Here is a 57,671-nt window from a genome sequence, read left to right on the forward strand (position 1 = left end):
CGCCTGGAGTGAAGGCCGAGCCATAGCCGCCGGCGGTGTCCCAGGTGTGAACCTTGTCCCAGACGCCGTCGCCGCCATAGGTCAGGGTGTGGGACAGGGCGCCAGTCTGGAACTTCGATGTATTGAAGATGTCGAAGCCGGTGGTTTTCTGGTCATAGATGATGCGGCTCAGGCCTGGAACAGCGCCGAGCACGCCATATGTCCCGCTGGGCGAATTGGCCATGTAGCGCTGCGACATTGTCGTGTCGTTGGCGTAGACCTTCATGCTGAGGTCAACCAGCGGCGTCTCGGGGCTGCGGAAACGGTAGCCCAGGGTGTAGGCGCCGGTATTGAGCACGTTGTCAAAACGCGCGCCCTGGTTGCTGGAGCCGCTGTTGCTGAACTCATAGTTCTGGCGCAGGGCCGTCGCGGAGATCTCATGCCCCTCGGCCGGCCGGATGTTCACCTTGAACAGACCGCTGGCCACCTCGCTGCCGGTGTCGTTGATCACCGTGTCGGCGCCGTCCTTGTAGTTGTAGGTCTGGCGGGTGAGGAACTGGCCATAAACATCCGCGACGCCGCCGATCCTGGCGCCGACGGCGCTGCTGGACAGGAAGCCCGCGCCATTTGTCCCGAGCACCAGGCGCTGTTCCGCGCCGACCTTCTGGTCGGGCTTGAGCAGATCGTCAATGCCGCGCGTCTGGAACAGCACCACGCCGCCAATGGAGCCGGAGCCATAGATCGACGACACCGGACCGCGCGTCACGTCAACGCGGCTGACCAGCTCGGGATCAAGGTAGAACTGGCCATTGGCGTTGTGACCGCTGACGCCGTAGTTCTGGCGGGCGCCGTCAACCAGCACCGCCACGCGGCCAAAATCCTGCAAGCCGCGGATGTTGATCGACTGCGCCGGATCATTGGCGTTTTCCTGGCTCCATACGCCGGGAATCTCACGCAACACGTCGGAAATACGCGACGGATTGAACCGCTCGATCTCGTCGCGGTTGACAATGCTGACGCCGGCCAGCTGGTCGATGGCCTTCTGCTCGACACGGGTCGCCGTGACGGAAATTGTATCGAGTTTGATTTCGTCCGCGGTAGCGACCGTGATGGCCAGAAGTGACGCAGACAGAAACAGCGCCCCGCACGCACCTTTGCGCATCGCCCAGATCCCGAATGTTTGACAGTTACGGTTTCCGCCCGCGCTCTGCTAACCTTTGCAGCGGCGATCGGGCGACAACTCCTCTGCCCCTCCGTAAATTCAGGAAATACACGAGTCAAACACAATATTACTTCTAAATTATAATGATTTAAAACTGAGTTATTGATTTAGATCCATTCCATTTCCAAACTGGCTCATATTTCAGAATGAATCTAAATCAAGATCCCAGCAACCTTTGGCCGCACAACGGACCCGCGCGATCGCGCGCCAATCTCCGCATCAGGTCGCACACATGCGGAAACAGGTCATATCATACTGTTTTTTCTACTAAATTCACCAGAACCAAAGCCATGCGACGCGGACCTGGGACGGAGGACGGATCAGAATCTGACGCCCAACTGTGCAAAGTTTAACTGTAACTGTACGCGTCTTACCTGTATGGAAGCGCTGGAACGGATGGGGACCCGCGCACGCCGATGCAGATGCACCAGCGTTTCGCGGCGACGGGTTTCACACGAAATCTGGCGCGGACCCGGTCCCACCACATGTCAGGCTGCCAGCGCTTCACCTGCGGCGACGGCAAGTCCTGTCTTTCTGATTCGCGTAGCTCAGGAGCGTCGGCGATGGCCGCCAGCGCCGGAGCCTGCATCGGCGCCGGCCCGCCCGGCAACAACAAACGGGATGTCAGCCATGGCCGGCCAGACAAGGCGCGATATGATGCAACCGCCAGCGCAAGCAGGCGCCCTGCGCCTTACCCGACGTGGGTTGATGGGCGCTGCGCTTTCAGCAGCGCCTGTCATGCTCGCCGGGAAATCGGCGGCTATCGCGGCTGAAGGACCGGCGAAGCGGATTGTCGTGGCCGGCGGGGCCCTGACGGAAATCGCCTACGCGCTGGGGCAGGGCGACAGGATTGTCGGCGTCGACACCACCAGCACCTTCCCGGCGCAGGCGCAGAAGGACAAGGCCAGCATCGGTTATGTGCGGCAGCTTTCTCCCGAAGGCATCCTGTCGCTGCAACCGGACGTGCTGCTGCTGCAGGAAGGCGGCGGGCCGCCGGAGGCGCTGACCCTGGTGTCCCAGGCCGGCGTGCGCATCGTTCGCGCGCCCGAAGCCGCGACTGAGCAGGGCGTGCTTGAACGCATCGCGACCGTTGGCGTGGTCACGGGCGCCCAGGAGGCCGCCGGCAAGCTTCAACAGCAGGTGCGGGACAAATTCGCCGCCCTCGCGCAAAAGCGCAAAAAGATCACGAAGCCGGCGCGGGTAATGTTCATCCTCAGCCTGCAGAACGGCCGCCCGCTGGTTGGCGGCGCCGGCGCCAGCGCCGACGGCATGATCCGCCTTGCCGGCGGCGAGAACGTCGCCAGCGCTTTCCAGGGCTACAAACCGATGACCGACGAAGCGGTGATCGAGGCCGCGCCTGACGTCATCCTGATGATGAGCGGCGGCCCGCGCCAGCACGCCGCCGGCGACGTGTTCAAAACGCCGGCGCTGTCCGCCACACCGGCGGCGAAGACGCAACGGCTGGTCAGTCTGGACGGTCTCTATCTGCTGGGCTTTGGCCCGCGCGCGCCGGACGCGGCGCTGGAGGTGTTCAACGCGCTCTACCCCGAGTTGAAGGACGTCCGCTGAGCCGTCGCACAAAGGGCGTGAACGCGCGGCGCACGCCGGGGCCGCCCGAGGATTGAGCACCATGCAGGGAACCGGAACCGCGGCGTTCAGGCCGGGAGCGATGTTGCTGTTCATCACACTGGCGCTGCTGATGGCGGCGGTCGTCGTGGTGTCGCTGGGCGCGGGCGCCGTCGACATCAGCCCCCGGCGCGTGCTTGCCATTTTCGCTGCCGGCCTTGGCCTCACCGACCAGACGGCGACGCCACGCGAGGCGCTGGTGCTGTTTGACATCCGCGCGCCACGCACCTTGCTGGGTTTGCTGGCCGGAGCGGCGCTGGCGGTGTCGGGCGCGCTGATGCAGGGCCTGTTTCGCAATCCCCTCGCCGATCCCAGCCTTGTTGGCGTGTCATCCGGAGCGGCGCTGGCGGCGGCGACCTCGATCGTCGTCGGCGACCGGCTGATCGCCGCCTTCTGGCCGGCGGGAACCGCCCTGCCGTTCGCCATTCTGCCGGCGGCGGCGTTCCTTGGCGGCCTGGTCACCACCACAGTTCTGTATGTCATCGCCACGCGCCAGGGCCGCACCTCGGTCACCACCATGCTGCTGGCCGGCGTGGCGCTGGCGGCGCTGGCCGGCGCGCTCACCGGCCTGCTGGTTTATATGGCCGATGACCGGCAGCTGCGTGATCTCACCTTCTGGTCGCTCGGCAGCCTTGGCGGCGCCACCTGGACCAAGGTGGCGGCGGTGGCGCCTGCCGTGCTGCTGGTGATTGTCGCCGCGCCCGTGCTGGCGCGCGGCCTCAACGCCCTGCTGCTGGGTGAAGCCGAGGCCTATCACGTCGGCGTGGCCGTGCAGCGGCTGAAACGCCTCGCCATCCTGCTGACGGCGCTGGCGGTGGGCGTCGCGGTGGCGGCCTGCGGAGCCATCGGTTTTGTCGGCATCGTCGTGCCCCACGTCATCCGCCTGGCTTGCGGGCCGGACCACCGGGTGCTGCTGCCGGCCAGCGCGCTGCTGGGCGGGTCGCTGCTGGTGGGCGCCGATGTGCTGGCGCGGCTGCTGGTTTCGCCGTCCGAACTGCCGATCGGCATTCTCACCGCCGCGGTGGGCGCGCCGTTCTTTCTCTGGCTGCTGTTGCGCGGCGGCAGGGGGACGTTCGCATGAGCCTGCTCACGCTTTCCGCCGCCAGCTATGGCGTGCGCGGCAAAACCCTGCTCAACCAGGCCAGCATGACGCTGCGTCCCGGCCAGTTGACCGTTGCCATCGGCCCGAATGGCGCCGGCAAATCAACCCTGCTGCGCCTGTGCTGCGGCGAACTGGCGCCGACCGCCGGCCGCGTCCTGTGGGATGGCGCGGAGCTTGCCGGCATCCCGCCGTGGCGACTGGCGGCGTCGCGCGCGGTGCTGCCCCAGGCGTCGGGTCTCGGCTTTCCATTCACGGTGGCGGAGGTGGTCCGTCTCGGCATGGAGACGGTGGGCCGAAAGCTGCCGCGCGCCGCCGCCACGGCGATCATCGACAGCAGCCTGGCCAGCGCCGACGTGGACCATCTGACTGGCCGCAGCTATGAAACGCTGTCCGGCGGCGAGCGTCAGCGCGTGCACTTCGCCCGCGCCATCGCCCAGCTCGCGGCCGGCCGCGCCGCCACAAAGCGCGATGATCTGCCCCAGGCGCTGTTCCTGGACGAGCCCACCGCCAGCCTCGACATTCATCACCAGCTGCTGCTGATTCGCGAGGCGCGCCAGCTTGCCGACAGCGGCGTCGCGGTCTTCGCGGTGCTGCACGACCTCAGCCTGGCCTCATCCTGCGCCGACGCCATCCTGCTGATGCGCAACGGCGAGATCGTCGCCCAGGGCGCGCCGGATGTGGTGCTGACGCCGGATCGGGTGCGCCAGGTGTTTGGCGTCGAGACCGAGATTCTCCAGGCCCGGAACGGCGTTCCCACCTTCGCCTATCGCCTGCCATAACGACGGGCGCCGCCGGCGCGGCGTTGCAAAAATCGCTGGCAAGGCCGCCACGCCGCCTGTTTCACATCGCTTTTTCTGGACGGATCCGCGCGCGCGCCCTCGCCGGCAGTTCATGCTGGCGCCCGTGAACTTTGCAAAATTTGCACGATCGTCGGCGCATTTCCGCAATTCTTCGCAGAATAAGCCTTTCCGAGACGCCACAGGTTGCGGATATTGCAAACCGGTGTGAACAACAATCAGGCAACAAGGGTCGAGATGGGGAAGCGTATCAAGCGGCTGATGGTCGCCAACCGTTCTGAAATCGCCATCCGCGTTTTTCGCGCGGCGACGGAACTGGGCATCGAAACGGTGGCCATCTATGCGGAGGAGGACCGGCTGTCGCTGCACCGCTTCAAGGCGGACGAGGCCTACCGGGTCGGCGCCGGCAAAGGTCCGCTGCAGGCCTATCTCGACATTGATTCGATCATTGACATTGCCGTCAGGGCCCGGGTCGACGCCATCCATCCCGGCTATGGCTTCCTCTCGGAGAGCCCGGAGTTCGCCGAGGCCTGCGCCGCGGCGGGCATCATCTTCATCGGCCCCTCGCCCGACACCATGCGCCAGCTCGGCAACAAGGTGGCGGCGCGCAACCTGGCCGTATCGGTCAACGCGCCGGTGATGCCGGCCACCGATCCCCTGCCCGATGACGACGCCGAGGTGCTGCGCCTCGCCGCCGGCGTCGGCTATCCGGTGATGCTGAAGGCGAGTTGGGGCGGCGGCGGCCGCGGCATGCGGCCCATCGACAATGAATCCCAGTTGCTGGACGCGGTGGCTGCGGCGCGGCGCGAAGCGAAAGCGGCGTTCGGCAAGGACGAGGTGTACCTGGAAAAGCTGGTGCGCCGCGCCCGCCACGTCGAGGTGCAGTTGCTGGGCGACGCCCATGGCAATCTGGTGCACCTGTTCGAACGTGACTGCACCATCCAGCGCCGCCACCAGAAGGTGATCGAGCGCGCCCCGGCGCCCTATCTGGATGACGACGCCCGCGCCGGCCTGGCCGAGGCGGCGCTCGCCATTGGCCGAGCCGCCAACTATCGCGGCGCCGGCACCGTGGAGTTCCTGATGGACGCCGACACCGGCGCCTTCTACTTCATCGAGGTCAATCCGCGCATTCAGGTGGAGCACACGGTGACCGAGGTCGTCACCGGCCTCGACATCGTCAAGGCGCAGATCCGCATCGCCGAGGGCGGGCGCATTGGCGTGGTGGAAGAAACGGGGATTCCACCCCAGGAAAAAATCCGCCTCGCTGGCCACGCCATGCAGTGTCGCGTCACCACCGAGGATCCGGAGCGCGGCTTCGCGCCGGACTATGGTCGCATCACCGCCTATCGCGGCGCCTCAGGCTTCGGCGTGCGCGTCGACGGCGGCACCGCCTATTCCGGCGCCGTGGTCACGCCGTTCTACGACGCCATGCTGGAGAAGGTCACCGTCTGGGCGCCAAAGCCGGATGAGGTGATCGCCCGCATGGACCGCACGCTGCGCGAGTATCGCATTCGCGGCGTCGCCACCAACCTGCCGTTCCTTGAGGCGGTGCTGGCCCATCCCGATTTCCGGGCGATGAACTACACCACGCGGTTCATCGACAACACGCCCGAGCTGTTCAACCTGACGCCGCGCCGCGACCGCGCCACCAAGCTGCTGCGCTCCATCGCCGACGTCACCGTCAACGGCCACCCGGAGATGAAGGGTCGCAACGGCGTGGCCACCCACCTGCGCACGCCGGAAGCGCCGGCGTTCGACGGCGGCGTCCCGGACGGCGCGAAGCAGTTGCTCGACCGGCTGGGCCCGCGCGACTTCGGCCGCTGGATGCGCGAACAGAAGCGCGTGCTGATCACCGACACCACCATGCGCGACGCCCATCAGTCGCTGCTGGCGACGCGCATGCGCAGCGCCGACCTGCTGCCCGCCGCCAGCTCCTACGCCAGCGGTCTGCCGGGCCTGCTGTCGCTGGAATGCTGGGGCGGCGCCACCTTCGACGTGGCCATGCGCTTCCTCACCGAAGACCCTTGGGAGCGTCTCGCCGGCATCCGCCAGCAGGCGCCCAACCTGCTGCTGCAGATGCTGCTGCGCGGGGCCAATGGCGTCGGCTACACCAATTATCCCGATAACGTCGTGCGCCACTTCATCCGCCAGGCGGCGGACGGCGGCGTCGACCTGTTCCGCATTTTCGACTGCCTGAACTGGGTGGACAACATGCGCGTCGCCATCGACGCCGTGGCGGAGGCCGGCAAGATCGCCGAGGGCGCCATCTGCTACACCGGCGACGTGTTCGACCCGGACCGGGCCAAATATTCCCTCAACTATTACGCCGGCCTGGCGCGGGAGCTGGAAGCGGCGGGCTGCCATGTGCTGGCCATCAAGGACATGGCTGGCCTGCTGCGGCCGCCAGCGGCGCGGGCGCTGATCAAGGCGTTGCGCGACGTCACCGACCTGCCCATCCATTTGCACACGCACGACACCTCCGGCGCCGCCAGCGCCACGGTGATCGCGGCCATCGAGGCGGGCGTCGACGCGGTCGACCTCGCCACCGACGCCATGTCGGGCGCGACCTCGCAGCCCTGCCTCGGCTCGGTGGTTGAGGCGGTGCGCGGCACGGAGCGCGACGCGGGCCTCGACGCCGACGCCATCCGCCGCATCAGCTTCTACTGGGAGGGCGTGCGGGCGCTGTACGCGCCGTTCGAGAGCGACCTGCGCGCCGGCGCCTCCGAGGTCTATCTGCACGAGATGCCCGGCGGCCAGTTCACCAACCTGAAGGAGCAGGCGCGCTCGCTGGGGCTGGACACGCGCTGGCACGAGGTGGCGCGGGCCTATCGCGAGGCCAACGACCTGTTCGGCGATATCGTCAAGGTGACGCCGTCGTCCAAGGTGGTCGGCGACATGGCGCTGATGATGGTGGCCCAGGGGCTGACGCCAGCCGATGTGCTCGACCCGGAGCGTGAGATCGCCTTCCCCGCCTCGGTGGTGGAGATGCTGAAGGGCGATCTTGGCCAGCCAGTGGGCGGCTGGCCGGAAGCCCTGCAGAAAAAAGCCCTGCGCGGCCAGCAGCCCGTCACCGTGCGGCCAGCCTCGCTGCTGGGCGAGGCGGACCTGGAGGCGGCGCGCAGGCAGGCGGAAGCCGAGGTGGGCCGGCAGATCGACGATCAGGAGCTGGCCTCCTGGCTGATGTATCCGAAGGTGTTCGCCGACTACGCCCGGATGGCAGACGCTTACGGGCCGCTGTCGTCGCTGCCGACGCCGGTGTTCTTCAACGGCATGAAGGCCGGCGACGAGATCGTCGCCGAGATCGAGCCAGGCAAAACGCTGATCATCCTGCTCCAGGCCATTGGCGAGGCGGAGCCGGACGGGCACGTGAAGCTGTTCTTCGAGCTGAATGGCCAGCCGCGCGTCATCCGCGTCGCCGACCGCAGCCGCGTCGTCGCCACGGCGCGACGCAAGGCCGACGACGGCGACCCCAGCCACGTGGCGGCGCCGATGGCCGGCGCGGTGTCGTCCATCGCCGTGCGCAAGGGCCAGAAGGTCGAGGCCGGGGCACCGTTGCTGACCCTGGAGGCGATGAAGATGGAAACCACCCTCGCCGCCCCGCGCGCCGGCGTCGTCACCGACGTGGCCGTGGCCGTGCGCGACAATGTGGAGGCGCGCGACCTGCTGCTGCTGCTGGAGTAAGCGTCGACGCGAGGCGGCCCTGGCGCCGCCTCGCCATCAGGATCATGCAGGCGCCCGCGTCATCAATCACATCATGCCCGGACCTGTTCCGGGCATGATGTGTTTTTGGCCGACGGAGGGCGGGCCATCCGTTGCGGGGGCGTCGCTTCATGGGCGCCCCGGGGCCAGCCCGGGCATGGCGGCTGGGGGGTAGTTTGGCCGGGCAATGGCCCGGCGTCCTGCCTCTCACCGCGCCCGGCGCACGCCGGGCAGCACGTAGCGGCGCTCCAGCCAGCGGGCGGCGACGACCACCACCGAGACCAGCGCCAGATAGACCGCGCCGGCGACCAGATAGGCGTCGAGGAAACGGAAGCTGCGGATGGCGAGATCCTGCATCTGGGCGAAGAATTCCGCGTACTGGATCAGGAAGGCGATGGAGCTGTCCTTGAGGTTGAGGATGACCTGATTGGTCAGCGCCGGCACCGACAGGCGCATCACCTGCGGCAGGATCACCAGCTGGAAAACCTGCATGTCGCTGAAGCCCTGGGCGCGCGCCGCCTGCAATTCGTCCGGGTCGAGCCCGCGAAACGCCGTCATCAGATAGCGGGCGTTATAGGCCGCCACATTCAGGGTGAAGCCGATGACCGCCACGGTGAACGGCGTCAGCTTCGGCCCCCATTGCGGCAGGCCGTAGTACATCAGGAACAGCAGCACGATCAGCGGCGTGCCGATGAAGAAGGAGATATAGCCTTCCGTCAGGCGCCGGCGCAGGGGGCCGCCGCTGATCGCCAGGTAGAACACCACGACGCCGCCGACGAGGCCGGTGACGCTGATGACCGCCGCCAGCAGCAGGGTGTTGCCGAGGCCGGACAACACCTGCGGCCAGTACTCCAGCATCTGGGCAAGGAAAGAAATCATCGCTCAACGCTCCGGCGAACCGGCCGGCCCGGATGGGTCGACAGGCTGCGCCCCATCCATCGGCTGCGCCGGGCTGATTGGCTGCGCCGGACTGATTGGCTGCGCTGCTTGCGCCTGCTGCAACTCCTGATGGAAGAAGGCGCGGATGCGCGGATCGGCGTTGGGGCCGAACAGCTCGTCCACCTCGCCTTCGGCATGGATGCGGCCCTGATCGAGGAACATCACCCGGCCGCCGGCGGCGCGCGCCAGGTAAAGGTCGTGGGTGACGCACAGCATCGACACGCGCTCGTCGCGCAGCTGGTGCAGGATGTTCACCACCTCGCGCGACATCAGCGGGTCGAGCGCCGATGTCGGCTCGTCGAAGAACAGCACCGCCGGGTCCATGGCCAGGGCGCGGGCGATGGCGACGCGCTGCTTCTGGCCGCCGGAGAGCTGGGCGGGATATTTGTGGGCGTGCGCCTGCATGTCCATGCGGGCGAGCTGGCGCAGCGCCCGTTCATCGGCCTCCGCCGCGGGCATGCGGCGCAGGTGACGTAGCGCCAGGGTGACATTCTGCAACGCCGTCAGGTGGCGGTAGAGCGCGAAATTCTGGAAAACGAAGCCAATGCGCTGGCGCAACGCCCGCTCATCGACGTCTGGCCCCAGCACGTCGCGGCCCTCGAACACCACGCGTCCGCCATTGGGCATGGTCAGGCGGTTGAGGCAACGCAGCAGCGTCGACTTGCCCGAGCCAGACGGACCCATGATGACCTTCAGTTCGCCCTGGGCCAGGTCAAAGCTGACGCCGTCCAGAATCGTCCGCCCGTCATACTCCAACTTCAGGTCCTGGACCGACAGCAGCGTCATGGCGTTCTCATCCCGTCAGGCCAGGAATGCGCGTGCGCTTCTCCAGCGCCCAGACGCCCGTGACCAGGAGTTTGTAGATCAGGAAATAGATGATTCCCACCGCCAGATAGATCTCGACGCCACGCAGGGTGGTCGCCGACAGCGACATGGCTTCCTTCATCACGTCGGGGATGCCGACCGTGTAGGCGAAGGGCGAGTATTTCAGCACTGTGGTGAATTCGTTGATCATGCCCGGCACGGCGAAACGCAGCATCTGCGGGATCTCGATCAGTCGCAGGATCTGGAAGCGGCTGAGGCCCATGGCTTCCGCCGCCAGCACCTCGCTGGCGTCGACCGAATCGAAGGCGCCGCGAAACACCTCCGCCAGATAGGCGCCGGCGATCACGCCGAGGCTCAACATCATGGCGACCAGCGGCGGCACGCGCAGGCCGGCGTTGGGCAGGCCGAAGAACACGATGAACAGCAGCACCAGCACCGGCACGGCGCGAAAGATGAAAGTGAACGCGCCGAGCACGGCGCTGAGCCAGGACGCGCCCAGCCGGCTGAGCATGGCGACGCCGAGGCCAACGACGACGCCGGTGAGGCTGCAGGCCACCGTCACCATGATGGTGTAGCCAACGCCGCCAGTGAGCTGGAGCAGGATTTGCAGGAAGCTCATGCAGCGGACCTGCAATATGCCGGCAAGGTCAGCCCGGCGCCTGCGTCGGCGACGCCGCCGGCTCTCATCAGGGAGGCTGCAGATGCGTGCATGGGGGAACCATTCGTCCAGTTCCGCATGAACGCGACAGGCCCCATGCGTTTTCAGGGTAAATGGAACACTGCCCGCGTTAAGAAACCGTTTGCCTTGTGCGCCCCGCACACAGCGTTCGCGTCTGGACGCCCCGATCGGAACGGCCGCCAGGGCAGGCTGAAACCGCGCCCGGCCTTCCATTTCCTGAGCGAATTCTGGCCGGGCCGGGGATTCCATCCGGCCGGAAGGCGCTCTGGCGAATGGCCGGCTTCAGGCGGACTTCATGTCGCCGATGATCTGCCGCAGCAGGGCCATGGCCGCTGGCGGCAAAAGGCGGCCCTGACGGGTAATCAGATGCGAGCGTCCGCGATGCAGCAGGGCGTTCTTCATCGGCAGGAACGACACCCGTTCCCGGTCGCCCGGCGACATGGAGAGCCGCGACACCAGCGAATAGCCCAGCCCCCCCAGCACGAACTGCCCCAGCGCCTCGAAGGACGCGGTCGTGAACGCCACGTTGAGGCGCACCGCTTCGCTGACTTCCGCCGCCTGGATGTGCTGGCGCAGGCCGAAGCTGGGGTGCAGCATGGCGCCCGGCCACGGCGCCAGATCCGCCAGCAGCAACGGCCGGTTCAGGCTGGCCAGCGGGTGCGAGCGCAGCGTCATGGTCTGGATCGGATTCGAGAACGCGTGATGCGAACGTAGCCGGCCATCATTCGGCGGATGGAACATCAACCCGATATGAACGCGCTCATCAATGACCTCGCGAACGATCTCGTCCGTGCTGCCGATGTTCAGATTAACCGATATTTGCGGGTGCTGCTGCATGAAACGCCGCAGGCTGCCGCGCATCAGCCAGCGCACGTAGCCCTCGCCCGTCATAATGTCGACATGCCCGCTCGCCACTTTGCGAATGCTGTCCATCTGGGCGAGCAGGCCCTGCTTCTCGCTGATTTGCCGGCGCAGGAAATCCGCCAGCAGCCGGCCGGCGTCCGTCGCCGCCACGCCGCGCCCCTTGCGCTCGATGAGCGCGACGCCGCACTCCTGCTCCAGTTGGCTGACAGCGCGGCTGACCGCAGAGGGATCCATGCCGAGCGCGCTGGCCGCCCCGCGCACGGAGCCGCTGTCGAGAACCTGCAGGAAATAGTGCGTCCGCCGTGATTCGAGCCTGGCGTCCATGACGGAAGAGCCTGGTTAATGTTGCATTAATTGCAACATAATCCGACATCCATTGTCATTGATGCAAGGCCATCTTTCTCTGAATCTGAAATCGGGACTTACTGCGGCCATGCTTTCCGCTGGGCCTGCAGCATCAAGCGCGGGATTTCAGAGACATGACGACGACGCCTGTCACCGCCGCTCCGGCAGATGTTCCAGCGGAGCGGGATTTCTTCAGCAAGGGCAAGATCTTTATTGCAGTGCTCATCGTTGTCGCCCTGGCGGAAACGATCGGCGTCGTGAAGTTCAAACTGGGCCCCGGCGTTGTGCTGCTGCAGCCCATGGTGTGGGCGCTGCTGCTCGCCGCCGCCTGGGGCGTGGCCTGGCGTTACCTGCCGGCGCCCCTGCGCATCGGAACCAGCCTCCAGGGCTACGCCGGCCAGTTGCTGAACGCTGGCCTGCTGCTGTTCATCGTCAAGATGGCCTTCACCGTCGGCGGCGCCCTGCCCGCCGTGCGTCAGGCCGGCTGGGCGCTGCTGTTCCAGGAACTTGGCCACAGTTTCGGCACCCTGGTGCTCGGCCTGCCGCTCGCCCTGCTGCTCGGCGTCAAGCGTGAGGCGGTCGGCGCCACCTTCTCGATTGGCCGCGAAGGCAATCTGGTGATCATCGGCGACAAATACGGCATGGCTTCGCCGGAAGGCCGCGGCGTGCTGGCGGAATACATCACCGGCACCGTGCTGGGCGCCCTGTTCATCGCCCTGCTGGCCGGCTTCATCACCAGCCTCAACATCTTCGATCCCCGTTCCCTCGCCATGGGCGCCGGCGTCGGATCCGGCAGCATGATGGCCGCCGCCATCGGCGCCATTTCGGCCCAGTATCCGGCCACGATGACCAAGGAACTGCACGCCATCGCCTCGGCGGCGAACCTGATGACCGCGGTCATGGGCTTCTACGTGGCGCTGTTCGTCACCCTGCCGGTGTGTTCGTGGTTGTATGACAGGCTGGAGCCGGTGCTTGGCCGGTTCTCGAAATTCCAGTCCGACAAGGTCGGCCCGACGGTCAGCGCCGCTGACGTGGACCTGAAGCCGGCGCCGTTCGGCCTGCAGGACAGGATCCTGGCCTGGCTGGTCGTGGCTGGCGGCGTGCTCATCGGCAACACCATCACCTACAAGGTTCCGGTCGGCGCGTCGCTGATTGGCCTGGCCATCGTGCTGGTGGTCATCTTCCTGGTCGAGCTGGTCGCACGTTTGCTGCCCAAGGTGCCGCACATCATCCTGATGGTGGTGCTGACCACGCCGCTCGGCATTCCTGGCGTGCTGCCGTTCTCCCACATCCTGGTAGAGAACACCGAGAAGCTGAACTTCATGGCGTTCACTACCCCGGTTCTGGCGCTGGCCGGCTACTCCGTCGCCAAGGACCTGCCGATCTTCCGGCAGTTGAGCTGGCGCATTGTCGTGGTGTCGCTGACCGCCGCCGCCGGCACCTTCCTCGGCGCGACGGTGGTGGCCGAGTTCTTCCACTGAACATCGAAATCTCCGGGCGGGACCAGTTGTAGCCCGCCCGAAGGCAGCCGCATCCCACGCGCGCGGGATTACCGATAAGATAGCCGGAGTTTCCGCGGTTCGCGCCAGATCGAACCGTTTCGCGCGCCGGCCCCGCCGCCCAGGCCGATGTTTGCAGGCAGGCGCTTCCGCCCCGCATACACAAAAGGACCAGACATGTCCCAGGACATCAGGATCGCCGACGATATCCGAGCCCGCATGCTTGCGTGGCGGCATGACCTGCACGCCAATCCCGAGACCGCCTTCGAGGAACACCGCACCTCCCAGGTCGTCGCGGACGCGCTGGAGGAGATGCAGATCCCCGTGCATCGCGGCCTTGGCGGCACTGGCGTCGTCGGCACGTTGAGGAACGGCGAAGGACCATCCATCGCCCTGCGCGCCGACATGGACGCACTTGATCTTGAGGAGCTGGGCGATCCGGCCTGGAAATCGCTGAAGCCCGGCAAGATGCACGGTTGCGGCCACGACGGCCACACCTCGATGCTGCTGGGCGCGGCGCACCATCTGGCCCGCACCCGCGCCTTCAGGGGCACGGTCCACTTCGTTTTCCAGCCGGCCGAAGAAAACGAGGGCGGCGGCAAGAAGATGGTCGAGGACGGGCTGTTCGAGAAATTCCCGGCCGACGCCGTCTACGGCATGCACAATATCCCGCAGATCCCGCGCGGCCTGTTCGCCGTGCGCGAGGGCGTCGCCACCGCCTTCCTCGACCGTTTCGAGATCCGCCTCACCGGCAAGGGCAGCCACGCCGCCGCGCCTGAGACCGGCATCGACGCCATCGTCATCGCCGCGAACCTGATCAACGCCCTGCAAACCATCGTCAGCCGCCGGATCGGCGCCATCGATTCAGCCGTCGTCACGGTCACCCAGATCCACGGCGGCGACACCTGGAACGTCATTCCCGAAAACGTGGTGCTGCGCGGCACCGTGCGCACGCTCGACGCCGCCATTCAGGATCGCGTTGAGGAAGCCATGAACGAGATCTGCGCCGGCGTCGGCCAGACCCATGGCGCGCGCATCGACATGACCTACATGCGGGGCTATCCCGGCGTGGTGAACACCGCTGACGAAACCGCCGCCGCCGCGAGCGCCGCAGCGGCGCTGGTTGGCGAGGACAAGGTGCTCACCAACATCAAGCCGTCGATGGGTTCGGAAGACTTCTCCTTCATGCTGCAGAAGCGTCCTGGCGCCTACATCTGCATCGGCGCCGGCGAAACCGGATCCGATCCGGCGCTGCACAATCCCTATTACGACTTCAACGACGCGATCCTGCCGATGGGCGCCGCCTTCTGGGTGCAGCTCGTGCAGCAGCAGCTTCCGGCCGGCTGATGCTGTCGGTCTTCGACATCTTCAAGATCGGCGTTGGCCCGTCGAGCTCGCACACGGTGGGGCCCATGCGCGCCGCCAGGCTGTTCGTGGAGATGCTGGACCGTGACGACCTGCTGTCCCGCGCCGGACGGGTTCAGGTCTGCCTTTACGGCTCGCTCGGCGCCACCGGGCGCGGCCACGCCACCGACATCGGCGCCATGCTGGGGCTGTGCGGCGAGGCGCCGGATACGGTCGATCCGGCGCGGGTCAGGTCGCTGATCGCCGACATCCGCCAGAGCGGCAGCCTGCCGCTCGGCGGCGTCCGCGACATCGCTTTCGAACGCCAGCGCGACATCGTGTTTCTGGGCGAGCAGTCACTGCCGGAGCACCCGAACGCCATGCGCCTCGTCGCCACGGACGCCCATGGAGAGGTGCTTGCGGATCGCTGCTATTTCTCCATCGGCGGCGGCTTCGTCGTCGAAGGCGGCGACGATGGCCCGGCAGGGAAGCCGCCGTCCGCCGGAGACTGGCCCTATCCGTTCCACAGCGCGACCGATCTGCTGGCCCAGACGCGCGCCAGCGGCCTGAGCATCGCCGGCGTCATGCTGGCCAATGAAGGCGTCTGGCGCACTGAAACGCAGGCGCGCGACAGCCTGCTGCACGTCTGGCGCGTCATGCAGGCTTGCGTGCGGCGCGGCTTCGGCCTTGATGACAATGACGGCGGCGAGCCGCTCAATCCCCATTTGCCCGGCCCCTTCCGGGTGCGCCGCCGGGCGCCGGCGCTTTATCGCGAACTGACGGCGCGCGAACGGCTCATGGGCGGTCCGGCGGCGGGCGACGATCCGCTGGCGGCGATGGACTGGGTGAACGCCTTCGCCATGGCGGTGAACGAGGAAAACGCCGCCGGCGGCCGCGTCGTCACGGCGCCGACCAATGGCGCCGCCGGCATTATTCCGGCCGTGCTGCACTATCACGACAAATTTTCTGGCGGCGCCACGGACGATCAGGTTGTCGAGTATCTGCTGACGGCGGCGGCGATCGGCCTGCTTTACAAGGCAAACGCCTCGATTTCGGGGGCCGAGGTTGGTTGCCAGGGAGAAGTCGGGGTGGCCTGTTCCATGGCCGCCGGAGCCCTCGCCGCCATTCTGGGCGGCACGCCCGAGCAGATCGAGAACGCCGCGGAAATCGGCATGGAGCACAATCTGGGTCTGACCTGCGATCCCGTCGGCGGGCTGGTGCAAATTCCCTGCATCGAACGCAACGCCATGGGCTCGGTGAAGGCGATCAACGCCGCCCGCATGGCCCTGCGCGGCGACGGCGCCCACCATGTCTCCCTCGACGCGGTGATCCGCACCATGAAACAGACCGGCGAGGACATGAAGTCCACCTACAAGGAAACCTCGCTCGGCGGCCTCGCGGTCAACGTGGTCGAATGCTGAGAGCGCGATTCCGCCGCATGGCGGCGAGATTGCGCCCTTCCCCTGTTTTCCATCGCGCACAGCTGGGCGAAAACTTGCTCCCAGACCCGCGCCAACAGAAGCGGTTTTTGTAATCCAGATCATCGAGGAAATATTTTTATTATTTTATTTCAAATACTTGCCTAACACCTCCAACCGCCTGCACCCTCACGTCCGGAATATGGACATTCCCGTGGGCAGCCGGCCAGCCGCGTCGCCCGCGCCAGATGGAGCATGGCGATGGGCAGGCATGGCGAACGCATCAGACTGGGCGCGTTCCATTACATTTCAGGACACCACGTCGCCGCGTGGCGCCATCCGGACGCGGCGCGCGACGACAGGCTTGAGGACTATGTCCGCTTCGCCCGGCTGGCCGAGGAGGCCAGATTCGACGCGGTGTTCCTCGCCGACAGCGTCGACGTGCGGCTGCTGCATCCCGATGGCGCGGCGCGCAAGGCCCATACGGGCGTCACCCTGTTTGAACCGCTGACCGTACTCTCGGCCCTGGCGGCGGTCACCAGCCGCATCGGCCTCATCGGCACGGCTTCGACCACGTTCAGCGATCCGTTCAATCTCGCCCGCCAGTTCGCATCGCTCGACCACATCAGCGGCGGTCGCGCCGGCTGGAATCTCGTGACCTCGAACGATCCGGAGGCGGCGCTCAACTTCGGCCACGCCGAACCCGTGCCGCATGCCCGCCGCTACCAGCGCGCCGAAGAGTTCGCTGACGTCGTGCGCGGGCTCTGGGACAGCTTCGGGGACGACGCCTTTCCGCGCGACCGGGAGAGCGGCGTCTATGTCGATCTGGAGAAGATGCACGTTCTCGATCATGAGGGCGCGCATTTCCGCGTGAGAGGGCCGCTGAACGTTCCGCGCCCTCCGCAAGGCCATCCAGTGGTCGTGCAGGCGGGATCATCCGAACCTGGCAAGGAGCTGGCGGCGCGCACGGCGGAAGTGATCTTCACGGCCCAGCAGACCCTGGCCGAGGCCCAGGCGTTCTACGCCGACGTCAAGGGCCGGCTGGTCCGCCACGGCCGGGCGCCAGAGCATCTGAAGATCATGCCGGGCGTCTTTCCGGTCGTTGGGCGCACCCGCGCTGAAGCCCAGGCCAAATTCGATCAACTGCAGGCGCTGCTTCAGCCGGAAGTCGGCTTTGAGCTGCTGCGCGTGCAGCTTGGCGTCGACCTGCGCGGGTCCGATCCCGACGGCCCGTTGCCGGACCTGCCGGCGACATTGGCCAGCCAGAGCCGCCAGGCGCTGGTGGCCGACCTGGCGCGCCGTGAAAACCTCACGATCCGCCAGCTCTACGAGCGCATCGCCGGCGCGCGCGGCCACTGGCAACTGGTGGGAACCGCCGCCGACATCGCCGACCAGCTTGAAGAGCGTTTCGTCAACTACGGCGCCGATGGCTTCAACATCATGGCGCCGACGCTGCCTGGCGGCCTGATCGATTTCATTGAAGGCGTCGTGCCCGAGTTGCGCCGCCGCGACCTGTTCCGGACCGAATACGAAGGCCGGACCCTTCGCGAAAACCTCGGGCTGAAACGGCCCGAAAACCAGTTCGCCCGCTCCCGCCGCCAGGCGGCGGAATGACCCGTTCACCGGGCGCTTCGCCCCTGACAGGCCCTCTCATGTCCCAGCTTGCCCATGCTTCCCTCCATTCGCTTGAAACCGTGAAGCCGGACTTCAGCGACCTGTTCGCCTGGATCCGCGCCGGCGCCGCCGACCGCGACCATGGCCGCATCCTGCCCTTCGACGTCATCCGCCGGATCCGCGAAAGCCGTCTTGGCGCCCTGCGCCTGCCGCGCGCCAGCGGCGGCTTCGGGGCCAGCAGCCGCGAACTGTTCCGCGTCGTGCTTGATCTGGCGGCGGCGGACCCGAACGTCGCCCATATCCTGCGCAATCACCTGTCGTTCGTTGACCGCTTCGCCCTTCCGGCCGGAGCGCGGGGCGCCGCCCTGAAATGGCTGCCGGATATCGCCGCCGGCGCCATTGTCGGCCTGGCCATGACGGAACAGGGCGCCGGCAAGGTCGGCGGCGGCGTCAGCACCTACGCCACCACGCTGACGCCGGATGGCGACGGCTTCCGCCTCAACGGGCGCAAGTTCTACAGCACGGGCGCGCTGTTCTCCGACATCCTGCTGGTGCGCGCCGCCGGACCGGACGGCCGCAACCTTTCGGTGCTGCTGCCAACCCGTCGTGAAGGCGTCGAACTGGTTGATGACTGGGATGGCGCGGGCCAGCGGCTCACCGGCTCGGGCACCACCGTGCTGCACAATGTCCGCATTGAAGCCGGTGAGGTTCTGCCGGACGAGCCGGGCTCCGGCTTTGGCCTGCCATACAGCAACACCCTCGCCCAGCTGCTGGTGACGGCCATTGTCGCCGGCATCCTGCGCAACGTGGCGGCTGACGCCGGCGACCTGGTGCGCAGCCGGCGTGACCGCAACTTCTATTACTCCAGCGCCGAACGGCCGGAGGACGATCCGCTGCTGCAGGAGATCGTCGGACGCATTGGCGCCGACGCATGGACCGCCGAGACCCTGATTCTGGCCGCCGCCGACGCCCATGACGCACTCTCCACCGCCCGTGCGCGGGGGGAACCGGATGAGGAGCTGGCGCACCACGCCGCCGTGCTGACGGCGCGCGCCAAGCTGGTCGTGGACGAACTGACCCTGCGCAGCGCCACCCGCCTGTTTGACGTGGGCGGCGCCTCCGCCACCCAGCGCGCCAAAAATCTCGACCGGCACTGGCGCAACGCCCGCACCCTGGCCTCCCACAATCCCGGAACGCTGAAGGCCCAGGCGCTTGGCGCGTGGGAGCTGACGGGAACGCCCTTGCCGAAACTCGGCTTCTTCTGATCGCCCCTGCACCGGAGTCCGATCCATGAGCGCAAGGCAGTTGCACCTCAACGTCAACATTCTCACCGCCGGCTTCTTTAACTCGGCCTGGCGGGCCACGACCCACGGAGCGGAGGCCTTCATCAGCGCCGATCACTATGTGCGCGTGGCGCAGGCGGCGGAGCGCGGAACCCTGGACGCGATCTTCCTGGCCGACGTGCCGGCGATTACCGAGCGGCCAGCCTACAGGCCGTTCTATGCCCTTGAGCCCACGGTGATTCTGGCGGCGGTGGCCCGCGCCACCAGCCACATTGGCCTGATCGCCACCGCCTCCACGTCCTACAACGAGCCATATAATATCGCCCGCCGCTTCGCGAGCCTCGATCTGGTCAGCGGCGGCCGGGCCGGCCTCAACGTGGTGACGACAGCCGACCCCCGCGCCTCCCGCAATTTCGGCTTCGACGACGTGGCGGAGCACGGCGCCCGCTACGAGCGCGCCGCCGAGTTTACCGACGTCGTCAAGGGGCTCTGGAACAGCTGGGAGGATGGCGCGCTTGTCGGCGATCAGGCCAGCGGGGTTTTCGCTGACGAAAGCCGCATCCACGACCTGAACCATGTGGGCCGACACTACCGCGTCCAGGGCGCGCTCAACGTGCCGCGTTCGCCGCAGGGGCATCCGGTCATCGTCCAGGCGGGCGGCTCGGACGATGGCCGCGAACTGGCGGCGCGGCACGCCGAAGCGGTGTTCTCGGTGGCCAACGCCATCCCGGACGGCAAGGCCTTCGCCGACGACATACGCGCCAGGGCCGCGCGTTACGGCCGGCGCGGCGATGAGATCGTGGTTCTGCCGGGCCTCGCCACCGTCATCGGCGCGACAGAAGAAGAAGCCCGCCGCCGCGAGGACTGGCTGTGGTCGCTGGTCCCCCCGGAATTCGCCGTGCAGCGCGTCGCCAAAATGCTGGGCGTGGAGCCGGAGACGCTGGATCTGGACCAGCCGCTTCCCGGATCGCTGCTGGGCGACGCCAAAGGCTGGCAAACATTCTCACGCGCCCTCGTCGAACTGTCGGTGAATGACGGCCTGACGGTGCGCCAGCTCATCCGCCGCATCGGCGGCGGCATCGGTCACCGGCTGATCGTCGGGACGCCTGAGCAGATCGCCGACGATATCGCGGCCTGGTTCCACGCCGGCGCCGCCGATGGCTTCAACCTGATGCCCGACGTGGTTCCCGACGGTCTCGACGTGTTTGTAGACGAAGTCGTGCCCCTGCTGCGCCGGAAGGGAATCTTTCGCGAGGCTTATGCGGGTTCCACCCTGCGCGCGCATTTTGGCCTGGAGAAGCCGGCGGGGCGTCCCCGGTTGCGCAGGGCGGCGGGCTGACGCCGCCGCGCGCCGCCTTGCCGGTCGGCGCCCCGTTTGTTACGATTCCGCGTCATCGGTTGCGGCGCAACGCCGCATGTCTGAAAGCGACGCCAACATGCGTGGAATCACCGCTCTTGCCGGTCTGTGTCTTCTCGTTCTCGCCGGCTGCTCATCGGAGGAGCAGGGCAAGGTGATCCGCGCGGCGGTGACGCCGGCGTCGCCGCCCAATCTCTACGAGGAAAACGGCAAGACCGTCGGCCTCGATCTTGAACTGATCGAGGGGTACTGCAAGAAACGCGGCTGCACCATCAAGCTGACCCCCTATGACTGGCAGGGCATGCTGGGCGCTGTGGTCGCCGGCCAGGCTGACATCGCGTTCTCGGGCATCTCCATCACTGACAAGCGCAAGGAAGTGATGGATTTCTCCATTCCTTACATGGACAACACCTGGAACCTCGTCAGCCTCAAAAACCGTAATATCAAGATCGACAACCTTGATGACCTGAAGAAATACAGCATCGGTTATCCGCGCGGCATGGCCTACAGCGACTTCATCAAGAACACCCTTGAGCCGAAGGGCCAGTACAAGCTCGACCAGGTCAAGGTCTATCCGTCCTATAACGAAGTGCTGGCCGACCTGCGCAACGGCAATCTCGATCTGGCCTTCCTCGACGGCACCGTCGCTTCGGTCTACCGCAAGACCATGCCGATCCAGGACAGCTACGTCTTTACCGGCTTCGACCGCTTCGGCTTTGCCTTCCCCAAGGGCAGCAAGCTGCGCGAAGACGTGGACAAATATCTGACCACCGAGCTGAAGCCAGAGGAGCGGCAGGCCATTATCGACAAATGGCTTAAATAAGCGCGACAACTCCGCGCGCGGCCCGTACGGCCGCCAGACGAGGATTTCGCCGCCGGACGTCCGGCGGCGATGTGATGGATGCATCGCCCAGGCCGCGCGACAGCGGCGCGCCCAAGAGGCGGAAGACCTGAGCCTGTCAGGTCCACGCTGGCCGGAAGCCGATCTAGCGCGGCGTCACAAACTTCAGCGTGACCTCAGGCGGCGCCTCATCGCTGTCTTGCCGGAAATGCTCCCACAGTCGTTCGCCCAGCGGCTGCACCAGCTGGATCGTCATCTGCCTGAGCAGGATGGCGAAGGCCTGCTCATGTTCAGGAACCTGACTGCGCGCCGCGCCAGCCGCCCGCAGGCCCCGCACCTGGCTCAGCGTCATTTCCGCGAGCTGGCGCATGAATTCCGGATCGCCTCCCCCCAGTTCCAGCTCGGCGGTTTCCCGGCGGACATACAGCGCCAGATCGGGATTGGCCGCATACATCCTGGCGACGCTCGCATCGCGGGCGCGACCGAATTCCGCTGCGCCGCCCGTCACCGGCACCGCGTTCAGGGTGTCGGTGATCATCGCCATGACGTGCTCCTGCACCGCCAGCCGCAGACCGTCCTTGTTGCGGAAGTGGTGGACGACGAGCCCATGGGTCACCCCCGCCGCCTCGGCGATTTCCCGCAAGGTCGCCGCCCGCGCGCCCTTGAGCGCGAACAGGGCCAGGGCGGCGTTGCGAATACGCGCCCGGGCGGTGAGGTCGGCGTCGGGACGCTGGGCGTCCCCGGCTTTCGGGATCGAGGTCATGACGCATCTCTACCTGAAACAGGTGAATTGACCAAATGGATAGCCATTGATACAAATGGATAGTTTATAAACCGCGCCGCTCCCCATGCCCAGGCGCGAGAGGGAAAGGAAACGGCATTGCGTGAGGCTGTAATCGTTGACGCCATGCGAACGCCGGTTGGCAGACGCGGCGGCGCCCTTGCGATCTGGAAGGCCACCGACCTGCTGGCCGTCACCTTGCAACAGCTGGTGCAGCGCGCCGGCGTCGCCCCCGAGCGGCTCGATGACGTCATCGCCGGTTGCGGCCTGCAGAGCGGCGAGCAGGCTGGCAATGTGGCGCGGTGGGCCAGCCTCGGCGCCGGACTGCCGGAAACGCTTCCCGGCATGACCATTGACCGCCAGTGCGGCTCCGGCCAGCAGGCGGTGCACCTGGCGGCCCAGGGCGTGCGCAGCGGCGAATTCAACTTCGCCATTGGCTGCGGCGTCGAGACCATGTCGCGCATTGATCTGGGGCCGTCGTTCAATCCGGCCGGAGGTCTCGGGCCCTGGTATGGTGAGCGCGCCCTCGCCCGCTTCGCGGGCAACCTGATGGCCCAGGGGCCATCGGCGGAGCTGGTCACCCGCCAGTGGGGCCTGACCCGCGAAGAGCTCGACGCCTACAGCATGCGCAGTCACCAGCGCGCCAAAGCGGCATGGGACGCGGGCTGCTTCGATCGCCAGCTTGTCAGCATCGACGGCCGGCGCCCGGAAGGCGGCCCGGCGCCCATGCGCCGTGACGAGGGCATCCGCCCCGAAACCACCATGGAGCGCCTGGCGCAGCTGAAGCCGGTATTCGCTCCGGACGGCCTCATCACCGCCGGCAATTCATCGCAGATCAGCGACGGCGCGGCCGCCGTGCTGGTCGCCGATCGGGCCACGGCGGAGGCCATGGGGCTGCGCCCGCTCGCGGTGATCCGCTCCATGGCGGTGGCGGCCGACGACGCCCGCCTGCAGTTCACCGCCATCCTGCCGGCGGCGCGCAAGGCGCTGGCCCAGGCGGGCCTCGGCATCCACGACATCGGCCGCATCGAGATCAACGAGGCTTTCGCCTGCGCGCCGCTGATTTTCGCACGCGAGTTCGACGTCGATCCGGCCCGTCTCAATATCAATGGCGGCTCCATCGCCATGGGGCACCCCATCGGCTCTACGGGCGCCCGTCTGATGTGCGACCTGGCGCACGCGTTGCAGCGCAGCGGCGAGCGCTACGGCCTGCTCACCATCTGCGAGGGCGGCGGCATGGCCAACGCCACGATCCTCGAGCGCATCGACCAGACGCACTGAGCGGCAAGGCGGGCCCCAAGACCTGTCAGGACATGCTCTGAATGATTTGCTCCAGCGCCCGCCGGCGGACCGGCGGGCGCCATCAACGATAACAACAACCAAGGACGCCGCCCCGGCGCGGCGCAGGGAGGACACCGTGACGCCCAATCTCGTCAAGGGGTGCCCGTCCACCATGGGCGACGCCTATCCCCTCAACACCACCACGCTCATCCGCCACGCCGCGCGCACCCATGGCGAGCAGGAAATCGTCTATCGCACGCCCGACGGCGGCTGGGCCCGCACCGACTACGCCAGCACTTACCGGCGCATCCGCCAGGCGGCCGGCGCCCTGCGCCGGCTCGGCGTCAACCCAGGCGACCGCGTCGGGATTCTCGACTGGAACAGCCTGCGCCACTTCGAACTGTACTGGGCGATCCCGGGCCTCGCCGCCGTCATGCTGCAGATGAACCTGCGTCTGGGGCCAGAGGACCTGGCCTATGTCGTGCGCCACAGCGACGCCGCGTTCATTGCTGTCGATGAAACGCTGTTGCCGGTCGCCGAGGCGATCGCGCCGCTATGCCCCGGCGTGAAGGGCTGGATTGTCATGACCGACAAGCCCCTGTCGGAGATCAGGACATCGCTGACGCCGCTGCATCATTATGAGGACCTGCTGGCGGCGGACGCTGGCGACATCGACTGGCCGCTGATCGACGAAACATCCGCCTACAGCGCCTGCTACACCACCGGCACCACCGGGCGCCCCAAGGGCGTCTATTATTCGCATCGCGCCATTTACCTGCATTCCATGGCGATGGCCTCGGCCGTTGGCGCGACGTTCGACGACTGCACCATGCTGATCACCCCCATGTTCCACGGCCAGTGCTGGGGGCTGCCGCAGATGGCGACGATGATGGCCAACAAGATCGTGCTGCCCGGCCGCTACATGGCGGAGGACACGGGCCCGCTCACCGAGGCGATCATCCGGGAAGAGGTCACCATCACCAACGGCGCGCCCGCGATCTTCCAGCCAATGCTGGAGCACATTCGCGCCAGCGGGCTGAAGCCGGACTTCAGCAGGCTGCGGCTGATGTCGGGCGCGACGGAGCCGCCGCTGGCGATGATGCGCGGTTTCTACGAAGAAACCGGCGCCGAGGTGATCCACGCCTATGGCGCGACCGAAACCACGCCGCTGGTGACGATCAACCGTTTCAAGCGCGGCCTGCGCCGGTCCATGGACGCGGAGCAGCTGTGGGATCTGAAGCGCAAGCAGGGCCTGCCAATGGTTGGCGTCGACGTGCGCCTGTCCGACGATGAGGACATCAACGACCTGCCGCATGACGGCGCCCATGTGGGCGAAATCTGCGTGCGCGGCCCGTGGATCACCACGCGCTATCATGACATGCCCGACAGCGGAGACCGTTTCACCCCCGACGGCTACTGGCGCAGCGGCGACGCCGGAGCCATCGACGGCAATGGCTACCTGAAGCTCACCGACCGCATCAAGGACGTCATCAAGAGCGGCGGCGAATGGATCTCGTCCATCGACATGGAGAACGCCATCATGGCGCATCCGGCGGTGCTGGAGGCCGCCGTCATTGGCGTGCCGCATCCCAAATGGCAGGAGCGCCCCGTCGCCATCGTCGTGCTGCGCGCCGGGCATGAACTCACCGCCGACGGGCTGCGCGCCCATCTCGCCGCCAGTTTCGCCAAATGGCAGCTGCCGGAAACGGTCGTCTTCTCCGACAGCGTGGCGCGCACCAGCGTCGGCAAGGCGGACAAGAAACGGATGCGCGCCGAATACGCGCATGTCCATGAAGGGAGCGAACAGTGAGCGAGCCGACAGTCCTGAAGGAATTCCGCGACGCCACCGCCATCTTTACCCTCAACCGGCCCAAAGCTCTGAATGCGCTCAATGACCAGCTGATGCGCGAAATGGCGGCCGCGCTGCAGGAAGCGGACAGGGACGACGCCATTCGGGCGGTGGTCATTGCCGGCTCGGAGCGCGCGTTTTGCGCCGGCGCCGACATCACCGGGCTCGACGGCGTCGCGGTGAACGACGTGCTGGACCCCAACGGTTTCGGACGCGGCATGTTCGATATCCTGGGCGCCTATCGCAAGCCGCTGATCGCGGCGGTGCGCGGGCTGGCGTTCGGCGGCGGCTGCGAACTGGCGCTGGCCTGCGACATTGTCGTCGCCGGCGACAAAGCCCGTTTCGGCGTGCCCGAGGTGGCGCTCGGCCTGCTGCCGGGCGGCGGCGGCACCCAGCGGCTGATCCACGCCATGGGCAAGCAGAAGGCCATGAAAATGCTGCTCACCGGCGACCCCATCACGGCGCAGGAGGCTTACACGGCGGGCCTGGCCAGCGACCTCGTCGCCGACGCGGACTGCATGGAGCGTGCGCTCGCCATCGCCAAGCGCATTGCCCGCAATGGTCCGCTGGCGGTGCAACTGGCCAAGGACAGCGCCCGCGCCGCCCTGGAGATGGGCCTGACCCAGGGGCTCGCCATGGAGCGCCGCAACTTCATGTTGCTGTTCGGCACCGCCGACAAGCAGGAAGGCGTCAGCGCCTTTCTGGAGAAGCGCAAGCCCAGCTTCACCGGCAAATAGGGCCAGCGCGCCCTCAGGGCTGGCGGAACCCGCACGCCCTGACAACCCGCGTGACAACACTCAGATATCTGCTTTCAGGGCGGCCCGTCCGCCGTCCGGAAGCGCCGCGATGCAGACGAGAACAGGCGCCGCGACCTGGCCCGTGGGCCGAAGCGCGCCCCAGGGAGAAACCACCCATGAGCTATCGCTCCCCATGGATGAACGAGGAACTCGACCAGGTGCGGGACACCGCCCGCAAGTTTCTGGAAGCTGAGTCAGCGCCCCATCACGCCCGCTGGGCGAAGCAGCACATGATCGACCGCACGTTCTGGAACGCCGCCGGCGATCTGGGGCTGCTGTGTGTGAGTTGCCCGACGGAATACGGCGGCGGCGGCGGCACCTTCGCCCATGAGGCCGTGGTGATGGAGGAGCAGGCGCGCGTCGGCGATGACGCCTGGAACTATTCCGTGCACAGCACCATCGTCGCCCACTATTTCGCCGCCTATGGCACGGAGGAGCAGAAGCGCCGCTGGCTGCCCAGGCTGGCCTCGGGCGAATTCGTCGGCGCCATCGCCATGACCGAGCCCGGAACCGGCAGCGACCTGCAGGGCGTGCGCACCCATGCCCGCCGCGACGGCGACGAATTTGTGGTCAACGGCGCCAAGACCTTCATCAGCAACGGCACGCACTGCGACCTGCTGATCATCGTCGCCCGCACCACGGATGCGCCCGGCGGCAAGGGTCTCTCCCTGCTGGTGGCGGAAACCCGCGATCTTCCGGGCTTCTCCCGTGGGCGAGAGCTGGAAAAGATTGGCGCCAAGGGCGGCGACCTGCGCGAACTGTTCTTCGAGGACATGCGTATTCCGGCCGCGAATGTGCTCGGCGGCGTGGAAGGCCAGGGCTTCGTGCAACTGATGAAGCAATTGCCGCAGGAGCGCCTGTCCATCGCCGTGCTCGCCGCCGCCGCCTGTGAGCGCGCGGTGGATCTCGCGGTTCAATACGCGAAAGAGCGCTCGGCGTTCGGCCAGAACCTGCTGTCATTCCAGAACACCCGTTTCGTGCTGGCCGAATGCCGGACGGAGGCTTACGCGATCCGGACGTTTGTCGATCACTGCATTGGCCTGCACCTGGAAGGCAAGCTGGACGCGGCCACCGCATCGATGGCGAAGTATCTGGCGACCGATAAACAGGGGCAGATTATCGACCGCTGCCTGCAGGTCTTTGGCGGCTATGGCTACATGGAAGAATACCCGATCGCCCGCATGTATACGGCGGCCCGCGTCACCCGTATTTACGGCGGCGCCAATGAGATCATGAAAGAGCTGATCGCCAGAACCCTCTGATGCGAGCCCCCTCAGATGCTTGCCCCTCAGATGCTTGCCCCTTCGGACGCCAGCGCGTGAAGACGCCGGCAACCTGATGGGGTTTCGCCATGAACTCCCGGACAAGGCGCCCGCCCTTCTCCGCCGTCATCCAGGCCCGCCGGCCCGCCAGCCGGCGGGCTTCTTTGTATTTGAGGCGCGTCGGCGACCAGGGCGTCCCCGGGAAAGGTGGGCTCCACGTTTCACCCGGAAAAGCGTCCAACCGAAAAGACAGGCGCTTCCCGCCAGCCGGATTTCACCGGAAACGCTCCAGCGCGATCACGGCGCCGACGCAGCCCCTGCACGCCGGACCGTCATCACTATTGAATTCCTATATCGCGACGCCCCACTCCCTCTCGAACCTATATGCGGTTCAGATCCATAGTCCCGCCAAAGCCCTCCCGCAGCGCGCTCGCGCCCGGGAATATCTGGATGATTCCGGTTGTGGCGATACGGAGATGAGATCATCGCCGGCCACACGCAGAAATTGCAGGCAGATGATGGATCTTGTCGTAACTGGCGTTGGGCTCGGATTTTTCGTGTTGATGTTTGGATACATCAAATTGTGCGAAAAACTCTGACCGGAGATCGCGACCATGACCACCGAATACATCCTGGGAGCAGGCGTTGCAGCGTTCGTCGCCGCTTACCTGCTGTACGCCCTCGCGCGCCCGGAACGTTTCTGATTGGCGCGCCGGCCCAAGCAAGAGACGGCTCAAGGAAGAGACGCCAATGACAATCAACGGATGGATACAGATCCTTGTCTTTGTGGGGATCGTTGTCGCGCTGGTGAAGCCGCTTGGCGGCTATCTGACCCGCGTCCTGAACGGCGAGCGCACAATCCTGTCCGTCGCGCTCGGGCCGCTTGAACGCGGCCTGTACCGGATCGCAGGGGTGAACGAGCGGGAAGAGCAGCACTGGACGACCTACGCGGCGACCATGCTGTTCTTCAACCTGGCCGGCTTCGCAATGCTTTATCTGATCCAGCGGCTTCAGGGGGAATTGCCTTTCAACCCGCAGGGATTTGGCCCGGTCGAAGCCACCAGCGCCTTCAACACGGCCGTGAGCTTCATGACCAACACCAACTGGCAGGGTTATGCTGGCGAGACGACCATGAGCTATCTGACCCAGATGGCCGGCCTCACCGTGCAGAATTTCGTCTCGGCGGCGACCGGCGTCGCGATCGCGGCGGCGTTGATCCGTGGTTTCGCGCGCGCCTCCGGCAAAACGGTCGGCAATTTCTGGGTCGATCTGACCCGCGTCACGCTTTACGTCCTGCTACCGGTCTGCATCGTCGGCAGTCTCGTGCTTGTGTGGCAGGGCGTTCCCCAGAACCTGAATCCCTACGCCGTTGTCACCACCGTTGAGGGCGCCCGGCAAACCATCGCCCAGGGGCCGGTGGCCTCGCAGATGATGATCAAACATCTGGGCACCAATGGCGGCGGTTTCTTCAACGCCAATGCGGCGCATCCGTTCGAAAATCCGAACGCCCTGACAAACCTCATTCATATGACGTCGATCTTCGCCATTGGCGCGGCGCTGACCAATGTGTTCGGGCGCATGGTCGGCAATGAAAAGAAGGGCTGGGCGATCTTCATCGCCATGGGCGTGCTGTTTCTCGCCGGCGTGGCCGTCACCTGCTGGGCGGAGGCGGCCGGCAATCCGCTCCTCCATGCGGTGGGGCTTGAAGGCGGCAACATGGAGGGCAAGGAAACCCGCTTTGGCGTCGCTGTCTCGGCGCTCTTCGCCGTGGTCACCACCGCCGCCTCTTGTGGCGCCGTGATCGCCATGCACGCCAGCTTCATGCCCCTCGGCGGCATGGTGGCGATGCTCAACATGATGCTCGGCGAGATCATCATTGGCGGCGTTGGCGCGGGCTTCTACGGCGTCATCCTGTTCGTGATCGTCGCCATCTTCGTCGCCGGACTGATGGTTGGACGCACACCCGAATATCTCGGCAAGAAGATTGAAGCGAAGGAAGTCAAAATGGCGATGCTGGCGGTGCTCTGCCTGCCGCTGGCCATCCTGGGCTTCACGTCAGTCGCCGTGGTGATCCCGGCAGGGCTGTCCTCGCTGGCGCACGCCGGGCCACACGGGTTCTCCGAGGCGCTCTATGCCTACACCTCGGGCGCCGCAAACAATGGCTCCGCCTTCGCCGGCCTGTCCGCCAATACGCCCTGGTACAACATCACCATTGGGCTCGCGATGCTGATGGGACGGTTCATGGTGATTGTCCCCGCCCTCGCCATCGCCGGCTCGCTCGCGGCGAAGAAGAGCGTTCCCGCCTCCAGCGGCACGCTGCCCACCACCGGCCCGCTTTTCGTCGGCCTGCTGGTTGGCGTCATCCTGGTGGTCGGCGGCCTGACCTTCTTCCCCGCCCTGGCGCTGGGGCCCGTCGTCGAGCACCTGGCCATGCTGAAGGGGCAGATGTTCTGAAGCCACATGCCGCTGTTCAGGCGCGGAAACCGCGGGGTCCACGCCAGCCGCCCGCGCCGGCGCGCCGCGCGGCGGCCGCGCCACCCATCGCATCGACCGCTGAAATTGTGCGGCGACCACGGCCGCTGGAACGACGTCGCTGGAGTCTTCTATGAACCAGTCCAGATCCGCGAGCCTCATCGACGCTCGCATCCTTGTCCCGGCCATCGGCGATGCTTTCCGGAAACTCGATCCGCGCAGCCTTGCCAGAAACCCGGTGATGTTCGTGGTGGCGGTCGTTTCACTGCTGACGACCGTCGTCCTGGTCCGGGACGCCGTCTCCGGAGCAGCGGGCCTCGGCTTCTCGCTCCAGCTTGTCCTGTGGCTGTGGTTCACCGTGCTGTTCGCCAATTTCGCCGAGGCGGTGGCGGAGGGGCGCGGCAAGGCGCAGGCGGAATCCCTGCGCCGCACCCGCAGCGAGACCCAGGCGAAGCTGCTGTCGGACGGCGGCGGTTATACGATGACGCCCGGAAGCAGCCTCAGGGTTGGCGACCTCGTCCTCGTCGAGGCGGGCGACATCATCCCCTCGGACGGCGAGGTGATCGCCGGCGTCGCATCGGTCAACGAAGCGGCCATCACCGGCGAATCGGCGCCGGTGATCCGCGAGTCTGGCGGCGACCGCTCCGCCGTGACCGGTGGAACCCAGGTGCTGTCCGACTGGATCAGGGTGCGCATCACCGCCCCGGCGGGCTCCACCTTCATCGACAGGATGATCGCGCTTGTCGAGGGCGCCGAGCGCCAGAAGACGCCGAACGAGATCGCGCTCAACATCCTGCTGGCGGGCATGAGCCTGATCTTCCTCATGGCCGTCGTCACCATCCCCGGTTTCGCAAGCTACGCCGGCGGCCATGTGCCGGTGATCGTGCTGGTGGCGCTGTTCGTCACGCTGATCCCGACGACCATCGGCGCCCTGCTGTCGGCCATCGGCATCGCCGGCATGGACCGGCTGGTGCGTTTCAATGTGCTGGCCATGTCCGGTCGCGCGGTCGAGGCCGCCGGCGACGTGGATACGCTGCTGCTCGACAAGACCGGCACAATCACGCTGGGCAACCGTCAGGCCAGCGAATTCCGGCCGGTCGAGGGCGTCAGCGAACGGGAGCTGGCCGATGCGGCCCAACTGGCTTCGCTGGCCGATGAAACACCGGAAGGCCGCTCGATCGTGGTGCTCGCCAAGGAAAAATACGGCCTTCGCGGCCGCGACATGGCCAGCCTGCACGCCACTTTCGCGCCATTCACCGCCCAGACGCGGATGAGCGGCGTCGATCTGGACGGCTCATCAATCCGCAAGGGGGCCGTCGACGCCGTGCTGAAACATGTGGCGCTGGCGGCTCATGGCGGTCCGGACGCGGGAAATCCGCAAGCGCGCGCCGACAGCGTGCGGGCGCTGCAGGCGATCGCCGATGACATCGCCCGGGCTGGCGGCACGCCGCTGGCCGTGGTCAGGGATGGGCGACTGCTCGGCGTCATTTATCTCAAGGACATCGTCAAGGGCGGCATCCGCGAGCGTTTCGCCGAACTGCGCCGGATGGGCATCCGCACCGTGATGATCACCGGCGACAACCCCATGACCGCCGCCGCCATCGCCGCCGAAGCGGGCGTCGACGACTTCCTCGCCCAAGCGACGCCAGAGAACAAACTGCAGCTCATCCGGGACGAGCAGGCGAAGGGCAAGCTTGTCGCCATGTGTGGCGATGGCGCCAACGACGCCCCCGCCCTCGCCCAGGCCGACGTCGGCGTCGCCATGAACACCGGAACGGTGGCGGCGCGCGAAGCCGGCAACATGGTCGACCTCGACAGCGATCCCACCAAGCTCATCGAAATCGTCGAAATCGGCAAGCAGCTCCTGATGACGCGGGGGGCGCTGACGACCTTCTCGATCGCCAACGACGTCGCCAAATACTTCGCCATCATCCCGGCGATGTTCCTGGCGTTTTACCCGCAGCTGGGAGCGCTCAACGTCATGGGGCTCGCCACGCCGCAAAGCGCCATCCTGTCGGCGATCATCTTCAACGCCCTGATTATCGTCGCGCTGATCCCGCTGTCGCTGAAGGGCGTCAAATACCGCGCCGCCGGCGCCGGGGCGCTGCTGTCGCGCAACCTGCTGGTCTACGGGCTGGGCGGCGTCATCGCGCCTTTCATCGGCATCAAGCTCATCGACATGGCGGTCACCGCCATCGGACTGGCATAAGGGAGCGGCGCCATGCCCAGACACATCCGGCCGGCGATCGTCATGATCCTCGCCTTCACCATCCTGACCGGCCTCATCTATCCCCTGAGCATCACGGGCGTCGCCCAGGCGGTGTTTCCGCATCAGGCCAACGGCAGCCTGATCACCCGCAACGGCGCGGTGACCGGCTCTGAGCTGATTGGCCAGAATTTCACCGGCGCGCGTTATTTCCATCCGCGTCCGTCGGCGGCGGGCGCCAACGGCTATGACGCCACGGCGTCTGGCGGCTCCAACCTTGGCCCGACGAGCCGGGCGCTCGTGGAGCGTGTGACGAAAGACGCCGGGCGTCTGAAAGAAGAAAACCCCGATGCGCCGGCGCCGATCGATCTGGTCACCACCTCCGGCAGCGGCCTCGACCCGCACATCACCCCCGAGGCCGCCTACTTTCAGGCGGCGCGCGTCGCCCGGGCGCGGGGCATGGAGACGGACGCCGTGCGGGCCGTTGTCGAGCGGAATATCGAACCGCGCATACTTGGCTTCCTGGGCGAACCGGTGGTCAATGTGCTGAAGCTGAATCTGGCGCTGGACGCCGCAAACTAGAGCATGACCGATGGAACCCGCCGCGCCGGAAACGCCATAACTTTTTGATCTGACGCATTTTCCTGACGAGAAGTGGATTCCACTTTCCACGAAACTGCTCTAGGGCTGGGGCGCGCAGGCGGCCGCATGCACAGGACGAAACGGGCGCATGACGCGTTGCGCCAACGCGCCATTCCCGGGATCTGGAGCCACCAGGTGTCAGACGATCCGACCCGCGAGCCACGCCGCCCTTCCCCGGATGCGCTGCTGGAAAATGCGCGGCGGGAAGAGCGCGGGCAGCTCAAAATCTTCCTCGGCGCCGCGCCAGGCGTCGGCAAGACCTATGAAATGCTGATGTCCGGCAAGGCGCAGCAGGCGGAAGGCGTCGACGTGGTGATCGGCCTGGTCGAGACCCATGGCCGGGCTGAAACCGGGGCGCTGGTCCACGGGTTCGAGATCATCCCGCGCCGGCAAGTCGCCTATCGTGGTCACCAGCTCGATGAAATGGACATTGACGCGGTGCTGGCGCGACGCCCGCAGCTGGTGCTCGTCGACGAACTCGCCCACACCAATGCGCCCGGCAGCCGGCATCCGAAGCGCTATCTTGACGTTGAGGAACTGCTCGCCAGCGGCGTCAACGTCTACACCACTCTCAACATCCAGCATGTCGAAAGCCTGAACGACGTTGTCGCCCGGATCACGCGCATCCGCGTGCGCGAGACGGTGCCGGACTCGATCATCGACCGGGCCGACGACATCGAAATCATCGACATCACCCCGGGCGATCTGATCAGGCGACTGAACGAGGGCAAGATCTACCTGCCCAAAACCGCCCGGCGGGCGACGCAGAACTATTTCTCGCCCAGCAACCTCACCGCCCTTCGTGAGCTGGCGCTGCGGCAGACGGCGCAACGCGTCGACGACCAGCTTGTCACGCACATGCAGGCGCACGCCATTCCGGGACCCTGGCCAGCTGGCGAGCGGGTTCTGGTGTGCGTGAACGAGCGGCCCGGAGCACGGGCGCTGGTCCGTTATGGCCGCCGGCAGGCGGACAGGATGCGGGCGCCATGGGCTGCGGTGCACATCGAAACCAGCCGGGACGCGCGGCTCCCGGAGGCCGGCAAATTCAGGATTGCCGCGGCGTTGCGCCTCGCCGAGCAACTCGGCGCCGAGACCGCGACGCTTCCGGGCGAGGACGTGGCGCAGGAGATTCTCGCCTACGCAACCGCCAACAACTACGCCCATGTCATCGTCGGCATGCCGGCGGGCCCGCGCTGGCGCGAGCTGATCTTCGGCTCGGTGTCTCACGACCTGATCCGGGCGGCGAACGGCGTCAGCATTCACGTGATCCCGGCGCGCCATGGCGGCGAGACGCCTTCGGGCGCGGCCGGGGGCGACGGCGCGCCGTTTCGCTTCGAGCCCGGTCCCTATCTGTGGAGCTCCGCTTACGTCGCGCTCGCGGTGGGCGTCGGCACGCTGCTGTCGCGCATTCTCGACGTGCGCAACATCGCCCTGGTGTTTCTCATGGCGGTGCTCGCCTCGGCGATGGGCGGCGGGCTGTGGCCGGCGCTGTTCGCCTCGGCGGCGGGCGCCCTGGCCTTCAACTTCTTTTTTCTCAATCCGCTGTACACGCTGGATATCGGCGACCCGGAATCCGTGGTGGCCTTCAGCTTTTTCCTTGTTGTCGCCGTCGCCGCCAGCAATCTGGCGGGCCGGGTGCAGCGCCAGGCGGCGACGGCGCGCCTGCGCGCCAAAACCACGGAAGGCCTCTACCTGTTCAGCAAGAAGCTCTCCGGCGCCGGCACGCGCGAGGACGTGCTGTGGGCGAGCGTCTATCAGATCGCCTCCATGCTCCACGTCCGCGTGGTGGTGTTGCTGCCGGAGCATGGCCGCCTCACCGTGCAGGCCGGTTATCCGCCTGACGACACGCTGGATGAGGCCGACATCGCCGCCGCCCATTGGGCCTGGGAGCACGACCATGCGGCCGGGCGGGGCGCCGATACGCTGCCAGGCGCCAGACGGCTGTATCTGCCGTTGAAGACGGGCCGGGCCCAACTCGGCGTCATCGGCCTCGACAATGACAGGCAGGGACCTGTCCTGACGCCTGGCGAACAGCGGCTGTTCGATTCACTGGCGGATCAGGCCGCCCTGGCCATCGAGCGGATCCAGCTGGCGGCGGACGTGGACAACGCGCGCCTCGCCGCGGAAGCGGACAAACTGCGCTCCGCGCTTTTGACCTCCCTGTCGCATGATCTCAAAACACCGCTGGCGTCCATTCTGGGCTCCGCGGGCGCGCTGAGGGACTATTCGACCTCGCTCTCCGACGGCAACCGCGCCGAACTGCTGACGACGATCGTCGAGGAAGCGGAGCGGCTGAACCGGTTCATCGCCAACCTGCTGGACATGACCCGGCTGGAATCGGGCGCGGCGGCGCCGTCCCTCAGCCCCCTGTTCATTGGCGACAGCGTCGGGAGCGCCCTGCGCCGGGCGGAGACGATTCTCGCCCGTCACGAGATCGAACTCGCGGTGGCCGCCGACCTGCCAATGGTCCGGCTTGATCCGGTGCTGTTCGAGCAGGTGCTGTTCAACCTGCTCGACAACGCGCGCAAGTACGCCCCCGCCGGCTCGCGGATCCTGATCCGGGCGTGGGCGGACCCCGCCTCGGTGATGCTGCAGGTCATTGATGAAGGACCGGGCCTTCCGCCCGAGGATCTGGGCAAAATTTTCGACAGTTTCTACCGTGTGCGCAAAACGGATCAGATTCAGGCCGGAACCGGCCTGGGACTCTCGATCTGCAAGGGGTTCGTCGAGGCCATGGGCGGAACGATCGCGGCGACCAACCGGGACGACCGTTCTGGCGCCGTCTTCACCCTGCGGTTCCCGGCCGGCCCGGACGCAACGCATCTGGAAGGCAAGACATGAGCGCCTCCGCCGTCAGAATACTCGTCGTCGACGACGAACCGCCAATCCGGAAACTGCTGCGCGTCGGCCTGACCGCCGGGGGCTACGCCATTGTGGAGGCCGGAAGCGCCGGGGAAGCCATGGCGCGCATCGCTGAGGAAAAACCTGATCTGATCCTGCTCGATCTGGGGCTGCCCGACCTATCCGGTCACGAACTGCTCGAGCGCTGGCGCGCCGATCGCATGGAGTTGCCGGTTGTCATCCTGTCGAGCCGGACGGACGAGGCGGGAATCGTCAGGGCTCTGGAGCTGGGCGCGGACGACTACGTGACCAAGCCATTCGGAATGCGGGAACTGGCCGCCCGCATTCGCGTCGCCCTGAGACACCGGCTGCAGTTGCAGGGCGAGCGTCCGGTATTCAAGGTCGGCGACCTGTCCGTCGACCTCGTGAAGCGGATTGTCAGGGTGGCTGACAGGGACGTGAAGCTTTCGCCGAAGGAGTACGACATCCTGCGCGTTCTCGTGCAGCACGCCGGCAAGGTCATCACCCATCAGCATATCCTCAGGCAGGTGTGGGGCGGCGTCACGGACGTCCAGTATCTGCGGGTCTATGTCCGGCAATTACGCCAGAAGATCGAGGCGAAGCCGGACCAGCCCCACTACATCCTTACGGAAACTGGCGTCGGCTACCGTCTTCGCGAGCCGGACCAATGATGACCCGGTCCGATAAACGCACGGTCGATTCAACGCGGATGGCGTCATGAACCTCTCATCCATCCTGGCCCTGGAGGATGTGATCCTCGCCCTGCCCGCGCCGACAAAGGCCGACCTGATGAGGAAACTCGCCTGCCACGCCGCCGCGCGCACCGGCCTTGACGCCGGGGTGATCGAGGCCGCGCTGCTTGGGCGGGAACGACTGGGCTCAACCGGCGTCGGCAATGGCGTCGCCTTGCCCCATGCGTCCATTGCCGGCCTTGAGAAGCCGTTCGCGACGCTGGCCGTTCTCAAAAAGCCGATCGAATTTGACGCCGTCGACGATCGCCCGGTCGACGTCGTGTTCCTGCTGCTCCCGGCGGCGGGCGGATCAGGCGCCCATCTCAAGATTCTGGCTGCGGTCGCGCGCAAAACACATGAAGAACCGGTGCTGACGCTGCTGAGACGGGCGCGAGACCCCAGCGCCGCCTACGCGATCCTGACCGCCGGGGCTGCCTGAACCGACGTGCGACAGGGGCGGGGTCGACGATGTCCAACCACCACATCAAAACCCGATAGACGTGGGCTCTCCGAGAGTTGCCCTTTTCTGTTCCGCAGCCTGGCCTCCATGACGGACAATGCGGCAACGCGCCCAACAAACCGGAGCGGTCATCCGGGACGCAACGAATGACCGCTCGACGTCAGTCAGCCCTGCCCGGAGCAGGGCGCCCTCCGCATCGACGCGAGGTAACCAGGACGCCAAAACGCCAGGACGTCAGGACGCCAAGACGCCAAGACGCCAAGACGCCAGGCGGCGTTCCCGATCTTGCCGTGACCAGGCAAGGATCCGGATCGCGCGGAGGTTCCTGCCGGCGTCAGCGACGCTGATCGATCAGACCGCGACGATATTCGCCCTGTCGTTCGAGCATCCAGCCCGGATACTCAGCCGGAATCCGGCTCACCGCATCCAGCGTCTCCAGCTCTGCTCCGGAAAGCCTGACCTTGATTGCCGCCAGATTGTCGCCCAGTTGCTCGGGGCGTTTCGCTCCGATGATGACGCTGGTGACCGCAGGCTGATGCAGGAGCCAGGCCAGAGCGATCTGCGCGACTGAAACGCCATGCGCCGCCGCGATCGGCCGCATGGCCTCGATCACGCCATAGCCCCGGTCCCGGTCGACCGGCGGGAAGTCAAAAGCAACACGACGACCATTGGCGCTGGCTTCATCATCGCGCGTGTATTTACCCGACAGGAAACCGCCGGCGAGCGGGCTCCACACCATCAGGCCAACATCCTCGGACCTGAGCATCGGCACGATCTCGCGCTCCAGCTCGCGACCCGCGATGGTGTAATAGGCCTGGAGCGAGGCGAAGCGGTGCAACCCAAGCCGCTCGGAAATCCCCAGCGCCTTGATGATCTGCCAGGCCGCCCAGTTCGACACGCCGACGTAACGCACGTGGCCGTGCTGGACGAGCGTATCGAGCGCGCGCAATGTTTCCTCGATCGGGGTTGCCGGATCGAAGCCGTGGATCTGGTAGAGGTCGATGTGATCCAGTTGCAGACGCTGCAGGCTGGCCTTGCAGGCGTCGATCAGGTGGTAACGCGAGTTGCCCCGCGCGTTGGGGCCCTCTCCCGTCTGGCCGAACCCTTTCGTCGCGACGACGATTTCGTCACGTTTCAGGCCCAGGTTGCGGATCGCCTGACCGGTAATCTCCTCCGATCGCCCCCCGCCATAGACGTCAGCGGTGTCGATGAAATTGACGCCGCTCTCGATGGCGCCGCGCACAAGCGCATCGGCCTCTTCCTGGCCGAGCTGGCCGATCTTGCCCCACATGTCGTCGCCGCCGCCGAAAGTCATGGCGCCGAGGCAGAGTTCGGAAACGAAGAGGCCGGTGCGGCCGAGTTGATTGTAACGCATTGGTTTTGATCCTGGATTGGGTTCGCGAAAATTCGCTAATGTCAGGCGCTATGGGGCCGGGATGTCGCGTCAGAAGCGTTCCCCGACCATCGCCTCGCTCTTCGCCCACAACGCCCGGGCGCTTTCGGGGGAGAGGGCATAGGCCCGGACGCCGCCGCGTATGCCTTCGCCCTCGACGATTTCCGCCACGTGGCAATCCTCGCAATACCGGCCGCCAACCGCGTCGGCGTCGGCGACGACGCCCGCCCAGACGGACGTCGCAGCTCCCTGGGGGATGGACTTGTACTGGAAGGGCGGCAGGCCCGCCGCCGCATGGCTCTGGTTGATCGTGGCGATCAGGCGCTCGCTCACTTCCGGGGTCATATGCCGGCCAAGCTCGGTCTGGATGCCGCCGGGATGGACCGCGGTCGCGCGCACGCCCCGCTCGCGGTGGCGGCGATCGAACTCGACGGCAAAGAGGATGTTGGCTGTCTTGGAGCGCCCGTACGCCACCCATTCGTCATACGGCGTGTTGTCGAAATTCGGGTCGGCGAGATCGACGTCGGCAAAGCGGTGCCCCGCCGACGCCAGGGTCACCAGCCTGCCGCCTGGCCGGAAGAGCGATGCAATCCGGTTGACCAGCAGGAAATGGCCGAGATGGTTGGTCCCGAACTGGGTTTCGAAGCCATCAGCCGTTTTGCCTTGCGGACAGGCCATCACGCCGGCGTTGGCGATGACGAGATCGAAGCCTGTCCCCTGTTCGTTGAGCGCGTCGGCGCAGGAGCGCACGCTCGCCAGGGACGCCAGGTCAAGCGCGACCAGATCGAGCCTCCCGCCGCTCCCTGCCGCGGCGCGCACGACGTCTGTGGCGCGTTGCGCCTTGTCGAGATCGCGCGCCGCCCCGACCACATGCGCGCCGTGGCTCACCAGCGCACGGGCGGTTTCGACGCCCAGCCCGGCGGATACGCCGGTAATGAGAACGCGCTTGCCGGAAAGCGTCACGCCCTCAAGAACCTCATCAGTGGTCGAATTTTGATTGAACGCCATGGTCATGCCATCGCCCTTTCAAGACCGCCCCCGCTCGGGGAGCCTGCATCGCACGGTCTGAAGATGGTCAGGCGCATCGGGCCTGGCGCGCCCGATCCTGCTGCATTCTTGCCTGATCCTGCCAGACGTCCTTCCGTCCATCTTGCGTTCGACCGCGGTCCGGTCGATGGTTCCTCCATGCAGGAACAGCTCGATGAAGTTTGTGCGCTGCTGCGTCGTCATGGCGCCGCCGCCAGCTTGCCCCACGCCCGGTTCACCATCCGGTCCAGCGCGTCGCGGACCGGGCCGATACCGTCGATGTACGAGCCGATGCTGTGTTACGTGCTGCAGGGCGCCAAGCGGGTGACGGTCGGGGCGCGGACATTTGAATATCGCGGCGGCAGCTTCCTGACGGCTTCGCTCGACCTGCCCGCAATAGGGCAGGTCATCGAGGCAAGCCCGGAAAAGCCCTATCTGTCGTTCGCGCTGGCGCTCGACCCGGCGACCATCGCCGCGCTGCTTCTGGATCTCCCGGACGACCCCGGCGAGAGCATGGCGCCGGGGCTGGCCGTCAGTCCGATCACGCCTGAACTGGCTGATCCCCTGCTGCGCATGGTCAGGCTGCTGGACAGGCCCGAAGACATTTCCGTGCTCAGACCAATGCTGGAGCGCGAAATGCTCTATCGCATCCTGCGGGGACCGCAGGGCCCCATGCTGCGGCAGATCGGGCGCTCGGACAGCCGGCTCTCACAGATACGCCGCGCGGTGGAATGGAGCCGGAAGAATTTTGCCGAACCACTGCGTGTCGAAGATCTGGCGGACATGGCCGGAATGAGCGTTTCCTCATTTCATCGCCACTTCAAGGCCGTGACCTCGATGAGCCCGCTGCAATACCACAAGCAGATCAGGCTTCAGCAAGCCCGGCTCCAGCTCCTCGCCACTCCAGGTGAAGCTGCCCGCGTAGCGTTCGCTGTCGGCTATGAAAGCGCATCGCAATTCAGCCGGGAATATGCGCGGCAGTTCGGGCTGCCCCCGGCGCGGGACGCGGCGCGCCTGCGGCGCAATCCGGAAGTAGAAAACGCCTGACCGGCGTATGACCCCGGAGGGGCGGAACAGGCTTTCGGCCGTGCTGCTACGCCCCTCCGCCGGTTCGCCCGCAAGGCGCCTTACGGCGCAGTCCATCCCCATTTCCGGAAGATTTTGGCCCCGCCGTCGCTTTTCAGGAAGGCGACGAATTCAGCGGCCAGCTGCTTTTGCCTGCCCCGGTCGGTGAGCACGACGCCCGCGTCGCGATAGATGCGATGCGCCTCATCGATCTCCACCGTCTCCGCCAGCGCCGGATTGGCTGCCTGCCAGATATTCCAGATCAACCAGGCGTCATAGGTGGGATCGTCGGTCCAGGTCTTGCGCGCGATGGCGCTGTTGCCAGCGAATGCGCCAATATTCGCCCGGAGCTTGCGCACCGCGCCAATGTCGCCAGTGCGGCCGGCCACATCCTCCCAAAGACCGGTCTGGCCAGCGCCATGAACCACGAGAACCTTGACGCCTGGCTTGCCCAGGTCGCCGAGGCCGGTGATTTTTCTCGGGTTGCCCGGTCGCACCAGGATGGCGGAAGCGCGCAGATATAGCGGCTCCACGTCCTCGCTCCGGATCTGGCCGCCCATCGCGGCGACGAAGTCGGTCATCATGGATTCAGAGCCGCTGAAGATGAGGTCAGCGTCCTTGCGGGCCTGCGCGATCCACGCTGGCGTCGGGCCTGCCGTCACCGCGATCTCAACGCCCTTCAGCTTGCCAAATTCTGCCGCCGCCTCCCTCATCGCCGGCAGGGGGCCGCCCGGCCCGTAGACATTCAGGTCAGCCGCCTGGCCGGCGACGCACGCCGGGATGAAGATCGCGGCGGTCAGCGCCATCTGCTTGAACATGAAAAGTCTCCTGAGGGCCGGTTGGAGCCACTGGAAGTGGAACCGCCGGGAAGACGTTTCTGGCCTGCGCTTTATTCCAGAACAGCATTTCACGCTTTCGTGATGCCGCCGCCAGGCCGCAATCGCCGCCAGAAATATTTTGAAGGCGATGGGAATAAACCGCCCCGACCCGACGTCTCCCTGCTGTTCCCACCACCGGAACGCCAGGAGCCCTCCCATGCGCGCCATTCTCGCCACCGCCGCTCTCACCGCCCTGACCCTGCCAGCTTTGGCCGGTCCGGCCACCGATCTGGCCCGGGCCCGGATTGAAGCGATCGCCAGGGGCGATACGCCGGCCCTCATCGCCGCATATGGCGACAAGGCCCAACTGCACTGGATCGGCGGTCCGCTCGACGGCGCCTATGCCGGAGCCGGGCAATTGCAGACGGCGTGGAGCAAATTCGCCACCGCCCAGGCGAAGCAGACCGCCGCCATCGCCAACATCTCGGAAGCGATGAACCCGAAGGGGGCCACCGTGACGGCGGATGTGACCTTCAATGGCAAAAACACCGTCAAGGTGCGCTATATCCTTGTCTATCGCGACGGGAAGCTGGCGGATGAGATCTGGCAGGTGCACCCAAACGCGGCCTACTGACAGGTCATCAGGAGAGAGGCCGCCGCCCGTGGACGACGCCGCCGCCCTGCTGGAGCCGCTGATCCCCGCATTGCGGCGCTACGCCTATGCCCTGACGCGGAACCACGCGGCGGCGGATGACCTCGTGCAGGACACCCTGGAGCGCGCGCTGTCGCACTGGATGCTGCGCCGGCGCGACGGTGCGCTCAGGGCCTGGCTGTTCACGATCCTCCGCAACACCTACATCAACAGCCTGCGCCGCGCCCGCCGCCAGGGCGAGCACGCGCCAATCAACGATGAGGATGCGCACGCGCGGGATGGCGCACCCGATGCGGCGCTTGGAGTGCGCGACGTGCTGGCGACGCTCGACCAGCTGCCCGAGGACCACAAATCCGTCCTGCTGTTGGTCGGCGTCGAGGAGTTGTCTTACGAAGACGCTTCGCGGGTGCTGGGCGTGCCTGTGGGGACCGTGATGTCCCGGCTGTCGCGGGCGCGCCAGCGGCTGCGCGCCATGCTGGAGACAGGTCGGACAACCATGCTGCGGAGGGTGAAATGACGGCCCCCCAAATGCCGATCGGCGAGGACGATCTGACCGCGCTGGCGGATGATCGCCTGCCGGCTGAACGCCGCCCGGTCGTGGCGGCCTATCTGGCCGCGCATCCGGACGTCGCCCTGCGGGTAGAGGCTGACATGGCGCAACGCGACGCCCTGCGCGCCAGCCTCGCCGCCAAATTCAACGAACCCGTTCCATCGCGGCTGCGCATCGCCAACATCGCCGCCAGCAGGCGGGCGCGTTTGACCACGCGGTTGCGCCTCGTGGCGGCTTCCCTGTTGCTGCTGGCCATCGGGGCAGCCGGCGGCTGGGGCCTGCGGGCGCTGTCTTTGCCCGGCGCGTCTGAGCCGCCGGCGGCGATCTCGCTGGCCGGCGCCGCGTTCGACGCCTACCGGACGTTCGTGGTCGAAGTCGCCCACCCGGTCGAGGTGCGCGCGGAAAATGAGGCGCACCTGATTGGCTGGCTGTCAAAGCGGATCGGCAAACCCCTGAAGGCCCCGGACCTCGGCCGCTTTGGCTTTCGGTTGATGGGCGGCCGCGTCCTGCCCGCCAGCTCCGGCGCGGCGGCCATGCTGATGTACGACAACGACCTCGGCGCCCGCCTGACTGTCTATATCCGCGCCGACAAAGGCGCGGAGACGGCCTTCCAGTTCCGGCGCGAAGGCGATGTCTCCACCTTCATGTGGCTCGACCGCGGCTTTGGTTTCGCCATTTCCGCGCCGTTGGACCGGACCCGGCTACTGCCCATCGCGGAAGCCGTCTACAAGGAAACGGCGGCATGACGCCCGGCCTGCTGGCGGTCGCGCGGGTCGATGGCGCCAGCGGGTGAGGCGATTCCCGGCTGTGGACGCGGCCAAGCAGACATCGGCAACGTCACGCCCGGCCTTCCAGCATCGCTGTTTCGTCGCTGCGCAGCGTCAAGACCTCGACGCCGGTTTTCGTGACGGCGACCGTATGCTCGAATTGGGCGGAAAGCTTGCCGTCATGGGTCACCACCGTCCAGCCGTCGTCGGCAACGGAAACTTTGCGCGCGCCCTGGTTGAGCATTGGCTCGATGGTGAAGACCATGCCTTCCCGCAGTTCCATGCCTGTTCCAGGCCGCCCGAAATTGAGGATCTGTGGCTCCTCGTGCATCTCGCGACCAATGCCATGCCCGCAGAATTCCCGCACGACCGAATAGCCGTTCCTTTTGGCATGCCGTTCAATGGCGTGGCCAATGTCGCCGAGGTGAGCGCCGGCGCGAATTTGCCTTATGCCACGCCACATTGCCTCGTTGGCGACCCGTACAAGCCGCCGCGCGGCGGGTGAAGGAGAGCCGACGGGATAGGTCTTGCTCGAATCCGCGATGAAACCGTTCTTTTCCAGCGTGATGTCAAAATTCACGATGTCGCCGTCGCGGAAGATCTCGCGCGGACTGGGCGCGCCGTGGCAGACGACGTGATTGACCGAACAGTTCAGGGCATACTCAAATCCATATTGCCCCTTGCTTGCGGGACGGGCCGCGAGATCTTCGGTGATGAAGGCCTCCACCAGATCGTTGACCTGCAAGCTCGACGCGTTGATGAGATCAAGCCCGTCCAGCATCTCGAAAACCGACGCCAGCAACCGGCCCGACGCACGCATGAGCGCCAGTTCATCGGGTGTCTTCACCATGTCAGGCGACAACCGGATCATCTGGATGAACGTCCGCCGCCTCCAGCTGCATCTTTATGATGTCGTTGAAGGAAAGCGTCGGATTGGCCTCAGCCAACCTGCCGGTTTTCATCCAGAACTCTGCCTGCGCGTTGATGGAGCGGCACATCACCGTGCTTGCCCGCCGGATTTCATCATGCAGGTCGTCGTCGATTTTCACGATGCCCATGGAGCGCCTCTGACATAGCGTAATATACGAAACGTATACGAACTGTATATCTCATGGTCAAGCACCCGCTGGACCGGCCGCTGAATGGCGGCTTCTGCTCAACTCCCCCGCAGCGAAGCAACAACCTGCAGCCCCCAAGCGATCTTTGCGGCCCATCAGATGTTGATCTGAACCGCCCGCCGTCTTCCCCGAAACCATGCTCCACCCTAATCTGATCAAGGCTCCCAATGCTGACGACGTGCTCGCGTCCGCAAAAGCAGGCTTCCGCATCAGGAAAATGCGGCCCATGCCCGGTCGCGCCCGAAACGCATCTGACGCGAATGGGCAGGGACCCGAAACCCAGGGGGACAGAGATGGCGGACGTGCTGGTGGTTGGGGCGGGGCCGGTCGGCCTGGTGTTGGCGGCCGGGTTGCGACGACACGGCGTCCGTGTCCGGATCGTCGATGGCCGGACTGAGCCCCTGTTGTTCTGCCGCGCGATCGGCGTCACCCCCCGCACGCTCGAGGTGTACGAGGAAATGGGCGTGGCGATGGACATGATCAACGCCGGGCTGTGGCTTGAAGGCGTCCGGGTGGATCTGGGCGGCGCCGTCAGTCGGACCCAGTCTGTCGATCTGTCGGATTTGCCCTACGCCAGCCTCGGTTTGCCCCAGCCAGAAACCGAGCGGATCCTCACCCGACATCTGTCAAGACTGGGCGTGGAGATTGAACGGGGCGTGACGTTCCTCTCGCTGCAGCAGGACGGCAACCGGGTCCGCGTTCAGCTCGTTGGCGCTGATGGCTCCATGGAAACGGCCGATTTTGCCTATGTGGCCGGCTGCGACGGGGCGCACAGCGATGTGCGGCGCGCCATTGGCGTGGGCTTCTCCGGCGAAGCGCTTCCCTATCCGTTCATGCTTGGCGATGTGAAGGCGCAATGGCCCGCTGACGCCGGTCTGCCTCGCGGATATGCCTTGCGCGCGCTGCGTGTACGCGAAAACGCGCCGCCAGACATGTTCATCGCCATTCCCCTGCCGCAACCGGACCGCTATCGGGTCTCCATGCTGGCCGGCCCTGAAGCAGCAGGACCGGCGACTGATGCAGTCGAACACGGCTTGCAGTCCAGCCAGACAGGCCCAACGCTGGCGGATTTGCAGGCCGTGGCGGATCGGGTGATGGTGCGGCCGCCTGTGCTCTCCGACATGCGGTGGTCATCGCTGTTCAGGATTTCGATGCGGCTGGCCGACAGCTATCGCGTTGGGCGCGTCTTCATCGCCGGCGACGCCGCTCACATCCACCCGCCCACAGGCGGCCAGGGGATGAACACGGGCATTCAGGATGCATTCAATCTGGCATGGAAGCTGGGGCTGGTCATCGCCGGTCAGGCGACGCCAGCCCTGCTCGACAGCTATGAAGCCGAACGCCGGCCTGTGGCGCAGGACGTCATCAAACGCACAACGGAGGAAAGCCTCAGTCTCGGCCGCCCCCGGCAGCCAGTTGACCGGCTGGCCGACACCCAGATTCTGGTGAGCTATCGCGGCGGCGCGGGCTTTCACGATCATCTCGCAGCGGCCCGGGATGCCCGCGAACTGGCGCCTCTCGCCGGCGACCGTGCGCCAGACGCCCATGGCCTCGTCCGGTCCGGCGTCGGCTTCCCGCTGCGCCTGTTCGATCTCATGCGCGGAGCTGGCTTCAGGCTGGTCGTCGCCATCGACGGCGCAGCCGCGTCGCTGGCGGAACTTGAACAGAGGGCGGCAACGCTCGGCGCGGCGGGGTTTCCCGTCAGCGTCATCGCCGTGCAACTGGCGCCTGATGAGGCAAGGTCCACTCCGGCGCAGCCTTGCCATATGGCTGTCGCCCGGGACGCCGCAGGCAGTTTCGCCCGGGCGTGGCGCGCAAGGCCCGGCGACGCCTTTCTCGTGCGCCCGGACGGATATCTGGCCTGGACGGCCCGCCCGTTTGATATGGACAGCCTCGTCGCCGCGCTGAGGAACGTGTTCGTGGCCCAATAGCAAGGCGCGCCGCCTGAACCGGCCCCTGAGTTTGTTGAGGGCCGCGCCATGCCATTCCCAGCCCGGGTTTGGGGCCTGGCGACGCACATGCGTTCGGGAAGGATGATGCTGGAAGCGCAGAGGCGAAAACAGAACGCCAACCCTTGCGTGGCAAAGGTTTTGATATCTGTCTGGGAGGGGCTGGAATGGCCTGTGAAGGCTATATGGCGGAGAGGGGGAGATTCGAACTCCCGATAGGGTTGCCCCTATGCCGCATTTCGAGTGCGGTGCATTCAACCACTCTGCCACCTCTCCGCAATTCCGAGGTCAGCGCCTGTGGTGGGCGGTACGTACACGAGCGTTCGCCGGCTGGCAAGGCCTCTGACAGGCCTCCGGCGCGCCGCCGGCTTGTTTCCACAGCGGCGGTTTGACGCCAAAACCCGATGAACCCGATGCATCGGACTTCGCTGGCTCCCGGAGGCCGCCTGGCGCCTCCCGCCTGGGCATCGGCCACGGCGTCAATGTGGGTGTGCGTTGCGCTGGTTTGAGCGTTGCAAATCGCGGAAACGTCAGCCGCGCCGCGATCTGGCATGACGCGGTTTGCCGGCGACTGGCTGTCAGGGAGCCGGCGCCACGACAGCAGCGCCGATTTCCCGCGCGCCGTCGACGAGCGCGCGCACCACAAAGCGGTCCGGACCAACCAGCGACAGGCTTTCGTTGACGAACAGGCCGCTCATGCAGACCACGTCCACCGCCATGGCCGACAGGTCCTCCAGCTTCAGCCAGCCAAGACCGAAGCCGGTCACGCCCACGCTGACGCCCAACGCCTTCATCATGGTCAGGTGCTGGCCGATGGCGCGCGGGTCATGGCCCTGCGCCCCATCCGGCGGGACGTCCTCGCCCACCTGCCCTTCCGCATCGCCGCAGGAGGCAATTCCGGGGCTGGTCGGGTGCACCGGAGCGGATTCCTTCGGCGCATCGTTTCGCGCCGGCGTCGCGGCCCCGGGCCCGAAGGCCGCCTCATCAAGCGCGATAACCAGCCGCGCCGACACACCCGGGTGCGCCGCGAGCCATGCGGCAACCGCGCCCCGCCACTCGGGACTGACCAGCGTGGCTGGCGCGATGCGCAGCAGAACATGAGCGGCGGGGTCAGCCGCCAGCAGGCGTACGGCCTGCTCCAGCATCCGCTGGTCCAGCAGGCCGGAGAGCCCCGCCTGCGCCGCCACCGGCGCCAGCAGCCCCGGGCCCATCACGCCAGCCCCACCGGCGCAGGCTGCAACCGGCAGCGCCTCATCGAGATGCAGGCCAGCGCCGTCTAGATCAACCAGGCGCCGACGGCGCAGGCCGATGTCACGGCTGTTGAGCAGCGCCACCACATCGGGCGTGGACATGACGTGGGGACGCGCGGCCGGGCGCCGCCTGACGCGCGGGGCCAGGACGGCCACCATCTCGCCAGCCTCCACCGCCTGGCGCGCCGCCTCCCCGGCCCGCTCGAGCAGGGAACCGGCGTCGCCAACGCCATCGGACGCCGTCACCAGGCCAACATGGGCCTGAACGCCGGCGCAGGCGCGCGCGACGTTGCGCGCCACCGCCGCCGCGGCCTGTCGTCCCTGGGCGTCGTCACAGCCGTTGAGGATAATGGCGAACTGCCCCGGATCGAGGACAGCGACCACGTCGGTGCGCCGCAGCCGGCGCGCGATCGCCGCCGCCGCCAGATCCATCAGCACAGGGTCGGACGCCGAGACGTCAGGCTCCAGCGGCATGATCAGGCAAACGGCGACCGAGACCGAACGAAGCCCGCGCGCCGGATCATGCAGCATCGCCGTCAGCGTGCGCGTGACGATATCGCGCGCTGGCTCCATGCGGCGACCGGCCAGGGAAACATCGGGCTGACGACCGTCGATGGGGCACACCCGCATGACGCCTTCCGCACGGGCGGGGCGGCCGTCCGGCCCCGCATGCCAACGGCCCCGCTCCTCGATGACGCAAAGACCGCGACCGGCGTTGACCACATACCGGCAACGGAACGGCGCGCCCTCGCCGTGATCGGGGCCAGCGGCGCCGTGAATGACGTCGGCGCGGCTCTCGCCCGAGCCCGGCGCCACCAGCGACGCCCAGGCCTTGCCGGATGACAGGTGCCGGCGGCGCTCAAACCCCAGGGCGGCCATGGCCGTTGGGCCCCAGGTCAGACGATCGCTGGCAAGGTCCCACGCCCAGGCGGCCATATGGCAGGCCATGAGACCCTGGGCCGGATCAAGGGCGCGCTCCGGCGGCGCAGGCGCGGGCGCCACAGCCCTGACCGCCGTCATCCCGGAGTGGCCCCCTGCGTGACGTCCCGACCTGCGAGCCTGAAATGTCTCGCTGAATTTCCCAATCAAGCCGCGCATCACCGCATCCCGCCGCAACGGCAGGGCGCCTCCGGCTGGAATGCGGAATGCCCTGTCCTGTCTGACGCGTCTCTCCCGAGGCAAGGCGGATGGCGCCTGCCGGAAAGCTTTCGCACGCCCGGAGCCAGCCCTTGCGGGCCAACGAAACCGGCGGCGCGCCGCTACGTCATGTGTTCGGGGCATGTTGACCGGCGCATTGCTAACAGCCGGTAAAAGCTGGAGGAAAAGAGGCAGTTGTCACCGTGCTACCCAGCTCTGCGCGCCTCACAAACTGCTGATCCATCCGCCATCGTGGGGCCATAATCGGCGCGTCCGCCGCCCGGCGGCGAGTGATCGCCGCGCGGCAAGTAAAAACCCCGCATGCGGCGCATGCGGGGTTCAAATTCGTTCACATATGCCGGCCGGGCGGCCCGCAGACGGGATCAGGCGTCAGCGCTGGGCTTCAGCACCTGGCGACCGCGGTACATGCCGGTCTTCAGGTCAATGTGGTGCGGACGACGCAGTTCGCCGGAATCCTTGTCCTCGACGTAGGTCGGGGCAGCCAGGGCGTCGGCGGAGCGGCGGAAACCGCGCTTCATCGGCGAGGTCTTGCGTTTTGGAACGGCCATATCTGTCTCTCGAAGCGTTGCTGTAACGTCGGCCCGTGCGGTTCACGCTACAGCGACCGCGATCAGAACCCGTTTCGTTGGGGATGCGGGCTTATACAGGGTTCCCGTCGCCTTGACCAGCCCCGGAAGCGCCTTCGCGATGAACCGGAGCTTCCCGAGGCTCTTTCCTGTCAGTCCGCGGCGCAATCACCCTGCTTTTTGCAGGAACGCCTCACCCACAACCGGCGCCCTGTCTGCGCCCGTCAGGCGCATGCCCGGCTACAGGCAGGGCAAGGACTGTTGCCGCGCCCGCGCCGCGATCCGCCCGGCGCGCGTCGCCACATAACGCGACGGCTTCTCCGCATCATAGCGGATGGGATTGGGCAAAATCGCCGCCAGGCGGGCTGACTCCGCCGGCGTGAGCCTGGCGGCGCTCTTGCGAAAATAACGCTGCGCCGCCGCCTCGGCGCCAAAAATCCCGTCGCCCCATTCGGCCACGTTCAGATACAGCTCCATGGTGCGGCGCTTGGACCACACGATGTCGGCCAGAACCGCCAGCGGCAGCTCCAGCCCCTTACGGACAGGGGAGCGCCCCTGCCAGAGCAGCAGGTTCTTCACCGTCTGCATCGTCAGCGTCGACGCGCCGCGCGTCGGCAGACCATCCTCATCCGTGTCCCGGATCGCAGCGCGCACCTCCACCCAGTCCACGCCATGATGCAGGCAAAAGCGCGAATCTTCCGAGGCGGCGACAGCCAGCGGCAACGACGGCGCCATCCGGTCGAGCGGCGTCCAGATGCGGGTCACCGGCTGTCCGGTGAACCAGCGCGCCAGCATCAGATTGGAGACTGGCGGCGCGACCGCATAAAGCAGCATCAGCCCCAACGGCATCGCCGCGAGCACCAGCAGCAGCAACATGAGACGGTTAACCAGCCTTCGCAGAAACCGGCGCTTTGGCCTGGCGCTCACGGCGGATTCGTCCTCAAGTGGCGGCGGGTCCACGTCCTCCATCGCTGGAGTCTGGCCTTGCCGCGAGGCTCCACTGTCCCTGGAGCGCCTCTGGGGACCTGCCCCCGACCGCTTCCCGGACCTGCTTTTGCCGCCAGCCGGAATCCCCACAAGCCATGCGCCTTTCTTTCGCACCCCGTCACGCGCGACGGATCGCGCCCGACCAGGTCGTGATGGTATCGTTGCCCCAACGGCCTGCGCCGGAGCGCGCCAGTGGCCGGTTCCGGTGTTCGCATCCCCCCATACAGGGCGACGTCGCGCACTCCGGAACAGGAAGATCACCATCAACCCATTGTTTTTATCGTAAAACTTATGGATCTGGCATTCGCTCCCGGCCTGATGCCCAACCGGATGCAACGCCAAATCCGCACCATCAGCATACGATGATGTCGCGGCCGATGTCTCGCCGGGCGGCGCCCGCCCCGCCAGACGCTGACCCGTTCGCGCCCCTTGACCCGCCCGCCATGCTCCTGCAAGCCGCCAGTTGCAGGTCGCTCCGCGCCGGGATCCAGGACCCTGGGCGCCAGAAACCGGAGACATTCAGGTGTTCGCCAGCAAATCAGACAGCGTCGTGGCCTTCCAGACCCGGCTGGCCGACCGGGCCGCAACCATGGAAACGGTGCTGGCGGAGATACTCGATCGCCGCGCCGCAACGCCGCAGCGGCTGCTCGCCGCCATGCGTCACGCGGTTCTGGGCGGCGGCAAGCGCCTGCGGCCATTCCTGACGGTGGAAACCGCGGTGCTGTGCGGCGCGAACGCGGCCATCGCCATGCCCGCCGCCGCCGCCATCGAGCTGCTGCACTGCTATTCGCTGGTGCATGACGATCTTCCGTCGATGGACGATGATGACCTGCGCCGGGGCCAGCCGACGGTTCACAAGGCCTTCGATGAGGCCACCGCCATCCTGGCCGGCGACGCCCTGCTGACGCTGGCCTTCGAGGCGATGGCTGACGACGGCGCGCATCCGCTGCCTGAAACTCGCGCCAGGCTGACTCTGGGCCTCGCGCGCGCTGGGGGCATGACCGGCATGGTGGGCGGCCAGATGCTCGACCTCGCAGCCGAGGGGCGCTGGGGGGCCGCGCGACTGACGCCAGACGACATCCTGCATCTGCAGGCGCTGAAGACCGGGGCGTTGCTGGCGTTTTCGGTGGAGGCCGGAGGGCTTGCCGCCGGCGCGGATGCAGGCCTCCAGGCCCGGCTCGCGCAATATGGAAAGGCCGTGGGCGGCGCATTCCAGATCGCCGACGATATTCTCGACCACGAGGCCGATGCGGCGACCCTGGGCAAGCGCGCCGGCAAGGATGCGGAAAAGGGCAAGGGCACGCTGGTCACGGCGCTGGGCCTCACCGAAGCCCGCGCCATTTGCGACCGGCTGATTGACGACGCCATCGCCGCGCTCGACTGTTTCGGCGCCGAAGCGGAGACCCTGCGCGACGCCGCCCGGTTTGTCGGCGCCCGGCGCAGCTGACGCCAGACCCGGACGGCGCATGGCGCCGCCCGCAACAACATGCGCCACAAAACGCCGGACCGCGCGTCGGCGGATGCGCCCGCATTCTCCCGTCCAGCCATGGCGGCGACGGGTCCCTGGCCGGCATGGCCCCCGTCCGCCGGAGACCGGGCAGGTTTCCGGCCCTGCCGCCCCTTGCAATGCCCCAGAATTTCCGCATGCACGGACTTTATACTGCAAGAAATTTCAAACTAAACTTCTCGCAAAATTTTTGATGCAAAGCAACAACACGCGTTATGACATAGTTATTGCTGTCCACATTTGGAAGTATTATTAATATTCATATTTTCTATCCAGCCCACAAGATATTTCAGTCATGGATAGAAAATGAACAGATTAGCTCGCGCCGGCTTGCTGTCGGCTCTCATGATATCTGCCTCGACCATTGCGATAACCGCCGCAGAATACACGTCTGTCTGGAGCATTGGCGACAGCCTCACCGACACAGGCCGGACGTATGACTACCTGTCGTCATGGTACTTGCGCTGGACGCGAAAGCCTTATGGCCCGCATTACTATCAGGGGCGTTTCACCAACGGCCTGGTATGGACGGAATACCTCGGCGGGGAGAAGGGCAAGGGCGGACCCGGCGTCAATTTCGCCTGGGGCGGCGCCATCACCGGCACAACGTCGGGCAGCGGCCTCTCGTGGTTCTCCAACAGGTTCGCCAACTGGATGATCCCCTCGCTGGAAAAACAGGTGGACGATTACATGCTGCCGGCCATCGGCGCGGCGCGCGCCCAGGCCCCTGGCGAGCCGGCCTGCCAGACCTGCTTCGGCCAGAATCCCCTGGTGACGGTGTGGATCGGCGGCAATAATTTCCGTGTCCCCGGAGAATCGGCCCCATCCGGCAGCGCCCTCAACGGCTATCGCACGGCGCGGGACTACATCACCGCCAACGTCCCCGCTGCGCTGACGAAGATTCACGGCGCCCTGGTCAGCAACGCCAACCGGGTCGGCGGCGAGGCCCCCCGCGCCATCACGTATTATACGCCGACCACGCCGGACGTGAGCCTGACGCCGAAATTCTCCCGGCTCGACCCTGCCAGCAAGGCGGACCTGTCGCGGGTCATCGCCGAGACCAACCGCACGCTGAAATACAATTTGCTGGCGCTCGGCGACCGGCTCGCCGGCGAGCGGATCCCCGGGCGCATCGTCATCATCGACACCGCCGCCATGATGGAAGAAATCATGGCCAATCCGGCCGACTTCAACCTGACGAACGCCCGCGACAACTGCATCAGTTCGGACAGCGGCGAATATGTCGGCGGCTGCACCCCGCAGAACGCCAATTCATACCTCTACTGGGACGAATTCCACCCCACCACCTACGTGCATGGGCAACTGGCGGAGTTCGCCGCCAATACGGACCGGCTGGAAAGCGGCCGGCCGGCGCGCCTCTCCCTGCCCCATGTCGCCAATGTCGAATGGCGGGATCTGGCTTATGGCGGCGATATTTCGGGCCCTGGCCGGCTGATCAAGCGCGGCGAAGCAACGCTGACGCTGGCAGGCGACAACAGCTACTCCGGCGGCACGCGTTTCGACGACGGCGCCATCCGCGTGTTCAGCGCCCGCAATCTCGGCTCGCCAGAAGGCGATCTGGTATTCCGTGGCGGCGAGTTGCGGGCCAGCGGCACGCTCATGCTCACCCACACCGTGCGCCTTGCCCCACCCGTCTCCGGCGACGCCAGCGACATTTCGGGGACCTTCAACGTTGACCGGGGCTACACCGCAACCCTGGCCGGCCCGCTGCTGTCCGGCAATGGCAATCTGGCCAAGACCGGCCCGGGCGTGCTCGATATCCGCTCGCGCATTGACTCGGCCCGCGAGCGGACCGACATCCGCGAAGGCGAATTGCTGGTCAACAGCCCCGATCTCTATGAAAGCAGCGTCATCAACGTCAGCAGCGGCGCTGTCCTTGGCGGCGGCGGCAGGGTGAAGGGCGACATTCGCAACAATGGCCTGGTGCGCACCACCAGCTGTGGCGGCAGCCTGACGGTGCAGGGCGACTTCGAGCAGGCCTTGGGCGGAACCATCGTCCTGCCCACCGGCAAGACCCAGGTCCGCAACGGTTGCGAGGGCTTGCGCACCTCCATCCACGTGCAGGGACACGCGCGCCTTGGCGGCGTGGTGTCGGCGACGATCCGCGCCGAGAAATTCCTCAGTTCGCAACGCACGGTGATCCGGGCTGACCGCGGCGTCAGCGGCGCCTTCAGCGGCGCGGAAACCTCCTCGCCCTTCGTCAGCATCGCCCTGTCCCAGAGCGATGCGGCGGTCACCGCCACCCTGAGCCGGGACTTCAGCCTGCCGGCGAAGACAGGCAACCAGAAGGCCGTCGCCGCCTTCCTCAACGGCGTTTACAACGAAGCCGCCCAGGGGGATCTGGACCGGGTTTTCCTGGCGCTGGATCTGGCTGGCGCCACTGAGGACGGACAGCGCGCCCTCGACGCCCTTTCGGGCGCGAGCCTGGGCAAGGCCGATGAGGCCGTCGCGATGCACACCGGCGCCATGCAACGCTCGGTGCTCGCCATGGCCACCGCCAGCCGCCGCGCCGGCCGCGCGCCGGCGCAACCGGAGGCAGGCGTCCGGCGCATTGGCGACGTCAGCATCCGGGCGCAGATGTCGACCCAACCCTGGCGCGGCGCATGCCGGAGCGGCGCCGGTCAGGACGCGTTCATGTCGGCCGGTCTGGAAAAGACATGGACCGTCGCTGGCGGCCTGCCGCTGACCACCGGCGTCGCCATCACCCATGGCCAGATGAACGCGGCGCTGCAGGGCGAATTGCGCGGGGTGAGCGCCAGTTCACTTCACGTCGCCGGCTATGCGACCCTGACGTCCGGCCCGTTCTTCGTCGACGCGGTCGCCGGCGCCGGCCGCACCGATGGCCGGACGCGGCGGAGCTTCGCCTTTGGCGACCTGCGTGAAACCGCGGGCGCCCGTTACCGCGCCACGGATGTGTTCGCCAGCATCCGCTCCGGCATGACCATTGATGTCGGCGCCCTGAAAGTCGAGCCGTCAGCCGGCCTTGACTGGGAGCGGCTGGCCAGACGCGGCCTGCGCGAAACCGGCGCCGGCGCCGCGTCCGTGCTCGCCGGTCGCCGCACGACCATGACGCTGACGCCGTCGTTCAATCTCGACGTGTCAAAGCGCATCGCTTTGGGCGGGGTTGTGATTGAACCGGCGGCCTGGGCGCGCTTCCAGCGGGCGCAGACCCGTGGCGACCGCATGCGGCACAGCCTGGCCGGCGCCCCCACAGCCAGCTTCACGCTGGATGGCGGCGTGGCCGCAAAGCGGGCTGGCAGCGCCATCGGCGCCCGACTGGGCGTTGGCCCGGATGGCGCGAAGGACATCTCCACGCGCCTGTTCGTGGCCTGGGAGCGCAGCCGCGACCGCGCCCGCGCCGCGCACAGCTTCACCGCCGGACTGACAGCCACTTTCTGACCGGTCAGAAAATGGCGCCAGACACGGCGCGCGGCAAAACGACCTGTCCCGAAAACGGCCTGCCTCATGAGGCAGGCCGTTGCTGTTTCTGGCAGGCCCGGGGCCGCCGGTGAAACGCCGTCGCCCGCGTCAGGCGGCCAGAATTTCCTTTGACGCCACGGTAGTGTCGGCGTTGAGGCGATAAACCAGCGGCACGCCGGTGGCCAGCTCCAGGCCGGCGATGGTGTCGGTGTTCAGGCCGTCAAGCACCATGATCAGCGCCCGCAGCGAGTTGCCATGCGCGGCGACCAGCACGCGCTCGCCGCGCATCACGGCCGGCAGAATCTCGCGAATGTAATAGGGCAGCACGCGGGCGGCCGTGTCCTTCAGGCTCTCGCCGCCGGGAGGCGGCACGTCATAGGAGCGACGCCAGACGTGCACCTGGTCCTCGCCCCATTTCGCCCGGGCGTCGTCCTTGTTCAGACCCGACAGCTCGCCATAGTCGCGCTCGTTGAGGGCGATGTCGCGGACGGTCGGCAGACTGTCCTGGCCGAGTTGGCCGAGAATGAGCTGGGCCGTGCGCTGGGCCCGGGTCAGGCCCGAGGTATAGCAGCGGTCAAACGACAGCTTCCTGGCCTTCAGGCGGTCGCCGGCGGCCTTCGCTTCCGAAACGCCAAGCTCGGTCAGGTCCGGGTCTTTCCAGCCAGTGAACAGGTTCTTGAGGTTCCAGTCGCTCTGGCCGTGACGGGCGAGAACAAGAAGACGCTCGGTCATGCGGTGAACTCCGGTTTCGGCGTGGCGGCGGCTGTGGCGCCACGCCGGCAGTCATGGGAAAAAAATTCTGGAACTGGAGCGGCTTCTGGTCAGCCAGACGATGTCACCTGGCCGGAAAGCGCTCCATCGTTTTGATCTGACGCACTTCCTCACGAAAAGTGGAGTCCACTTTTCCCGAAAATGCGCTAGCCAACGCCCAGGACGTCGGCCATGGAATACAGCCCCGCCGCCTGGCCGCGCGTCCACAGGGCGGCGCGCACGGCGCCGCGGGCAAAAATGCCCCGGTCTTCCGCATGATGCGACAGGGTGATGCGCTCTTGCGGGCCGGCATAGATGACGCTGTGATCGCCGACCACGGAGCCGCCGCGCAGGGTGGCGAAACCGATGTCGCCAGATGTGCGCGGGCCGGTATGGCCATCGCGCACCCGTACGGAGCGCTGGCCCAGGGTGATCCCGCGCCCCTCAGCGGCGGCCTCGCCAAGCAGCAGGGCGGTGCCGGAGGGGGCGTCGACCTTGTGGCGATGGTGCATTTCCAGCACCTCGATGTCGAAGTCCTCGCCCAGCGCCGACGCCGCCTGGCGCACCAGCGCCGCCAGCAGATTGACGCCAAGGCTCATGTTGCCGGAGCGGACCACCACATTGCGCTTCGCCGCGTCCGCGAGAGCGGCGAGATCGGCTTCCGACAGGCCGGTGGTGCCGATGATGTGGGCGACGCCGCGCTCCGCCGCCAGTCCGGCGAGGGCAACCGTCGCCGCCGGGGCGGAGAAGTCAATGACGGCGTCGGCGCCATCGAGGGCCTTCGCCACGTCGTCGGTGATGATGACGCCGCTCTCGCCGACGCCGGCCAGCAGGCCCGCGTCCTTGCCGAGCGCTTCAGCGCCGGCGCGGTCCGTGGCGCCATGCAGCACGGCGCCTTCCGTCTCCGCGATGGTCGTCACCAGCATGCGGCCCATGCGCCCGGCGGCGCCGAACACGACCAGCTTCATGTCGCTCATGCCTCAACCCTCGCCCGGCTGCGGCCCGTCGTAGCCATCGATCACCACCATGTCAGCGACGGCGTGGCCATCGCGCAGCGCCTTGGCGCGCTTGTACTCCGGTGAATTCCAGCAATCGATCGCCGCCTGGCGGCTGGGAAACTCAATCACGACGTTGCGGGCGCGCGAGCCGCCCTCAACCGCCTCAAAGGCGCCGCCGCGCACCAGGAAACGGGCGCCGTATTTGGCGAACGCCTCGGCGTTGGCCGCCACATAGGCCTTGTAGGCGTCGGCGTCCGACACGTCGACGCGTCCGATCCAGTATCCCCTGGCCATGCTCTGTCCCTTTCCCAGGCGCTGATCCGGTCCGGTCAAAGCGCCGCCTCGATATCCTGAACGATGGCCCGCGCCACGGCGACCGGGTCCGCCGCCTCCGTCACCGGCCGGCCGACCACGAGATAGTCCGCCCCGTTGGCGATGGCCTGGCCGGGCGTCACCGCCCGTTTCTGGTCGCCCAGCGCCGCGCCGGCCGGGCGGATGCCCGGCGTCACCAGCAGCATGTCGTCGCCGACGATGGCCCGCATCGCCTGCGTCTCTTCGGCGGAGAGGATCAGGCCGTCGATGCCGGCGGCGCGCGCCTGGACGGCGCGCCGGGCCACGGTGTCGCGCACGCCGGCGGCGTAGCCGGCTTCGGCGAGATCGGCGTCGTCACAGGAGGTCATGACGGTGACCGCGAGGATCTGCAGCCTGCTGTCGCCGCGCCCGCGCGCGGCGGCCTGCATGGTCTGCGGATAGGCGTGAACTGTCAGGAAGCGGCCGCCAAGGCTGGCGATGCGCGCCGTGGCCTTCTCGACCGTGTTGGGAATGTCGTGCAGCTTCAGGTCGACGAAAACCTGCTTGCCCTGGTCGGCCAGTTCGCCAATGAACGGCAGCCCGCCGCCA

General features: G+C 66.7%; 47 protein-coding genes and 1 tRNA gene (2 of these 48 cut by a window edge). 29 read left to right on the forward strand and 19 right to left on the reverse strand.

The annotated features are described in order from the left end of the window. Positions 1-1,141 carry the 5' portion of a TonB-dependent hemoglobin/transferrin/lactoferrin family receptor gene (locus IE243_RS05545; RefSeq protein WP_191318360.1) on the reverse strand. 977 nt of this gene lie to the left of the window's left edge, so only the first 1,141 of its 2,118 coding nucleotides appear in the window; the start codon lies at positions 1,139-1,141; its stop codon lies off the left edge, out of view. Positions 1,142-1,939: 798 nt separating this feature from the next. Here IE243_RS05545 and IE243_RS05550 point away from each other — a divergent pair. From IE243_RS05550 to pyc, 4 genes are all read left to right on the forward strand, one after another. After that, on the forward strand, positions 1,940-2,770 hold the full coding sequence (locus tag IE243_RS05550) for a heme/hemin ABC transporter substrate-binding protein (RefSeq protein ID WP_244642815.1): 831 nt from the start codon (positions 1,940-1,942) through the stop codon (positions 2,768-2,770). A 61-nt stretch (positions 2,771-2,831) separates the two neighbouring features. Continuing rightward, the gene (locus IE243_RS05555) at positions 2,832-3,908 is read left to right on the forward strand and encodes a FecCD family ABC transporter permease (protein ID WP_191318361.1); all 1,077 of its coding nucleotides are present in this window, start codon (positions 2,832-2,834) and stop codon (positions 3,906-3,908) included. Further along, a complete protein-coding gene (locus IE243_RS05560) occupies positions 3,905-4,708 on the forward strand; it encodes a heme ABC transporter ATP-binding protein (RefSeq protein ID WP_191318362.1) in 804 nt (267 codons plus the stop codon). The genes IE243_RS05555 and IE243_RS05560 overlap by 4 nt, the downstream gene beginning before the upstream one ends. Positions 4,709-4,963: 255 nt before the next feature. After that, a complete protein-coding gene (pyc, locus tag IE243_RS05565; protein WP_191318633.1) occupies positions 4,964-8,407 on the forward strand; it encodes a pyruvate carboxylase in 3,444 nt (1,147 codons plus the stop codon). Positions 8,408-8,632: 225 nt separating this feature from the next. Here the strand turns inward: pyc and IE243_RS05570 are convergent, their stop codons facing one another. The 4 genes from IE243_RS05570 to IE243_RS05585 form a co-directional block, all read right to left on the reverse strand. Next, entirely contained in the window at positions 8,633-9,304 is a 672-nt protein-coding gene (locus IE243_RS05570) for an amino acid ABC transporter permease (protein WP_191318363.1), read from the reverse strand. Positions 9,305-9,307: 3 nt separating this feature from the next. Next, entirely contained in the window at positions 9,308-10,150 is an 843-nt protein-coding gene (locus tag IE243_RS05575; RefSeq protein ID WP_191318364.1) for an amino acid ABC transporter ATP-binding protein, read from the reverse strand. Positions 10,151-10,157: 7 nt separating this feature from the next. Beyond that, positions 10,158-10,808 carry an amino acid ABC transporter permease gene (locus IE243_RS05580; RefSeq protein ID WP_191318365.1) on the reverse strand — a complete coding sequence of 217 codons (651 nt, stop codon included), beginning with the start codon at positions 10,806-10,808 and terminating at the stop codon, positions 10,158-10,160. Positions 10,809-11,150: 342 nt separating this feature from the next. Next, on the reverse strand, positions 11,151-12,056 hold the full coding sequence (locus IE243_RS05585; RefSeq protein ID WP_191318366.1) for a LysR family transcriptional regulator: 906 nt from the start codon (positions 12,054-12,056) through the stop codon (positions 11,151-11,153). A gap of 155 nt (positions 12,057-12,211) precedes the next feature. Between IE243_RS05585 and IE243_RS05590 the strand changes: the two genes are divergently transcribed. From IE243_RS05590 to IE243_RS05620, 7 genes are all read left to right on the forward strand, one after another. Next, on the forward strand, positions 12,212-13,558 hold the full coding sequence (locus IE243_RS05590) for a DUF3100 domain-containing protein (protein WP_191318367.1): 1,347 nt from the start codon (positions 12,212-12,214) through the stop codon (positions 13,556-13,558). A 195-nt stretch (positions 13,559-13,753) separates the two neighbouring features. Beyond that, a complete protein-coding gene (locus IE243_RS05595) occupies positions 13,754-14,923 on the forward strand; it encodes a M20 aminoacylase family protein (RefSeq protein ID WP_191318368.1) in 1,170 nt (389 codons plus the stop codon). Continuing rightward, the gene (locus IE243_RS05600) at positions 14,923-16,341 is read left to right on the forward strand and encodes an L-serine ammonia-lyase (protein ID WP_210319804.1); all 1,419 of its coding nucleotides are present in this window, start codon (positions 14,923-14,925) and stop codon (positions 16,339-16,341) included. Before IE243_RS05595 ends, IE243_RS05600 begins: the two co-directional genes overlap by 1 nt. A 258-nt stretch (positions 16,342-16,599) precedes the next feature. Next, complete coding sequence (locus IE243_RS05605) at positions 16,600-17,952, forward strand: LLM class flavin-dependent oxidoreductase (protein WP_191318369.1); 1,353 nt, start codon at positions 16,600-16,602, stop codon at positions 17,950-17,952. Then, positions 17,949-19,217, forward strand: a complete 1,269-nt coding sequence (locus IE243_RS05610; RefSeq protein WP_244642818.1) for an acyl-CoA dehydrogenase family protein — start codon at positions 17,949-17,951, stop codon at positions 19,215-19,217. The genes IE243_RS05605 and IE243_RS05610 overlap by 4 nt, the downstream gene beginning before the upstream one ends. A 25-nt stretch (positions 19,218-19,242) precedes the next feature. Continuing rightward, the gene (locus tag IE243_RS05615) at positions 19,243-20,574 is read left to right on the forward strand and encodes an LLM class flavin-dependent oxidoreductase (RefSeq protein WP_191318370.1); all 1,332 of its coding nucleotides are present in this window, start codon (positions 19,243-19,245) and stop codon (positions 20,572-20,574) included. Positions 20,575-20,650: 76 nt separating this feature from the next. Further along, positions 20,651-21,415 carry a transporter substrate-binding domain-containing protein gene (locus IE243_RS05620; RefSeq protein WP_210319805.1) on the forward strand — a complete coding sequence of 255 codons (765 nt, stop codon included), beginning with the start codon at positions 20,651-20,653 and terminating at the stop codon, positions 21,413-21,415. 163 nt (positions 21,416-21,578) lie between these two features. Here IE243_RS05620 and IE243_RS23740 read toward each other — a convergent pair whose 3' ends face one another. Next, the gene (locus IE243_RS23740; protein ID WP_132009210.1) at positions 21,579-22,196 is read right to left on the reverse strand and encodes a TetR/AcrR family transcriptional regulator; all 618 of its coding nucleotides are present in this window, start codon (positions 22,194-22,196) and stop codon (positions 21,579-21,581) included. Between the two features lie 117 nt (positions 22,197-22,313). Between IE243_RS23740 and IE243_RS05630 the strand changes: the two genes are divergently transcribed. The 11 genes from IE243_RS05630 (at position 22,314) to IE243_RS05680 (ending at position 36,755) form a co-directional block, all read left to right on the forward strand. Beyond that, on the forward strand, positions 22,314-23,495 hold the full coding sequence (locus IE243_RS05630) for a thiolase family protein (RefSeq protein WP_244642821.1): 1,182 nt from the start codon (positions 22,314-22,316) through the stop codon (positions 23,493-23,495). 136 nt (positions 23,496-23,631) lie between these two features. Continuing rightward, positions 23,632-25,305: a long-chain-fatty-acid--CoA ligase gene (locus tag IE243_RS05635; protein ID WP_244642823.1), complete on the forward strand. Its 1,674-nt coding sequence runs from the start codon at positions 23,632-23,634 to the stop codon at positions 25,303-25,305. Next, positions 25,302-26,081, forward strand: a complete 780-nt coding sequence (locus IE243_RS05640) for an enoyl-CoA hydratase/isomerase family protein (RefSeq protein ID WP_191318371.1) — start codon at positions 25,302-25,304, stop codon at positions 26,079-26,081. The genes IE243_RS05635 and IE243_RS05640 overlap by 4 nt, the downstream gene beginning before the upstream one ends. A gap of 176 nt (positions 26,082-26,257) precedes the next feature. Next, positions 26,258-27,403 (forward strand): acyl-CoA dehydrogenase family protein, encoded by a 1,146-nt coding sequence (locus tag IE243_RS05645; RefSeq protein ID WP_191318372.1) that lies wholly within the window; start codon positions 26,258-26,260, stop codon positions 27,401-27,403. Between the two features lie 614 nt (positions 27,404-28,017). After that, positions 28,018-28,107 carry a potassium-transporting ATPase subunit F gene (locus IE243_RS05650; RefSeq protein WP_191318373.1) on the forward strand — a complete coding sequence of 30 codons (90 nt, stop codon included), beginning with the start codon at positions 28,018-28,020 and terminating at the stop codon, positions 28,105-28,107. A 46-nt stretch (positions 28,108-28,153) separates the two neighbouring features. Further along, the gene (gene kdpA, locus IE243_RS05655) at positions 28,154-29,857 is read left to right on the forward strand and encodes a potassium-transporting ATPase subunit KdpA (RefSeq protein ID WP_191318374.1); all 1,704 of its coding nucleotides are present in this window, start codon (positions 28,154-28,156) and stop codon (positions 29,855-29,857) included. Positions 29,858-30,008: 151 nt separating this feature from the next. Then, entirely contained in the window at positions 30,009-32,084 is a 2,076-nt protein-coding gene (gene kdpB / locus IE243_RS05660) for a potassium-transporting ATPase subunit KdpB (protein ID WP_191318375.1), read from the forward strand. A gap of 12 nt (positions 32,085-32,096) precedes the next feature. Next, positions 32,097-32,663, forward strand: a complete 567-nt coding sequence (gene kdpC / locus IE243_RS05665) for a potassium-transporting ATPase subunit KdpC (RefSeq protein ID WP_191318376.1) — start codon at positions 32,097-32,099, stop codon at positions 32,661-32,663. 195 nt (positions 32,664-32,858) lie between these two features. Continuing rightward, positions 32,859-35,564, forward strand: a complete 2,706-nt coding sequence (locus IE243_RS05670) for a DUF4118 domain-containing protein (RefSeq protein WP_194624588.1) — start codon at positions 32,859-32,861, stop codon at positions 35,562-35,564. After that, positions 35,561-36,256: a response regulator transcription factor gene (locus IE243_RS05675; RefSeq protein ID WP_191318378.1), complete on the forward strand. Its 696-nt coding sequence runs from the start codon at positions 35,561-35,563 to the stop codon at positions 36,254-36,256. The genes IE243_RS05670 and IE243_RS05675 overlap by 4 nt, the downstream gene beginning before the upstream one ends. Positions 36,257-36,302: 46 nt before the next feature. Continuing rightward, complete coding sequence (locus IE243_RS05680) at positions 36,303-36,755, forward strand: PTS sugar transporter subunit IIA (protein ID WP_191318379.1); 453 nt, start codon at positions 36,303-36,305, stop codon at positions 36,753-36,755. Positions 36,756-37,110: 355 nt separating this feature from the next. Here IE243_RS05680 and IE243_RS05685 read toward each other — a convergent pair whose 3' ends face one another. After that, positions 37,111-38,151 (reverse strand): aldo/keto reductase, encoded by a 1,041-nt coding sequence (locus tag IE243_RS05685; protein WP_191318380.1) that lies wholly within the window; start codon positions 38,149-38,151, stop codon positions 37,111-37,113. Between the two features lie 69 nt (positions 38,152-38,220). Beyond that, positions 38,221-39,183: an SDR family NAD(P)-dependent oxidoreductase gene (locus IE243_RS05690; RefSeq protein WP_191318381.1), complete on the reverse strand. Its 963-nt coding sequence runs from the start codon at positions 39,181-39,183 to the stop codon at positions 38,221-38,223. A gap of 171 nt (positions 39,184-39,354) precedes the next feature. On the opposite strand from IE243_RS05690, the gene IE243_RS05695 reads away from it, so the two are divergent. Continuing rightward, a complete protein-coding gene (locus IE243_RS05695) occupies positions 39,355-40,242 on the forward strand; it encodes an AraC family transcriptional regulator (protein WP_191318382.1) in 888 nt (295 codons plus the stop codon). 80 nt (positions 40,243-40,322) lie between these two features. Here IE243_RS05695 and IE243_RS05700 read toward each other — a convergent pair whose 3' ends face one another. Continuing rightward, positions 40,323-41,078 (reverse strand): substrate-binding domain-containing protein, encoded by a 756-nt coding sequence (locus IE243_RS05700; protein WP_191318383.1) that lies wholly within the window; start codon positions 41,076-41,078, stop codon positions 40,323-40,325. Positions 41,079-41,295: 217 nt separating this feature from the next. Here IE243_RS05700 and IE243_RS05705 point away from each other — a divergent pair, with 217 nt between their 5' ends. Genes IE243_RS05705 through IE243_RS05715 form a run of 3 tightly spaced genes read left to right on the forward strand, consistent with a single transcriptional unit; the run spans position 41,296 to position 43,026 of the window. Continuing rightward, on the forward strand, positions 41,296-41,712 hold the full coding sequence (locus tag IE243_RS05705; protein ID WP_191318384.1) for a Cif family virulence factor: 417 nt from the start codon (positions 41,296-41,298) through the stop codon (positions 41,710-41,712). A gap of 28 nt (positions 41,713-41,740) precedes the next feature. Further along, positions 41,741-42,247 (forward strand): RNA polymerase sigma factor, encoded by a 507-nt coding sequence (locus IE243_RS05710; protein ID WP_191318385.1) that lies wholly within the window; start codon positions 41,741-41,743, stop codon positions 42,245-42,247. After that, positions 42,244-43,026, forward strand: coding sequence for an anti-sigma factor family protein (locus IE243_RS05715; protein WP_191318386.1), 783 nt, complete (start codon positions 42,244-42,246; stop codon positions 43,024-43,026). The genes IE243_RS05710 and IE243_RS05715 overlap by 4 nt, the downstream gene beginning before the upstream one ends. Positions 43,027-43,117: 91 nt before the next feature. Here the strand turns inward: IE243_RS05715 and map are convergent, their stop codons facing one another. Beyond that, complete coding sequence (map, locus tag IE243_RS05720; RefSeq protein WP_191318639.1) at positions 43,118-43,897, reverse strand: type I methionyl aminopeptidase; 780 nt, start codon at positions 43,895-43,897, stop codon at positions 43,118-43,120. A gap of 1 nt (position 43,898) precedes the next feature. Then, positions 43,899-44,105, reverse strand: coding sequence for a ParD-like family protein (locus IE243_RS05725; protein ID WP_191318387.1), 207 nt, complete (start codon positions 44,103-44,105; stop codon positions 43,899-43,901). Positions 44,106-44,458: 353 nt separating this feature from the next. On the opposite strand from IE243_RS05725, the gene IE243_RS05730 reads away from it, so the two are divergent. Then, complete coding sequence (locus IE243_RS05730; RefSeq protein ID WP_244642825.1) at positions 44,459-46,096, forward strand: FAD-dependent monooxygenase; 1,638 nt, start codon at positions 44,459-44,461, stop codon at positions 46,094-46,096. A 204-nt stretch (positions 46,097-46,300) separates the two neighbouring features. On the opposite strand, the gene IE243_RS05735 is transcribed toward IE243_RS05730, so the two are convergent. The 4 genes from IE243_RS05735 to mtgA all read right to left on the reverse strand — a co-directional run bounded on the left by IE243_RS05735 (position 46,301) and on the right by mtgA (position 50,057). Beyond that, positions 46,301-46,390 (reverse strand) — tRNA-Ser (locus IE243_RS05735). A gap of 302 nt (positions 46,391-46,692) precedes the next feature. Beyond that, entirely contained in the window at positions 46,693-48,384 is a 1,692-nt protein-coding gene (locus IE243_RS05740; RefSeq protein ID WP_191318389.1) for an EAL domain-containing protein, read from the reverse strand. A gap of 500 nt (positions 48,385-48,884) precedes the next feature. Continuing rightward, positions 48,885-49,070, reverse strand: a complete 186-nt coding sequence (gene rpmF, locus IE243_RS05745) for a 50S ribosomal protein L32 (RefSeq protein WP_191318390.1) — start codon at positions 49,068-49,070, stop codon at positions 48,885-48,887. Positions 49,071-49,328: 258 nt separating this feature from the next. Beyond that, positions 49,329-50,057: a monofunctional biosynthetic peptidoglycan transglycosylase gene (gene mtgA, locus IE243_RS05750; protein ID WP_191318391.1), complete on the reverse strand. Its 729-nt coding sequence runs from the start codon at positions 50,055-50,057 to the stop codon at positions 49,329-49,331. 607 nt (positions 50,058-50,664) lie between these two features. Between mtgA and IE243_RS05755 the strand changes: the two genes are divergently transcribed. Next, entirely contained in the window at positions 50,665-51,522 is an 858-nt protein-coding gene (locus IE243_RS05755) for a polyprenyl synthetase family protein (RefSeq protein ID WP_191318640.1), read from the forward strand. Positions 51,523-51,888: 366 nt separating this feature from the next. After that, positions 51,889-55,002 (forward strand): autotransporter domain-containing protein, encoded by a 3,114-nt coding sequence (locus IE243_RS05760; protein ID WP_191318392.1) that lies wholly within the window; start codon positions 51,889-51,891, stop codon positions 55,000-55,002. Positions 55,003-55,131: 129 nt separating this feature from the next. On the opposite strand, the gene IE243_RS05765 is transcribed toward IE243_RS05760, so the two are convergent. The 4 genes from IE243_RS05765 to pyrF all read right to left on the reverse strand — a co-directional run. Next, positions 55,132-55,755, reverse strand: coding sequence for a 2,3-bisphosphoglycerate-dependent phosphoglycerate mutase (locus tag IE243_RS05765; RefSeq protein WP_191318393.1), 624 nt, complete (start codon positions 55,753-55,755; stop codon positions 55,132-55,134). A 185-nt stretch (positions 55,756-55,940) separates the two neighbouring features. Beyond that, entirely contained in the window at positions 55,941-56,741 is an 801-nt protein-coding gene (gene dapB, locus IE243_RS05770) for a 4-hydroxy-tetrahydrodipicolinate reductase (RefSeq protein WP_191318641.1), read from the reverse strand. Positions 56,742-56,753: 12 nt separating this feature from the next. Beyond that, a complete protein-coding gene (locus tag IE243_RS05775; protein ID WP_191318394.1) occupies positions 56,754-57,065 on the reverse strand; it encodes a DUF1330 domain-containing protein in 312 nt (103 codons plus the stop codon). A gap of 35 nt (positions 57,066-57,100) precedes the next feature. After that, positions 57,101-57,671, reverse strand: the 3' portion of a protein-coding gene (pyrF, locus tag IE243_RS05780; RefSeq protein ID WP_191318395.1) for an orotidine-5'-phosphate decarboxylase. Its footprint extends 161 nt past the window's final position; 571 of the gene's 732 nt are visible here — the last part of the coding sequence; the start codon falls outside the window, past its right edge; it ends in the stop codon at positions 57,101-57,103.

Origin of the sequence: Camelimonas fluminis, from assembly GCF_014656355.1 — a bacterium.
In the GTDB taxonomy this organism is placed as follows: Bacteria; Pseudomonadota; Alphaproteobacteria; order Rhizobiales; family Beijerinckiaceae; genus Camelimonas; species Camelimonas fluminis.

Coding starts and splice junctions, on each gene's coding strand:
- IE243_RS05550 (WP_244642815.1), top strand. CDS start 1,940: ATGCTCGCCGGGAAATCGGCGGCTATCGCGGCTGAAGGACCGGCGAAG.
- IE243_RS05555 (WP_191318361.1), top strand. CDS start 2,832: ATGCAGGGAACCGGAACCGCGGCGTTCAGGCCGGGAGCGATGTTGCTG.
- IE243_RS05560 (WP_191318362.1), top strand. CDS start 3,905: ATGAGCCTGCTCACGCTTTCCGCCGCCAGCTATGGCGTGCGCGGCAAA.
- pyc (WP_191318633.1), top strand. CDS start 4,964: ATGGGGAAGCGTATCAAGCGGCTGATGGTCGCCAACCGTTCTGAAATC.
- IE243_RS05570 (WP_191318363.1), bottom strand. CDS start 9,304: ATGATTTCTTTCCTTGCCCAGATGCTGGAGTACTGGCCGCAGGTGTTG.
- IE243_RS05575 (WP_191318364.1), bottom strand. CDS start 10,150: ATGACGCTGCTGTCGGTCCAGGACCTGAAGTTGGAGTATGACGGGCGG.
- IE243_RS05580 (WP_191318365.1), bottom strand. CDS start 10,808: ATGAGCTTCCTGCAAATCCTGCTCCAGCTCACTGGCGGCGTTGGCTAC.
- IE243_RS05585 (WP_191318366.1), bottom strand. CDS start 12,056: ATGGACGCCAGGCTCGAATCACGGCGGACGCACTATTTCCTGCAGGTT.
- IE243_RS05590 (WP_191318367.1), top strand. CDS start 12,212: ATGACGACGACGCCTGTCACCGCCGCTCCGGCAGATGTTCCAGCGGAG.
- IE243_RS05595 (WP_191318368.1), top strand. CDS start 13,754: ATGTCCCAGGACATCAGGATCGCCGACGATATCCGAGCCCGCATGCTT.
- IE243_RS05600 (WP_210319804.1), top strand. CDS start 14,923: ATGCTGTCGGTCTTCGACATCTTCAAGATCGGCGTTGGCCCGTCGAGC.
- IE243_RS05605 (WP_191318369.1), top strand. CDS start 16,600: ATGGGCAGGCATGGCGAACGCATCAGACTGGGCGCGTTCCATTACATT.
- IE243_RS05610 (WP_244642818.1), top strand. CDS start 17,949: ATGACCCGTTCACCGGGCGCTTCGCCCCTGACAGGCCCTCTCATGTCC.
- IE243_RS05615 (WP_191318370.1), top strand. CDS start 19,243: ATGAGCGCAAGGCAGTTGCACCTCAACGTCAACATTCTCACCGCCGGC.
- IE243_RS05620 (WP_210319805.1), top strand. CDS start 20,651: ATGTCTGAAAGCGACGCCAACATGCGTGGAATCACCGCTCTTGCCGGT.
- IE243_RS23740 (WP_132009210.1), bottom strand. CDS start 22,196: ATGACCTCGATCCCGAAAGCCGGGGACGCCCAGCGTCCCGACGCCGAC.
- IE243_RS05645 (WP_191318372.1), top strand. CDS start 26,258: ATGAGCTATCGCTCCCCATGGATGAACGAGGAACTCGACCAGGTGCGG.
- IE243_RS05650 (WP_191318373.1), top strand. CDS start 28,018: ATGACCACCGAATACATCCTGGGAGCAGGCGTTGCAGCGTTCGTCGCC.
- kdpA (WP_191318374.1), top strand. CDS start 28,154: ATGACAATCAACGGATGGATACAGATCCTTGTCTTTGTGGGGATCGTT.
- kdpB (WP_191318375.1), top strand. CDS start 30,009: ATGAACCAGTCCAGATCCGCGAGCCTCATCGACGCTCGCATCCTTGTC.
- kdpC (WP_191318376.1), top strand. CDS start 32,097: ATGCCCAGACACATCCGGCCGGCGATCGTCATGATCCTCGCCTTCACC.
- IE243_RS05675 (WP_191318378.1), top strand. CDS start 35,561: ATGAGCGCCTCCGCCGTCAGAATACTCGTCGTCGACGACGAACCGCCA.
- IE243_RS05680 (WP_191318379.1), top strand. CDS start 36,303: ATGAACCTCTCATCCATCCTGGCCCTGGAGGATGTGATCCTCGCCCTG.
- IE243_RS05685 (WP_191318380.1), bottom strand. CDS start 38,151: ATGCGTTACAATCAACTCGGCCGCACCGGCCTCTTCGTTTCCGAACTC.
- IE243_RS05690 (WP_191318381.1), bottom strand. CDS start 39,183: ATGACCATGGCGTTCAATCAAAATTCGACCACTGATGAGGTTCTTGAG.
- IE243_RS05695 (WP_191318382.1), top strand. CDS start 39,355: ATGCAGGAACAGCTCGATGAAGTTTGTGCGCTGCTGCGTCGTCATGGC.
- IE243_RS05700 (WP_191318383.1), bottom strand. CDS start 41,078: ATGTTCAAGCAGATGGCGCTGACCGCCGCGATCTTCATCCCGGCGTGC.
- IE243_RS05705 (WP_191318384.1), top strand. CDS start 41,296: ATGCGCGCCATTCTCGCCACCGCCGCTCTCACCGCCCTGACCCTGCCA.
- IE243_RS05715 (WP_191318386.1), top strand. CDS start 42,244: ATGACGGCCCCCCAAATGCCGATCGGCGAGGACGATCTGACCGCGCTG.
- map (WP_191318639.1), bottom strand. CDS start 43,897: ATGGTGAAGACACCCGATGAACTGGCGCTCATGCGTGCGTCGGGCCGG.
- IE243_RS05725 (WP_191318387.1), bottom strand. CDS start 44,105: ATGGGCATCGTGAAAATCGACGACGACCTGCATGATGAAATCCGGCGG.
- IE243_RS05730 (WP_244642825.1), top strand. CDS start 44,459: ATGGCGGACGTGCTGGTGGTTGGGGCGGGGCCGGTCGGCCTGGTGTTG.
- IE243_RS05740 (WP_191318389.1), bottom strand. CDS start 48,384: ATGACGGCGGTCAGGGCTGTGGCGCCCGCGCCTGCGCCGCCGGAGCGC.
- rpmF (WP_191318390.1), bottom strand. CDS start 49,070: ATGGCCGTTCCAAAACGCAAGACCTCGCCGATGAAGCGCGGTTTCCGC.
- mtgA (WP_191318391.1), bottom strand. CDS start 50,057: ATGGAGGACGTGGACCCGCCGCCACTTGAGGACGAATCCGCCGTGAGC.
- IE243_RS05755 (WP_191318640.1), top strand. CDS start 50,665: ATGGAAACGGTGCTGGCGGAGATACTCGATCGCCGCGCCGCAACGCCG.
- IE243_RS05760 (WP_191318392.1), top strand. CDS start 51,889: ATGAACAGATTAGCTCGCGCCGGCTTGCTGTCGGCTCTCATGATATCT.
- IE243_RS05765 (WP_191318393.1), bottom strand. CDS start 55,755: ATGACCGAGCGTCTTCTTGTTCTCGCCCGTCACGGCCAGAGCGACTGG.
- dapB (WP_191318641.1), bottom strand. CDS start 56,741: ATGAAGCTGGTCGTGTTCGGCGCCGCCGGGCGCATGGGCCGCATGCTG.
- IE243_RS05775 (WP_191318394.1), bottom strand. CDS start 57,065: ATGGCCAGGGGATACTGGATCGGACGCGTCGACGTGTCGGACGCCGAC.